The sequence below is a fragment of the Shewanella sp. T24-MNA-CIBAN-0130 genome (assembly GCF_040310185.1).
GTDB lineage: Bacteria > Pseudomonadota > Gammaproteobacteria > Enterobacterales > Shewanellaceae > Shewanella > Shewanella psychromarinicola.
Genome location: NZ_JBEOPP010000030.1, coordinates 1 through 55,086, shown reverse-complemented (window position 1 = coordinate 55,086; position 55,086 = coordinate 1). Strand labels below are relative to the sequence as shown.

At 42.9% G+C, this 55,086-nt stretch carries 42 protein-coding genes and 4 pseudogenes; 25 read left to right on the top strand and 21 right to left on the bottom strand.

All coding sequences use genetic code 11. The features are described 5' to 3' along the window. Positions 1 to 64 precede the first annotated feature (64 nt). Both AAEZ02_RS13155 and AAEZ02_RS13150 read left to right on the top strand, forming a co-directional pair. Positions 65 to 1,489 carry a hypothetical protein gene (locus AAEZ02_RS13155; RefSeq protein WP_351123524.1) on the top strand — a complete coding sequence of 475 codons (1,425 nt, stop codon included), beginning with the start codon at positions 65 to 67 and terminating at the stop codon, positions 1,487 to 1,489. Positions 1,490 to 1,594: 105 nt separating this feature from the next. Next, positions 1,595 to 1,960: a hypothetical protein gene (locus AAEZ02_RS13150; RefSeq protein ID WP_351123521.1), complete on the top strand. Its 366-nt coding sequence runs from the start codon at positions 1,595 to 1,597 to the stop codon at positions 1,958 to 1,960. 212 nt (positions 1,961 to 2,172) lie between these two features. Here AAEZ02_RS13150 and AAEZ02_RS13145 read toward each other — a convergent pair whose 3' ends face one another. After that, positions 2,173 to 3,483 carry a type II toxin-antitoxin system HipA family toxin gene (locus AAEZ02_RS13145; RefSeq protein WP_351123531.1) on the bottom strand — a complete coding sequence of 437 codons (1,311 nt, stop codon included), beginning with the start codon at positions 3,481 to 3,483 and terminating at the stop codon, positions 2,173 to 2,175. Then, positions 3,483 to 3,806: a helix-turn-helix transcriptional regulator gene (locus AAEZ02_RS13140; RefSeq protein WP_124013342.1), complete on the bottom strand. Its 324-nt coding sequence runs from the start codon at positions 3,804 to 3,806 to the stop codon at positions 3,483 to 3,485. The genes AAEZ02_RS13145 and AAEZ02_RS13140 overlap by 1 nt, the downstream gene beginning before the upstream one ends. 652 nt (positions 3,807 to 4,458) lie before the next feature. Between AAEZ02_RS13140 and AAEZ02_RS13135 the strand changes: the two are divergent. Further along, positions 4,459 to 4,663, top strand: a pseudogene (locus AAEZ02_RS13135) (transposase); the annotation flags it as partial. Between the two features lie 101 nt (positions 4,664 to 4,764). Here AAEZ02_RS13135 and AAEZ02_RS13130 read toward each other — a convergent pair. After that, positions 4,765 to 6,345 (bottom strand): agmatinase family protein, encoded by a 1,581-nt coding sequence (locus AAEZ02_RS13130; RefSeq protein ID WP_351076508.1) that lies wholly within the window; start codon positions 6,343 to 6,345, stop codon positions 4,765 to 4,767. Positions 6,346 to 6,394: 49 nt separating this feature from the next. Beyond that, positions 6,395 to 7,783 carry an agmatinase family protein gene (locus tag AAEZ02_RS13125; RefSeq protein ID WP_351123517.1) on the bottom strand — a complete coding sequence of 463 codons (1,389 nt, stop codon included), beginning with the start codon at positions 7,781 to 7,783 and terminating at the stop codon, positions 6,395 to 6,397. A gap of 220 nt (positions 7,784 to 8,003) precedes the next feature. Here AAEZ02_RS13125 and AAEZ02_RS13120 point away from each other — a divergent pair, with 220 nt between their 5' ends. Beyond that, the gene (locus tag AAEZ02_RS13120; RefSeq protein ID WP_351123515.1) at positions 8,004 to 8,198 is read left to right on the top strand and encodes a hypothetical protein; all 195 of its coding nucleotides are present in this window, start codon (positions 8,004 to 8,006) and stop codon (positions 8,196 to 8,198) included. A gap of 544 nt (positions 8,199 to 8,742) precedes the next feature. Here the strand turns inward: AAEZ02_RS13120 and AAEZ02_RS13115 are convergent. The 5 genes from AAEZ02_RS13115 to AAEZ02_RS13095 all read right to left on the bottom strand — a co-directional run bounded on the left by AAEZ02_RS13115 (position 8,743) and on the right by AAEZ02_RS13095 (position 13,086). Further along, entirely contained in the window at positions 8,743 to 8,997 is a 255-nt protein-coding gene (locus AAEZ02_RS13115) for a hypothetical protein (protein WP_351076503.1), read from the bottom strand. 865 nt (positions 8,998 to 9,862) lie between these two features. Continuing rightward, positions 9,863 to 10,078: a hypothetical protein gene (locus AAEZ02_RS13110; RefSeq protein WP_351123512.1), complete on the bottom strand. Its 216-nt coding sequence runs from the start codon at positions 10,076 to 10,078 to the stop codon at positions 9,863 to 9,865. A 359-nt stretch (positions 10,079 to 10,437) separates the two neighbouring features. Further along, a complete protein-coding gene (prpD, locus tag AAEZ02_RS13105; protein ID WP_124013983.1) occupies positions 10,438 to 11,928 on the bottom strand; it encodes a 2-methylcitrate dehydratase in 1,491 nt (496 codons plus the stop codon). A gap of 258 nt (positions 11,929 to 12,186) precedes the next feature. Then, positions 12,187 to 12,666, bottom strand: coding sequence for an RES family NAD+ phosphorylase (locus AAEZ02_RS13100; protein WP_124013982.1), 480 nt, complete (start codon positions 12,664 to 12,666; stop codon positions 12,187 to 12,189). Further along, positions 12,667 to 13,086, bottom strand: a complete 420-nt coding sequence (locus AAEZ02_RS13095) for an Xre family toxin-antitoxin system antitoxin (RefSeq protein WP_124013981.1) — start codon at positions 13,084 to 13,086, stop codon at positions 12,667 to 12,669. 474 nt (positions 13,087 to 13,560) lie between these two features. Between AAEZ02_RS13095 and AAEZ02_RS13090 the strand changes: the two genes are divergently transcribed. From AAEZ02_RS13090 to AAEZ02_RS13065, 6 genes are all read left to right on the top strand, one after another. Then, complete coding sequence (locus AAEZ02_RS13090) at positions 13,561 to 16,065, top strand: alpha/beta hydrolase family protein (protein WP_124013980.1); 2,505 nt, start codon at positions 13,561 to 13,563, stop codon at positions 16,063 to 16,065. A 392-nt stretch (positions 16,066 to 16,457) separates the two neighbouring features. Further along, positions 16,458 to 17,063 (top strand): TetR/AcrR family transcriptional regulator, encoded by a 606-nt coding sequence (locus AAEZ02_RS13085; protein ID WP_124013979.1) that lies wholly within the window; start codon positions 16,458 to 16,460, stop codon positions 17,061 to 17,063. Positions 17,064 to 18,064: 1,001 nt separating this feature from the next. Beyond that, a complete protein-coding gene (locus tag AAEZ02_RS13080) occupies positions 18,065 to 18,190 on the top strand; it encodes a hypothetical protein (RefSeq protein WP_351089245.1) in 126 nt (41 codons plus the stop codon). Positions 18,191 to 18,494: 304 nt separating this feature from the next. Next, a complete protein-coding gene (locus AAEZ02_RS13075; protein ID WP_124013977.1) occupies positions 18,495 to 19,652 on the top strand; it encodes an iron-containing alcohol dehydrogenase in 1,158 nt (385 codons plus the stop codon). A gap of 236 nt (positions 19,653 to 19,888) precedes the next feature. Further along, a complete protein-coding gene (locus tag AAEZ02_RS13070; RefSeq protein ID WP_124013976.1) occupies positions 19,889 to 21,271 on the top strand; it encodes an NAD-dependent succinate-semialdehyde dehydrogenase in 1,383 nt (460 codons plus the stop codon). 384 nt (positions 21,272 to 21,655) lie between these two features. After that, entirely contained in the window at positions 21,656 to 26,299 is a 4,644-nt protein-coding gene (locus tag AAEZ02_RS13065; protein ID WP_233768495.1) for a PAS domain S-box protein, read from the top strand. Between the two features lie 264 nt (positions 26,300 to 26,563). On the opposite strand, the gene AAEZ02_RS13060 is transcribed toward AAEZ02_RS13065, so the two are convergent. From AAEZ02_RS13060 to AAEZ02_RS13050, 3 genes are all read right to left on the bottom strand, one after another. Then, positions 26,564 to 27,532 (bottom strand): DUF3187 family protein, encoded by a 969-nt coding sequence (locus AAEZ02_RS13060; protein WP_124013975.1) that lies wholly within the window; start codon positions 27,530 to 27,532, stop codon positions 26,564 to 26,566. Positions 27,533 to 27,794: 262 nt separating this feature from the next. Beyond that, on the bottom strand, positions 27,795 to 28,106 hold the full coding sequence (locus tag AAEZ02_RS13055; protein ID WP_124013974.1) for an EscU/YscU/HrcU family type III secretion system export apparatus switch protein: 312 nt from the start codon (positions 28,104 to 28,106) through the stop codon (positions 27,795 to 27,797). 11 nt (positions 28,107 to 28,117) lie between these two features. After that, entirely contained in the window at positions 28,118 to 30,358 is a 2,241-nt protein-coding gene (locus AAEZ02_RS13050) for a flagellar hook-length control protein FliK (RefSeq protein ID WP_351123505.1), read from the bottom strand. Between the two features lie 343 nt (positions 30,359 to 30,701). On the opposite strand from AAEZ02_RS13050, the gene AAEZ02_RS13045 reads away from it, so the two are divergent. Continuing rightward, positions 30,702 to 31,481: an MlaA family lipoprotein gene (locus AAEZ02_RS13045; protein ID WP_124013972.1), complete on the top strand. Its 780-nt coding sequence runs from the start codon at positions 30,702 to 30,704 to the stop codon at positions 31,479 to 31,481. 65 nt (positions 31,482 to 31,546) lie between these two features. Then, a complete protein-coding gene (locus AAEZ02_RS13040) occupies positions 31,547 to 32,668 on the top strand; it encodes a response regulator (protein WP_351123501.1) in 1,122 nt (373 codons plus the stop codon). Between the two features lie 416 nt (positions 32,669 to 33,084). Here AAEZ02_RS13040 and AAEZ02_RS13035 read toward each other — a convergent pair whose 3' ends face one another. Then, a complete protein-coding gene (locus AAEZ02_RS13035; RefSeq protein ID WP_124013970.1) occupies positions 33,085 to 34,554 on the bottom strand; it encodes a peptide MFS transporter in 1,470 nt (489 codons plus the stop codon). Between the two features lie 532 nt (positions 34,555 to 35,086). Between AAEZ02_RS13035 and AAEZ02_RS13030 the strand changes: the two genes are divergently transcribed. The 5 genes from AAEZ02_RS13030 (at position 35,087) to AAEZ02_RS13010 (ending at position 38,901) form a co-directional block, all read left to right on the top strand. Then, a complete protein-coding gene (locus AAEZ02_RS13030; RefSeq protein ID WP_351089252.1) occupies positions 35,087 to 35,734 on the top strand; it encodes an OmpA family protein in 648 nt (215 codons plus the stop codon). Positions 35,735 to 35,759: 25 nt separating this feature from the next. Further along, entirely contained in the window at positions 35,760 to 36,593 is an 834-nt protein-coding gene (locus tag AAEZ02_RS13025; RefSeq protein ID WP_124013968.1) for a mechanosensitive ion channel family protein, read from the top strand. A gap of 66 nt (positions 36,594 to 36,659) precedes the next feature. Continuing rightward, complete coding sequence (gene tpx, locus AAEZ02_RS13020; RefSeq protein WP_124013967.1) at positions 36,660 to 37,253, top strand: thiol peroxidase; 594 nt, start codon at positions 36,660 to 36,662, stop codon at positions 37,251 to 37,253. A gap of 46 nt (positions 37,254 to 37,299) precedes the next feature. After that, on the top strand, positions 37,300 to 38,310 hold the full coding sequence (gene ltaE / locus AAEZ02_RS13015; protein ID WP_124013966.1) for a low-specificity L-threonine aldolase: 1,011 nt from the start codon (positions 37,300 to 37,302) through the stop codon (positions 38,308 to 38,310). A 222-nt stretch (positions 38,311 to 38,532) separates the two neighbouring features. Further along, positions 38,533 to 38,901, top strand: coding sequence for an acyl-CoA thioesterase (locus AAEZ02_RS13010; RefSeq protein WP_124013965.1), 369 nt, complete (start codon positions 38,533 to 38,535; stop codon positions 38,899 to 38,901). A gap of 130 nt (positions 38,902 to 39,031) precedes the next feature. Here AAEZ02_RS13010 and AAEZ02_RS13005 read toward each other — a convergent pair whose 3' ends face one another. Both AAEZ02_RS13005 and yiaY read right to left on the bottom strand, forming a co-directional pair. Continuing rightward, positions 39,032 to 39,397, bottom strand: coding sequence for a cytoplasmic protein (locus AAEZ02_RS13005; protein WP_124013964.1), 366 nt, complete (start codon positions 39,395 to 39,397; stop codon positions 39,032 to 39,034). A gap of 207 nt (positions 39,398 to 39,604) precedes the next feature. Next, positions 39,605 to 40,753: an L-threonine dehydrogenase gene (yiaY, locus tag AAEZ02_RS13000; RefSeq protein WP_124013963.1), complete on the bottom strand. Its 1,149-nt coding sequence runs from the start codon at positions 40,751 to 40,753 to the stop codon at positions 39,605 to 39,607. A 349-nt stretch (positions 40,754 to 41,102) separates the two neighbouring features. On the opposite strand from yiaY, the gene AAEZ02_RS12995 reads away from it, so the two are divergent. Next, the gene (locus AAEZ02_RS12995) at positions 41,103 to 41,621 is read left to right on the top strand and encodes a LytS/YhcK type 5TM receptor domain-containing protein (RefSeq protein WP_124013962.1); all 519 of its coding nucleotides are present in this window, start codon (positions 41,103 to 41,105) and stop codon (positions 41,619 to 41,621) included. A 9-nt stretch (positions 41,622 to 41,630) separates the two neighbouring features. On the opposite strand, the gene AAEZ02_RS12990 is transcribed toward AAEZ02_RS12995, so the two are convergent. Together AAEZ02_RS12990 and AAEZ02_RS12985 are read right to left on the bottom strand one after the other, a co-directional pair. Next, on the bottom strand, positions 41,631 to 41,753 hold the full coding sequence (locus AAEZ02_RS12990; RefSeq protein WP_206191880.1) for a transposase: 123 nt from the start codon (positions 41,751 to 41,753) through the stop codon (positions 41,631 to 41,633). Between the two features lies 1 nt (position 41,754). Then, positions 41,755 to 41,862 carry a transposase gene (locus tag AAEZ02_RS12985; protein ID WP_351123527.1) on the bottom strand — a complete coding sequence of 36 codons (108 nt, stop codon included), beginning with the start codon at positions 41,860 to 41,862 and terminating at the stop codon, positions 41,755 to 41,757. A gap of 192 nt (positions 41,863 to 42,054) precedes the next feature. Between AAEZ02_RS12985 and AAEZ02_RS12980 the strand changes: the two genes are divergently transcribed. From AAEZ02_RS12980 to AAEZ02_RS12965, 4 genes and pseudogenes are all read left to right on the top strand, one after another. Then, positions 42,055 to 43,281 carry an RNA-guided endonuclease InsQ/TnpB family protein gene (locus tag AAEZ02_RS12980; RefSeq protein WP_124693478.1) on the top strand — a complete coding sequence of 409 codons (1,227 nt, stop codon included), beginning with the start codon at positions 42,055 to 42,057 and terminating at the stop codon, positions 43,279 to 43,281. 63 nt (positions 43,282 to 43,344) lie between these two features. Continuing rightward, positions 43,345 to 44,757: pseudogene (locus AAEZ02_RS12975) on the top strand (putative bifunctional diguanylate cyclase/phosphodiesterase); the annotation flags it as partial. A 161-nt stretch (positions 44,758 to 44,918) separates the two neighbouring features. Further along, positions 44,919 to 46,190, top strand: coding sequence for a DEAD/DEAH box helicase (locus tag AAEZ02_RS12970; protein WP_124013961.1), 1,272 nt, complete (start codon positions 44,919 to 44,921; stop codon positions 46,188 to 46,190). Further along, positions 46,187 to 47,287, top strand: coding sequence for a CobW family GTP-binding protein (locus tag AAEZ02_RS12965; protein ID WP_351123494.1), 1,101 nt, complete (start codon positions 46,187 to 46,189; stop codon positions 47,285 to 47,287). Before AAEZ02_RS12970 ends, AAEZ02_RS12965 begins: the two co-directional genes overlap by 4 nt. A gap of 158 nt (positions 47,288 to 47,445) precedes the next feature. Here the strand turns inward: AAEZ02_RS12965 and AAEZ02_RS12960 are convergent, their stop codons facing one another. From AAEZ02_RS12960 to nadK, 3 genes are all read right to left on the bottom strand, one after another. Then, a complete protein-coding gene (locus tag AAEZ02_RS12960; protein WP_124013959.1) occupies positions 47,446 to 50,253 on the bottom strand; it encodes an FAD-binding and (Fe-S)-binding domain-containing protein in 2,808 nt (935 codons plus the stop codon). A gap of 100 nt (positions 50,254 to 50,353) precedes the next feature. Beyond that, positions 50,354 to 52,006 carry an L-lactate permease gene (locus tag AAEZ02_RS12955; protein ID WP_124013958.1) on the bottom strand — a complete coding sequence of 551 codons (1,653 nt, stop codon included), beginning with the start codon at positions 52,004 to 52,006 and terminating at the stop codon, positions 50,354 to 50,356. A 326-nt stretch (positions 52,007 to 52,332) separates the two neighbouring features. Beyond that, positions 52,333 to 53,211, bottom strand: a complete 879-nt coding sequence (gene nadK, locus AAEZ02_RS12950) for an NAD(+) kinase (protein ID WP_124013957.1) — start codon at positions 53,209 to 53,211, stop codon at positions 52,333 to 52,335. A gap of 163 nt (positions 53,212 to 53,374) precedes the next feature. Here nadK and grpE point away from each other — a divergent pair, with 163 nt between their 5' ends. After that, positions 53,375 to 53,980, top strand: a complete 606-nt coding sequence (grpE, locus tag AAEZ02_RS12945) for a nucleotide exchange factor GrpE (protein WP_124013956.1) — start codon at positions 53,375 to 53,377, stop codon at positions 53,978 to 53,980. Between the two features lie 170 nt (positions 53,981 to 54,150). Here the strand turns inward: grpE and tnpA are convergent. Then, positions 54,151 to 54,462 (bottom strand): annotated as a pseudogene (tnpA, locus tag AAEZ02_RS12940) (IS200/IS605 family transposase); the annotation flags it as partial. A gap of 121 nt (positions 54,463 to 54,583) precedes the next feature. On the opposite strand from tnpA, the gene AAEZ02_RS12935 reads away from it, so the two are divergent. Beyond that, positions 54,584 to 54,784 (top strand): helix-turn-helix domain-containing protein, encoded by a 201-nt coding sequence (locus tag AAEZ02_RS12935; protein ID WP_351123490.1) that lies wholly within the window; start codon positions 54,584 to 54,586, stop codon positions 54,782 to 54,784. A 93-nt stretch (positions 54,785 to 54,877) separates the two neighbouring features. Beyond that, positions 54,878 to 55,086 (top strand): annotated as a pseudogene (locus tag AAEZ02_RS12930) (RNA-guided endonuclease InsQ/TnpB family protein); the annotation flags it as partial.

The window sequence follows — 55,086 nt, the reverse complement described above, 5'->3', positions numbered from 1 at the left end:
ATAAGACGCCACATCAGAAATATAATGAGTTAAAAAAAGCGGCTTAAAATCTCTCCAGAAATACTTGACCATTACAGATGATCGCAAATATGGTATTGCCTACGGGCTAACAAACAACCTCAGTTATTCCTTAGACTATTACGATACGCGCGATGAAGACACGCTCTATCGTTATGTAAAGCAACAGGCTGGATACCGTTTTTCTAATTTATTTATCCCCTTAGTGACTCACCTTTCCTATTATGATTCACTTGCAGATAGGAGTGAGGGATACATTAGCGAGTGGGAAAGTGAGATCTTTTCCCATAAATTATCATACCGCTATGAGAATTATAGCCACCTATTGGCTGAAGATGAAAGCAAGGACCTTTACCAGGAAGCGGAGATAAGCGGAGATTATGGAAGAAGCGATTATTTTTTCAGATTTTCAAATAAAAATTATCGAGATAGAACTCAGAATAAATATGATACCGGATTAAGCTATGATATTAGCAACTCTATACGCATGGATCTAGATCTTGGCAGGAGCGTGATAAAAGAAGCTGATCGGCAAGCTAACTATACAGGAAAGATAGCCGTTAATTATGCCCGGAACGATTTCACCTATAACGTAGAAGCAGCTTATAATGATGGACGCCATGCCCGCTGGCGTTATAGCGCCAGGCTGAGAAAGAGGCTTAGTAGGAACAATAAATATTCTTACAACATTGAGGTTAATTATAATACAAATGATCTTTTTAACCTGACAATAGGTTTTGAATATAAATTTGACGTTTTTTTAAAAATCGACTACGACTACAAAAGCGAAAGGGATGACATACACCGGGTGGGAGCAAGCTACGAAACCGTTCTCAATATGAAAAAACCCTTTATGCCCAATAATGCCAGAAATCCAGATAATAGTTACCTAGAGGGGATCGTGTTTATCGATAAAAATGGTAACGGCAAAAAAGAGAGGGGCGAAGAGCCGCTTGCTGGCGTTGGCGTCAGCATAGGTCAAAGCCAAGTAAAAACAACTCAAGAAGGTACTTTTTATCTTAGCGATATTTCACCCTATAGAAGTCACAAACTTGTTTATGATTATTCAGACATTATGCTAGATCCTACACTGAGGGTGAATGCGACTCAAGGTATGGTACTGATCCCAGCATCGGGTAAAAAAATAGCAGTGGGACTGGTGCCCTTATCTTTGATAATGGGCTCTATCTCCCTACCTGGAACAGATACTAAAATAAGTAAGAAATTTTTTAGTTATGTTGAGATAGTCGTGACAAAAGACGGTACCTATTATAAAAACATCAAACCGGAATACGATGGATTCTTTGTAGTTCAGGACTTAACGCCAGGTGAATATTCTTTAACGATAAATCATTTGGGCAGTGAAAATATTAAGCTTCAAAAAGAGTTTTTTGATGTAAGGGTACTCTCCGGAGAGACAGGTGGTTTCTATGAGGGTGTTGATTTTGTGGTCTCTGAAATAAAAAAATAAGGCGACAACTCCCTTGAAAAACACCGTCAGTCAGATAACATTGCGCTTGTGTCAACCGACGACCTGTATAAGCAGCTGGAGAGCGCGCGGCGTTTTGTGTGGTCGTTGAGTGTTAAAAATGACGATCCGGCGGAGCAACTTATTGTGTTCGGCGGTGATTGTCATCAAACACCTGCCCGAATTTTGATTGAAGATATTGATAACGAATCTTTTGTTAGGTTATGGCCAAAAGAAATAAAAGCGCCACTGAAGAATATTGATTATGAGGCGCTAATGCTGGAACCGGGCGATGGTGCGGTAAGTAAGCAATCATTATTGGCCAAAACCTCGCTGGATCCGCTGCAGCCAAGACACCAATACAGTTACTTCCCGTTGCAATACGCGGTCATGATTTGCGAGCAACATAGCCGGTTGCCGGGCAATATTACTTTTCAGGATAATTTGCTGCATATTTTGCTGACAAAAGACTAGAGAATGATGGCGAGCGGTAACGAGGGATGGCAAGCGATGACAAGCGGTAGCGAGCAAAAAAGCCTAGAGCGCTTCGCTGCTAGGACGCTACGCGGCTAGAGGCTATAAGATCAATAGCCTAGTCGCGCAGCGACTCAATCTTAGCAGCGCAGCTGTCCCTAGCAGGACGCAGTCACGCCCTAGATCCTAGCAGGACGCAGTCCGTCCTATTGCTAAATTTCCAGACGCAAATTTGTGTTTATTTCATTTATGAGTGTTTTTGGAACATCCCACGCTTCGGCAAGATTACGCCAACTTGATACATGCTCGATAGTTTCATCAAGGATGTCGTCAATCTTTCTTTTGCTAAAGAGTGGGCTTAGTTTTTCTAAGCTGTAGAAATCAGAACGACTAAAATTATCTCTTTTCCCATTTAAGCTCATCCAGTGGCTATTGACCCATTTGCTGCCGGGCTTATAGCTGTATGCAAGATCATAAGCTGGAGCAAGTGACCATTTGTCATTTTTTAGAATAAAGGCGACGTTTTTTGAGTGATCGTCATGATTTCGGGCAATTATGTTAAAGGTCATGCGTTTTAGTAGTTGTTCAGCTTCAGGTGCAGAGAGTTTTAACTGTCTGGCTATACCAAGTAATTCAGCATAAGAGAATGAGCCAGGCTTTTTATAGTCCACGTGTGCTATGCCATTAAGCGTTTGTACGTGTACCTTTTTATTTTTCATTCGATCAAATCGTTGAGTAATAAAATGTCTTCGATTGCCTTCTTGAAGCAAGCGACATGGCATCATATCGACACTGCACTTTTTAGCTATTAAGTGATAGACAAACTCCATAGCCCCATAGCCAAGAGGGTCGCCAAAGGTTTCTTGGTTTTTATTATGTTCACTTACGCCATCAAATTTTATTAGGTAATGAGTAAAACCATCAGGGACGGTGGCCTGGCCAGAACGAACCTGAGTAAAATCCTCATTGAAGGCCAATACCGCTTTGGGTCTGGCTCCTCCTGCGCTCATGCCTACAGAGAGTAAAGACATCATTGCTTCTCGTTCTTCTTGGCCATGTTGTTTTAACTCAACGTCGTAATGGCCACGGGAATCCAAGATTTCTTGTGCGATCGATACTAGCGACTTGATTTCTACTTGCTGCGAAGCATTGAGACTGCGTAATTGTGTTGCTGGCGCATACTCCAATGCTCCCATGCCTCGCTTACCAGTATATTGAAGCCGTTGCAGTGGTGTGATGTCATTTGGTGAACGACCTTGCCCAGCAACCCATGCGTTGAGAACTGCATTACCAAAGTCGTCGGGTAATGAATCTGCAATTAGTCCGGGTAGCCCTTTGAACGTATTGAAATCTAGTTCAGGGAAGCTATAAATGCGCTTAGATAATGGCATTTTGATAGGAGACAGTTCGATTCCTTTTTTCACAAAGCTAGGGTCATATTCAAATGCGCCCATGCCTTTGTCGGTATCAAAACTCACCGCACCAACCTCATGTTCTTGGTATATGATCTTGATGACTTCCATTACCATTCGGGCGTTTCCTCATCTGCGTCGCGGCGTTGTCCAGATGCTCTTTGCCTTTTCTTTCCTTGTAATTTAGCCAATTGTAAAGGGGAAATTTCTTGTTTAGGAAGAAATCGGTCTATCTGATCTGTCAGATCTAGTGCCATCATAATGGCGATCAAAATCTCTAGTTGTACTTTACCTTTTTCAGCATTCAGTACCGTTTTACGTGCTACACCAGAAAGAACGGCGACCTCTGATTGAGTGAGATCTCGATTAAGACGCGCTTGCTTCAAGCGCACACCGATCTCTTCAGCAAAAGCTGATGCGGTCATGTTGCTCATTTTTAAAGTCCTTAAATGGTTACCTTAAATGAAATAAATCCACCTAATGTATTTAATTTAGGACTTTAAGTTTACCTTGTCAATGCTACTATTGATGACTCTTGTTAATGTGCAAAAATGGTTACATTATGTAGTGAATAATAGATTTAAGTAACCAAAACTGGATATTGTGTAGGCGCCTGTAATAGGGGCTGGTGGGCAGGGCAAGAGTATGAAAACTCACCTGCCAAATATAATCGTTTCAAGGTAGTGGGGATTGCGCTTGGCTTTCATTTGTTTTGTTCCATGGCGGACATTCAAAGTTCACTTTTAAGTATTAATAACACGGAACTAAATCGGTCATTTAGTACACCCGATCCGGCTCATAGTGCCGTCATTAATTAATTGCGCCTCTTTTTGCCACACTTATCTGCACAGAATTCAAGGACGAACGAATGTGCTGCCATTACAACAAAGTGAGAAATATAAGCGCCATCGGCCAGAAACTACCTTGCTTAATCAGTTGGTCGAACGATAATACCCTGACTTTACAGCAAACTTTTCGAGTAAGGAAAAGGATTACCCAAATATGTGGAAGGAGAGTTTGATGAATTCTTGCGCTGCGGTCGGCTTGGAAATGGTTTCTTACGGGGGCTATGTAGTGACTCCACATGTAAAAGTGCGCTATGAATTGAAGACGCCATATCGTGATGGTACAACTCACGTTTTTTTGACCCAATCGACTTCATTGGCAAATTAGCGGCGTTAATTCCGCCTCCTAGACTCAACCTTACGCGTTTTGGATTACTCCCTAGTTCGTGATGTTTGCGCCTAACAGTAACCTTGGAGCACAAGTGACGACATCACAACGTGGAAAAAATAGCCCTGATCCGACTGCCAGCTAGCAACGCCTAAAACAATAACAACGGCCCCTGTTGCATAGAAAAATATCATGTTTTGTTTTACTTATACTCTAGCTCTACTGCTCTTCTTCACTTCTTTTTTTATCCTCCTCCTCTTTCTCTTTTTCTTTAGCAACTTCAGCGGCAGTAGCATCAATATATTTTTGCTGGTCGCCATAATAATTGTCAATCGCATGTTCACTAGAAACAGGGCTAAGATAATGTTTGTCGGTAAGACCTTCTTTACGCATAGCAAGGCCGGTTATACAGGCTTTGATAATATGAACGCTATTTTGGGTAGTGCGATAGGTGGGGTCTAATGCAGGATGCAATTCTACAAGATCAAACCCAACCACATTTGATTCTGAACATAATCGTCTTACAATCGAGATGGATTCTCGCATATTCAATCCACCAGGAACAGGTGTTCCCGTCGCGACAGTGAATGCAGGGTCAATCACGTCTATATCAAAGGAGATAAACAGTTTTCGCCCTTCTTCACTTGCCTCAGCTACCACGCGATCAATTACGGCTTCCCAACCACGGCGTTCAATTTCCGCCATAGTGTGATAACGCATTCCTTGTTCGCGCATCCACTTAAAAGCAACCTTATCTGGACCTGATGCCCTTAAGCCCATTTGAATATAATCTGCGGCCCTGACGTGACCTTCAATTAACAGTCGGTATACGGGTAATCCATGGCTAATAAGATGAGCACCGCCCCACCATGCATCATAGTGCGAATCGAAGTGGATAACCGACACTTTCTCTTTACCATACACGTCTGCAATACCGGCTATATTGGGGTATGAAAGTGAATGGTCACCGCCCACAATAATAGGAACAGCGCCGGTCTCGGCTATTTCACGCACTAGTGAGCGAATATGTTCCATAGAGCGCTCGGTACTTAAGTTATCTACCGCTACATCGCCATAGTCTACAATCTTAAGGACCGATGAACCTTTTACTAAAACATACTGATCAAGGCTTCCCATGCCTCGCCCATGAATGCGCAGTTCAGCGGTTGCACGTGGACCAGAGTCTCGCCATCCGCTGCCCATATTCAGTGGCGCGCCAAGAATAGCTACGTCTACTTCACCGGCGATTAAATCTTCTTTAGTTAGTGCTAATGGGAAACCACCAAAAGTTTGTGGGCCGCCAAAACCATTGTAACGACCAAGATTAAGTGGTCCTGCATCGCGCTCTGGATCGAGAGAGCGCGGACGAAGCACACGCCAAGCGTTGAATTCTTCCGATTCTGTATTAAGTGGTATGTTAGGTGAATCTCTTCCTTCTATATATACACTAGCTTCAAGTACTGTTCTTATGGCATCTACCCAAGCTTGCAATTCGTCGGGTGTAAACGCTGAAATGCTCTCTTTAATTCCATCAGCACCGCCTGTGTATTTTTTGGCTCTGCCGCTTTTCAATAACTCTATATCTTCGGGTGAAAGACTTTCTAACATAGGTAACACGTCGTCGGGAAGCTCAATTGGTTCTGGTACTTCTTCACGCGGGTCCACAGTATTATATGGATAAGGATTAGTGCCTGTAACATGCCCGGAGGTGTCCTGTGCAAGCGCAAAAAGAGAGATACTAAATAATCCCGCCAGTGCGAGGACTTTACACATTAGGGCGCTAGTGTTGGATACACGCATAATTACACTTCCTTGTTTATGGGCTTGTGAAAATGATTTACCTGTTGTATTAATTCCCATGGCTAAGCGCCAAAGGATGCACATAATCAGGTTTTAGTCCGGCTTCGCGAACCGCTACCCCCACTAGACAAGCATTTAAAACGGCATTAGCATTTACTGCAGAAAGGCGCGAATAATCTAACATAGGCGACATATCCGTAATTTCAAAACCTACTATATCTTTAGCCGCGCATAAGTACCTTATTGCTTCTGTCACATCTTTCAACGTTAGGCCATTCGAAGCAATACGACCTGCAGATATCATTTGCGTTGGCTCAATAACACTGACATCTATCGATACAAATATTTGATCAGGGCCTCGGGTTATTTCCTTTTTCACTTTTTTAATTACGCTTGATATACCGCGTTTATTTATTTCTGCCATGGTGTGATATTTTACGCCTTGTTCTCGGAGCCATTGCAGCGTATCAATATCGACAGATTGTCCGCGCAAGCCTATTTGAACGACATCATTACCATCAACAATTTTTTCATTAATGAGCCTAAATATAGTTTGGGTATCTGAAATGGTATTCGCTATTTGTCGCTCAGCATCGGGATGCGCGCTAAAATGCACAAGGCCAAAGGTCTTTTGCCCCTTATTCAGAGCAATTCCTTTTACCGCAGGGTATAAAATTGAAGTGTCGCCGCCGACCATCATGGGGATAGCATTTGTCGATGAGGTTTCAGCGACCATTTTGATAATATGATCAACTGATCTTTCGCCACTCATATTGTCGACCTGAAAGTCACCGTAGTCGACAATACTTAATACTTCCATTGGGTCTAATAAGGATTGTATGTCGCGAGTATCTATCGTCTTCATTGCACGCATATATCGGGGGGCATATTCAGCATTACGCCGACCGCTACTCATATCGCTAGGAATACCAATAATGGCTACGTCTACATTTCCTGCTACTAAATCTTCTGGATAAATGGCTACTTTCGCGCCGGCAAATGTTGATATGCCCGATGTTGGAAACATATATCTGCTAACACTAAAGGGACCGTCTTCGCGTTTCATTTTTCTTAGCGGAGCAGGTGTCACAATACTGCGGTAAAAGTCGGTATTTGAAGTATTTAAAGGAATAGCGCCCATATCTTTTGCTGGGTCGTAAGTCATTTGCGCAGCAACTGTCATTATGTCGTTTATAAGCACTTTTAACTTTGGGATATCTCGGCTTCTAATTTCATGCACTAGCTGTCGTTCAGGTAGAAATTTGAGAGCGTCACCACTTGTTATGAAGGTTTTTTGATCCGTTTCTAGTGCAGATACTTTATCCACTAGGGTCTCTGGTATCGACCAATCTTTAGCATTAACTATGCCCATGGGCATCAGTATAAAGATATAACTTATTAGCACCCATAGTTGCTTGCATTGGCCTAAGGTATTCATCTTGGTCTCCCCGTTAAATTGGCCAGTATGGTGCTATTGCTTTTCACATAATTTTAACATTAGTCTGAAGTTTAGACGAATACTAGCGAAAAAGATTGTATAAATATTAACGTTTTTTTGCGATAAGCTTACAACCTAACCATTCAAGGCTATAAAGGTTGAGTTTTGTCTGTCAGTTAATTCTTTAAAAAAAATGGTAAAAGACTCACTTGCAATATTTATGCTTATTGTTTTTTTTGTTTTCATCGTTTATGACGTACTTGATGATGATGATGATGATGATGATGATGATGACTTGGCGATCATAAATTTGTCGAATGATGTCAGGGATCAACGAGTCGCAGAATATGAGGCGATAACAGGTTTACAAGCAAGCGCAGAAATACTTATTAACGTCATTCTTCTTAAGCGTTAAACATGAGCTTGGCGTGTTGACATCATAATACTGTAATGCGCGATGGTGTTTGTTCGGTGTGGTTGCTCAGGAACGCTCAGCCAAACCTGTGTTTGACATCAACTCAACACGGCTAATGGTCATCGCAAAAGTGCTATAGCGGTGACTTATCGTGGCATTTTGTGGGTGTGTAAAATGGCTTTTCTATCCTAGATAATGAGCCCATGTGTACGTTTATATTAAAGTTTGATAATTCTTAATAGTGTTTGATCATTTATAATATAGTTTGATATTTTTTGGTTGAGTACTGGTGATCGTACATTAAATACTGGCAGTTATTCTCAAGTGATAAAAAAATTGATGATTTTGCAGTAAGGTATTGAAACAAAACTACAAAAAAGATTAATATATAACTCTCAAGTACAGAGTTGGGTAACCACGAACACAATCATCGAGCACGCCATTTAAACATGCTCCTATCAACGCCCCTATAAAGTTTATTCTGACCCAAATAGTTTTAGTTTGACCCCAATAGTTTAGTTCTAGTTTAGTTCAATAGTTTAGTTTAAGCGTCACCACCCAACTGAGTTGATTTGATGTAATCGATGAACTGTTTACCATCACCACTAGCACAAACCGATAAGGCAGTGATGTTACCGAATGCGGGTATTGGTTCGTTATTAAACCAAAATATTGCCTTTCTAGAATCACCAGCCCTGCTAAGCAATATAGGGAATAGATACTCTTGTTCATCAACAGTAAAATAACATTCTAGAGATTTTTGTAGTTCTTGATATGAAGCTTGTTGCATGGTGCTCATAGTGTTCCTTAAAATTCTATTATTTTTTACTAGGTTCTACTCTAATCGATTTAGCTTGAAAAATATAATTTTTTATTAATCGGTGTGTTAGTGGTGATGCGTGAAAATCGGTAAAATAGCCCAGAACTATTTAGCGATTAAGTCATTGATTTCAAGTTGTTAAGTGTGGAGCGCTGTTTTCGGTTAGTGATTTTTACTTTTTGTTATTCTTGACGCTCTGGATTATGGCGTTATTGGCACAGTCATACCATGTCAATCTGCTCAATCGTTCTAAAATTCCCCTCCCAAAGCGGCGACAGTGTTCTTGTCTGTTCACGTCATGGGGCGACTTCAATTCTGTTTTTACCGCATGTTTTGGGAACGAACATCGCGGCATCTGCGCTGGCAATGGTGTTCTCGTGATGTCTGGCATTCGCTAAACTTGAGTGGGATCAATGCTAAAACGCAAATGCAGCCCTATCAGTATTTTTAATTGACACCAATATAGGTCAATCTGGGCAAGACCGACAACGTTTTTAGTCCGTTTAAAATAAGATAATTGACCTGCAGATCTGTCTGTGATTTTATGCTCTTTTTTGAGGGCATACATATCAATATCGACAGGATCCAACAACACTTCAGCATCATTACCAGCCAGACTTTAAGCATACCGTCAATGCCAGTCAAGGTTGACTGAACATTGCCGTTGTAGCTATCGTTTCTGAGTGTTGCTGTCTTTTGAAGGATTGCATCTGAGTATATTGAGCGAGTGTTGCGATAACATTTCCCACTTCACTTCACTGCACGGTTTGGGTGATGAAATGGGCATTGCTCTTCTCCCGGCTGACATCCAATATTCAGTGCCGACGCTGTTCGATAAGTGAACCTATTTCTTTACGGGAATATCTTTAAGCAGCTTTATGATAGTGTGGTTGTTGGTGACTTCGGCTAAGTCAATGAGATAGCTTTTTTCAAGATCTTGCATCGGTTGGTCTGCCAACAATTCTTTTACTAACTGCTCTTCACCATTCGCTATGGCGGTTTTTAAGGCCGCAAAAGTGGCGATACTGTGTTTATGCTGATCAGTATTATTAGATCCCATGAGTGGCGCTCCGTCAATTGTTGGTTATTAAAGTCATCGCTTGCGGCTAACACTAACAAGATGACCGTGTATGTTGCAATGTATACATGCCAAAAGCGAAAGACTAGAGCTAGGTGACGAGCGACAGCGAGCAAAAAAGCCTAGAGCGCTGCGCTGCTAGGAAGCTACGCGGCTAGATGCTATAAAATCAATAGCAACAGCAACAGCCTAGTCGCGCAGCGACACTAGCAGGACGAAGTCCGTTCTAGCACCTAGTCGCGCAGCGACTCAATCTTAGCAGCGAAGCTGTCCCTAGCAGGACGAAGTCCGCTCTAGCAGCGCAGCGATCCTAGCAGTGACGAAGTCCGTCCTAGAAGAACCTAGAACCCGATAACAAATAAGTCCATAAAGCGGTTTACTGGCGTGGCCTCTAGCGTGGTTTGATCTTTACACACAGTGAAGATCGTTTGGCACTGCTGGTTTGGGAAACGTGATGCTAAGTTCGCTTTGAATTTCAGCTCCAATAGCGGCATTCCTTCTTTACGACGGCGGCGATGACCCACTGGGTATTCTACAACCACTTCTTCTGTACTGCTGCCATCGTTAAAGAAAACCTGAATAGCATTGGCGATAGAGCGTTTATCCGCTTCTAAATACTCTGCCGTAAAGCGCTTATCTTCGACAATTTCCATTTTGTCACGCAGCTCATCGATGATGGGATGTGTGCCGTGAAAATCGTCTTCATAATGGTCGGCGGTCAAACTGCCGAACACCAACGGAACCGCAATCATGTATTGCAAGCAATGGTCGCGGTCCGCAGCGTTGGCAAGTGAACCCGTTTTTGAAATAATGCGAATGGCCGACTCGTGGGTGCGGATCACGATCTTGTTAATTTCTGCCAAACGAGATTTTACCTGAGGATGTAGTATAACCGACGCTTCTGCGGCGGTTTGCGCGTGAAACTCGGCAGGAAAGGAAATCTTAAACAAGATATTTTCCATCACATAAGAGCCATAGTCTTGGGAAAATGAAAACTGGCGTTCAGCCTGGGGTTTGAGCGCTTGGTCTTTATTGGTTTTCGAGAAAGACACATCATAAAATCCCCATTGTGGCGTGGTTAACACGCTTGGTATGCCCATTTCTCCGCGCATTGACATGTTGGCCAAACAAACCGCTCGTGAGGTGGCATCGCCCGCAGCCCAAGATTTACGAGAGCCCGCATTTGGTGCGTGACGGTAGGTGCGCAGTGCACCACCGTCGGCCCAAGCTTGAGATATTGCCGCCATGATTTGCTCTCTGTTGCCGCCCATCATTTTAGTGACAACCGCAGTGGAGGCCACTCGTACTAATAAAACGTGGCATAAACCAACCCGATTAAACGAGTTTTCTAGCGCGATCACGCCTTGAATTTCATGTGCCATGACCATGGCTTCAAGTACTTCTCGCATCATGAGAGGCGGCTCGCCATTAGACAGTCTAACTTGAGATAAATGATCCGCCACGGCCAGAATGGCGCCTAAATTATCCGATGGATGCCCCCATTCAGCAGCTAACCAAGTGTCGTTGTAATCGAGCCAACGAATGATACAACCAATGTCCCACGCGGCTTTTACCGGATCGAGCGTCAGCGATGTTCCTGGCACTCGGGCGCCATTTGGCACCAGTGTGCCTTGTACGATAGGTCCGAGGTGTTTGGTGCACTCAGGAAAGCGCAGCGCGAGGAGCCCACAACCTATTGTGTCCATTAAACAGTTACGAGCGGTGTCGAGAGCTTCTTCGCTGCAGACTTCAAACGTTAATACATAATCAGCGATATCTTGGATGACATGGTCGTAATCGGGGCGATTGTTAATATCTACATTACTACTCATTTTGAATCCTTATTCGTTTGATTTGTTATTTGCTGCTAGAAGGCTATAAAATCAATAGCCTAGAATTTAGATGACAAGCGGTGGCGAGCGATATCAAGCGATATCAAGCGATAACAATCTAAGAGCCTAGAGCGCTTCGCTGCTAGGACGCTACGCGGCTAGAGGCTATAAAATCAATAGCAACAGCAACAGCCTAGAGCGCTGCGCTGCTAGAACGCTTCGCGGCTAGATGCTATAAAATCAATAGCAATAGCAGTTTCAGTCCTTACGTCCGACGAATGCCCTTTCATTAAACAGTTTCAATTTCTTATCTATCAATTTTATCTGCTCAGCGCCTGGGTGACGCCCATTAACAACAATGATTGATTCAAGTCCATCTGGCGTCGCAGCGCTAGGCACAATAAGTCCGGCATTTAAGTTTAAATCTAGCCACTCACTGCCAAGCTTGCGAGTCGAGCTGGGATAAGGGTACACGTTCCAATCATCAGGCAAGAGCGAAAGATCAAATTGCGATAATAGCTGGTCTGGTATCTCGTAAATACCTAACATGAAATTTTTTGGGATGAATTTTGGCAGCGGGTAATAGTTTGCCATTTCGAGCATAGCAACTGATGCTGACATGGCAAAGTACATAACCGGATAGCCTTTGTTATTCCATCTGGCGCCGTCTAAGTAACTCGCGCCTAAGCCATTATAGCTCTCTAGGTGTTTTTCTGAGGTGATCCGATAAATACGCATTTATGAAAACTCACCCCATTTCATTTTATTGAGGACTTCCTTTACTAATCGACGTCCGGCAAAGGAATCGAGTAGATCAACCGGCTTCTGGTTGTTGAGTGCCGGAATAGGCGTTTGTAGCAGCTCATTTGCTAAGTCGATATCATCATACAGATGATATGCAGCATCATAGACACTGATGATATCGAGCGTTTCTTCTGATTGAGTTTTGTTTAGCGCTTTGAGTTTATAAAGTCTGCTGACGTTACCACTGGTTACCCCCAATGCTTTACAGATGAATGCCCGTTGCTGCGGCATTCTATCAATAAGTGACTTAACCACAGTGCCCGCAACCCCAATGTTAATCGCATTAATGTACTTAAACTGATCTTGGAATAAATCTTCACTTAATCCAGCTCTAGCTAACGGTGAGTTATTCATAATTTGCTCTCCTTAATGATACCTCAAGATGGCATCAATTTGATGCCTAGTCAACATCGCTGTGACGGGATGCAAGGAAAAAGCCTAGAGCGCTACGCTGCTAGGACGCTATAAAATCTTAGCAGCGAAGCTGTCCTTGTACCAGAGATGGCAAGCGGTAACGAGCGATGACAAGCTAAGAGCCTAGAGCGCTACGCTGCTAGGACGCTACGCGGCTAGATGCTATACAATCTTAGCAGCGAAGCTGTCCCTAGCAGGACGAAGTCCGCTCTAGCAGCGCAGCGATCCTAGCAGTGACGAAGTCACGTTCTAGCACCTAGTCGCGCAGCGACTCAATCTTAGCAGCGACACTAGCAGGACGAAGTCCGCTCTAGAACCTATCAAAAACAGATGCATTTATAAGCCATTTTTGTCACACTGTGGCGCATAAAAAGTTATATGAAATCAGCAATAATAACGAGAAAAGGACGCTTCATGAAAGCTTTTACACTGGTTTGTACCAGTTTAGCCATGGCTATTTCAGGCATAGCTCACGGGGCTGAAATTGATATTAGCCACATTCAGCGCTTAGGCCCAGTCATTCAACTGACTGCGACACCATTATCAAAAAGTGCTCAAGCAGATGCTTTGCGTGCCAACTTAGTGACCAACTTAGTTGCCAAATTAGCGGTTAACGTAGTAGAGGGATCAGGTCTTAAAAAGTCTAATTCGATACAAGTATTTAACCAACAACTGACTTGGCAAGCGGCTTCATCAACAGCTGAAGGTGAGGGCTGGTTAGCGTATCAACTGCCGGTATCTACCCATCGATTTACCCAAGGTACGTTGACGGTAAAAGGGCTTGATAACCCACAGGTGTATGTGAATGGCCAATTAGTGAAGTCTGCTAATGAGGTCTCGCTAAATTTAACTAATGGCGACTACCAAGTTTTAGTATTGGCCGATGGTCTGCAAAAAGAGGTTCCTTTTAGCTTGGATTGGCAGGGGAAAAGCGATGTTGATCAGCTCGATTTTACCCAGCAAAAATCACAACGTGTGTCTGCGCAGCAGCTATTTGATGCCAAAGTAATTAACAGTTTAACCCTGTCACCCAATGGTAAATACCTGCTGCAATCGACGATTGAATACCAGGCTAGCCAAGGTGATACCGCGATTGAAGTGACCGAGTTACGCAAGGTGTCGGACAACAGTGTGATGTATCGCTGGCAAGACAATCGACCAAGCAGCGCCGTGTGGTCGGGTGATAGCAAACAATTGGCGTTTGTGGCCAATAAACAGATTCAATTACTGAATGTGGCGGAGTTAACTATCCAAGTTGTTGCGAGCGATATCGACAATGTGTCTGGTTTGCATTGGTACGGTGACAGCGTGTTATTTAACTGGGAAAAACCCTTTAAAGCCGATGAAAAAGCCACCTCAAAGCGTTTTCGCGCATTGGAAGACCGCTGGAGTGACTGGCGTAACAACAGCCAAATTTATCAATTAGATGTGGCTTCAGGTTTTATTCGTCAGCTAACCGATAACAAGATCAGCAGCTCATTTCTAGATGCTAGTGTCGATAACGGTACCTTGTTACTGACTCGCTCTCCGGTCGATTATGCACAGCCTGCACATGGGTTAACTCAGTTAGTTGAATTGAATCTAAACGCGTTAACTGAAACTGTTATTGGCCAATATCGTAGCTTTAGCAGTGCGTTATATGCCGATGACGGCATGTACATTACCGCTGGGCCACGCTTTATGGATGGTGTGGGAGTCCAGGATAAAACCATCGAAGTGAATGATTATGATGGCCAGTTATATTGGCGCGATGGCAAAGGCAATGTGAGCGCGTTAAGCAAAGACTTTACCCCTGCTATTGGTAGCATGACCAAGCTAGAAAATGATGATGTAATATTAACGGTAACCGAAGGTGACCGCTCACCACTGTATTTATTTGATAAAAGCAAAAAACGTTTTAGTAGAATAGACACGGGCGTTGATATGGTTGACTACTTTAGTGTGGCAATCGAGCCATCTACGCCAACGATTGTGTTTGCGGGTACGTCGGCCACCGCGCCGCAAAAAACCTTCAAAATGACATTGAACTCCAGTGGTAAGCAGCTGTTGTTCGATAGTCAGCAACAAAGCTATGCCAATACCCGTTTCGGTGATATTCAAGATTTTGATTTTACCAATAAGCATGGCCACAATATTGATGGTCGGGTGTATTTACCCGCAGACTTTGATGCCAGTAAAAAGTATCCCGCATTGGTATATTACTATGGCGGCACCTCTCCTGTAGGGCGTCACTTTACCGGTCGTTGGCCATTTAATTTATGGGCAGCCCAAGGTTATGTTGTGTATGTACTACAACCCAATGGTGCAACCGGTTATGGCCAAGCATTTAGTGGACGTCATGTGAATGCATGGGGTAAATACAGTGCTGAGGACATTATTGAAGGGACTAACGCATTCTTGGATGCACATGATTTTGTTGACCCTAAACGAGTGGGTAACATGGGCGCGTCATATGGCGGCTTTATGACCATGTATTTAGCCACCAAAACCGATATTTTTGCCGCGTCAATGTCCCATGCTGGGATCAGCAATTTATCTTCTTACTGGGGACATGGCTGGTGGGGTTATGGCTATTCTGGTGTGGCCAGTCGAGGCAGTTTTCCGTGGAATAACCCTGAGCTCTACGTTGAACAAAGCCCGCTATATCATGCAGATAAAATCACCACCCCGTTATTGTTAATTCACGGTAATGCCGATACTAATGTGCCAGTGGGTGAAAGCCATTACATGTACACCGCCCTTAAATTATTAGGTAAAGAAGTGGAGTTGGTTGAGTTTAACGGCCAAAACCATCATATCAATACTCGCCAAGCACGATTCGACTGGTGGGATACCACTATGGCCTGGTTTGATTTAAAGTTAAAAGACCAGCCTGAGTGGTGGAATAGTCTTTACCCTGAGACAACAGAGCAACAGTAAATGTTAATTTGATCCGGCCTCGCATTGCGGGGCTGTTTTTTACTGAGTGAGCACAAGGTATGCCAATGGTAGCCAGTGATAGCCAGTGATAGCCAATAATAATCATCTGGTGATGGGGGAGGCTAACCTCGCACTATCCAGCATTGAGATCTGGTGATATCTTAAGATTATGATCAATGAAGTTTGCCCCAAAGAGCATCTGTGTAATAACAATGAATATTTCCGAGTTAGGGTAAATTAGCTAAGATTTAGCTGCAGATTACTTTTGCTGCCAATATTATTGACTTAATACTGTGATCGACTGCGATGTAACGGCCAGAAAATAGTCGAAGTATTGACTTAACTATATAGTCAACTACAATAAACACAAACGTAATGATAGGTATTAGCGAATGGGCCGTAAAAGCGATGGCAGAGAACGCCTGCTACAGGCAATATCCGATCTGATGTGGGAGAGCAGTTATGGCACTCTCACGATTGATGTTATTTGTGAGCGCGCCGGCGTGAAGAAGGGCAGTTTCTACTATTTTTTCACCTCTAAGTCCGACCTTGCCGCCGAGTCGATCCGCGAGGGATGGGAGGCAAAGAAACCGAAAATGAATACCTTATTTTCGGCGACTCGACCGCCTTTAGAGCGACTGAAAGCTTATTTTGACGATATACGACAAACACAGTTTGAGGCGCTCGAGAAACACGGTCGTGTCCTTGGTTGTCCCAATTTTAGTGTGGGTGCTGAGATCAGCGGTACCGCGCCTGAACTGGATAAGAAGTTACAGCATACGTTTAGCGATTTGCTCAAATACATTGAATCTGCCATTCGTGATGCCCAGTCTGAGGGGACGATTAACGTCGCCGATCCAGCGATGAGCGCCCGTTGCGTACTCGGTTTTTTTGAAGGGGTGTTGACCCATGCCCAAGTCCGCAATGATCCGACTTTATTAGATGATATTTGGCCAGGAACCCTGCAAATGCTGGGTATTGCGCCGGATGCCGCTTAGAGTGTGATTATTTTTTCGGTTACTAGTTGACCATCTGGCTACTTTTATTGAAACAAGGTTTCAAAGCATTATCATCTAGGAACTGCAGCTGATTATTTGTCAATTTGTGTTTATTGTCTTTGTTCGCGGGGCGGGCAGCTTCGACGCTAATCGTTAACCGAGACACTAGTATATTTGCCTTGTTCTTGGCCGATCTATTGCTGTTATCACGCCAGTGCTATTTGGTTGATACCGATAACATACACAGTTAGGGTTTACGAAAAGCGCCAGTATGAGTTAGCAAACCTATGGTCAATCAGCGCAAACTTTTTTAATAACAACAAGACTATTGGCAGGCAGTGATAATGAGTAGGACGTGAAAGCTAATTGGGTCTTGATAAAGCTGAATTTCAACGGCAAGCGTTGTGAACTCGACGTGATAGATCGCCCCCTATACTCTGAGCCAGGCCTTTTACTCTGAACCCTAGTATTTACTCTGAGCCTGGTCTTTACTCTGGACCCTAGCCTTTTATTCCAATCCTTAGCATTTACTCTGAGCCTGGTTTTTACTCTGGACCCTGGCCTTTTATTCTAATCCCTAGTCTTTACTCTGAACCCTAGCCTTTTATTCTAATCCCTAGCCTTTACCCTAATCCCTAGCCCTTTATTCTAATCCCTAGCAGTGTGTGGATTTTATCGGTGCCAAATTGGAAAGTCTATTACTAGTATGTTAGTATAGCTAAACAGTCAACTATGATTAGTGTTATTTAACGTAAAGCACCAATAGCGCTTTCAATTCAGCGCTTTCGATAATCTAGAAGCTGCGGCAGAAGAGGGCGGCAAGTAAGATACTTATCCACTCTCGTGCACTCTACGTGATAAAAAATCGCTCACACCGCAGTCCAGGACTTAATATCAGGTCTAACATATTCAAGTTGAATTTATACAAACGATTGACCTAGTTTTATAGTTGACTATCTAGTAAAGTATTAGCAAGAGAATAACGTGAAAATAGGAAGCAAGTGAATACCAGCAGCGTGTTGTATGCCATCCAAGTCATTGCCATCGAGCGGAACTATGGTTACGGACGTTCTGCCGATGACCTTAGTGAACGAGCCGTTATGTATGGTCGAGGCCACAAGCTTTAGCAGCAAACGTGCAGCAGCAAACGTGCAGCAGCAAACGTGCCACTCATACCAAAGCGCTGTTTGCGCTTGGCCATTTATATTTTGACAGCGTGATGGACCTGACGGCCAAACCGCTTCCAATCGACAACACTCGACATCACTCGTCATCACCGCCTCGTTAGCAGGGCATGGCCGAAGAAGATGCAGTCGCTAATTAAAGCAACGCATCAGGTCTAGCCCCATATTTGAACGCTAGGCGCAAAAACATTGATGTACGCCTGCACAGGCGTACACCTGTACATTGAAACAGAAGGAAATTTAGATAATGAAAAACTTTGACTTTCACAACCCGACAAAAATTCTTTTTGGTAAAGGCCGTATTGCGGACCTGAACGATCATGTTCCAGCAGACGCAAAAGTGTTGATTATCTATGGCGGCGGCAGCGCGGAACGAACCGGCGTCCTAGGGCAAGTGCGCGCAGCACTTTGTGATCGCACATTCATTGAGTTTGGCGGTATAGAGCCGAACCCACGTTATGCCACTACGCTTAATGCTGTCCAAGCGATCAAGGATAACGACATCACTTTCCTACTTGCCGTTGGCGGCGGGTCTGTTATCGATGCGACCAAATTCATTGCAATGGCGGCGTTATATGAAGGCGACCCTTGGGAGATCCTTACTTCCGGCAGCTCGAAGGTGACGGCAGCGATGCCATTAGGCTCTGTGCTGACGCTACCTGCGACAGGTTCAGAGATGAACAATGGCGGTGTGATCACCAACCCTGAGAAGATAGCGAAGCTTCCTTTTAGAAGTCCACATTGCTACCCCGTCTTTTCTGTGCTCGATCCTGAGCTTACTTATACTCTGCCTGCTCGTCAGATTGCCAACGGTGCGGCCGATGCCTTTGTACACATCGTCGAACAGTATCTTACTTACCCAAGTGCCTCACACGTTCAGGACGGTTTTGCCGAGTCCCTACTGCGCACGCTGATCGATCTTGGCCCTAAATCGCTTGAGACACCTGAAGATTACGATATCCGCGCCAGTCTGATGTGGACAGCAACGCTGGCCCTGAACGGATTAATTGGTGCCGGTGTGCCGCAAGATTGGGCTACTCACATGATTGGACACGAGATCACTGCGCTCAATGATACCGACCACGCGCGCACCCTTGCGGTTGTGCTGCCGTCTCTGTTGAGCGATCAGCGCGGCCACAAATACGAAAAATTGTTGCAATATGCCACTAATGTCTGGGGTATCAATGAGGGATCCGATGACCAGCGGATTGATGCTGCAATCGACGCAACGCGAGCGTTCTTCGAGAAACTCGGGATCAAGACTCGGTTGAGTGACTATGGCATTGCCGCAGCCGAAATCGAGCTTATCGTTACGGCCTTGCAGGAACATGGTATGACCGCCCTTGGCGAACACAATGACATCACCCCTAGCGATGTACGTCGTATTCTCGAGGCGTCACTTTAGCGGATATTGGGCACGACACAGACAAATATAACGAACCGGTAATGGGTTCTGCCCGCCCGAAGGGCGAAACCAAGAAAGACTCGTTAACTTTGATTGAGGCCGCGATCCCTGTGGCTGGCGACAATCAGATGGTACTGACTTCGCCCTAGGGCGTTAGCTTTTGCAATACAAGATCGGGGGCCGGTTCTCAAACACCTATCCCCCGGTTGGTAAATTACCCAACAAAGGTAACTATTATGACTTATGAAACACGTAACCCCTACACGGGCGATCTTCTGGAAACATTCCCAGACGCAACCGACTCTGAGGTTAACCAAGCGATTGAAAAAGCGCACACTGCTTTTTTATCGTGGAAGGAAACCGAGTTTGTTGAGCGCGCACGCGTGATGCATGCCGCGGCTAAAATATTACGCCGTGACGTTGATTATTTCGCCAATCTGCTCACTGTTGAGATGGGCAAACTTGTGCCCGAAGCTAAAGCCGAAGTTGCGCTGTCGGCGGATATCTTCGACTACTATGCAGAGAATGCACAGACGCTGTTGGCACCTCAAAAGCTGCCAGTGGCTGAAGGCGAAGCGGTAATTTACGCTGAACCGCTGGGCGTATTATTGGCGATAGAACCATGGAACTTCCCGTTCTATCAGGTAGTCCGCATTGCCGCACCACAAATGTCGGCAGGTAATACCCTGTTGCTCAAGCATGCGTCCAATGTTCCGCAGGCTGCTGCTGCGTTCGAAAAATTGATGCTCGATGCTGGTCTGCCTGAGGGTGTGTTTAAGAATCTTTATGCCACACGGTCGCAACTCGAAACCATTATCAATGATCCGCGCGTCCACGGCGTGGCATTGACTGGGTCGGAAGGCGCCGGTGCAGTCGTTGCAGCGCAGGCAGGCAAGGCGTTAAAAAAATCGACACTTGAACTTGGCGGTGCAGATGCATTCGTGGTTCTCGCCGATGCTGAGATGGAAAAAACCATTGACTGGGCGGTCTTAGGGCGGCACTGGAATGGTGGCCAAGTCTGTGTGTCCTCTAAGCGGATGATCATTGTTGATGACGTCTATGATACGTTTCTTGAGGGTTATATCGCCGGGGTTGCGAGACTCAAAGCGGGTGATCCGTTCGAGCCAACCACCACCTTGGCGCCACTTTCTTCCAAGGCGGCCGCAGAAGAAATTAAGGACAAGATACGCCAGGCGGTTTCTTTTGGTGCTACGGCAACGGAAGTAGGGCCAATCGTTCCCAATTCAGGCAATTTCGTTCAGCCGACCATTCTGACCGATATTTCACAAGACAACCCTGCGCGCTATTGGGAATTCTTCGGTCCGGTCTCTATGTTGTTTCGTGCCAAGGATGAAGATGACGCAGTGCAGATTGCAAATGATTCACCGTTTGGTCTGGGCGGGTCTGTTTTTACCGCCAATCCAAAGCATGGCGCAGAAGTGGCTAAGCGTATAACCACGGGTATGGTGTTCGTCAATCACCCTACCATGGCCAAGGCGGACTTGCCCTTTGGTGGCGTTAAACGTTCAGGCTATGGCCGTGAACTTGTGGGTCTGGGCATCAAGGAGTTTGTTAACCATAAACTCATTGCCGTGGTTGATATAGACGCCCCTTTCTAGTCAATCGCTTCTAGATTCCTGGCAGCTTGGCTGCTAGGGCTATACAAGCCAAGAGCCTAGAACGCTGCGCTGCTGGGACGCTACGCGGCTAGATGCTATAAAATCTTAGCAGCGAAGCTGTTCTTAGCAGGACGTAGTCCGCCCTAGAAGCGAAGCGCACTATCCCCATAGCGGCCTAGGATCTTAGCAGCGAAGCGACACTAGCAGGACGTGGTCCGTCCTAGCATTTAGATGAGCGATGACAAGCCAAGAGCGCTGTATTATCGCTTGTCACCTCTGTCACCATTATAGGGTTTGAAAAAACTATGTTTTTCAATGTCTAGCTTGTAAAAAACTCTTTTGTCGTTCACAGTTAATCCTCATAACTTTTAACAACTAATAAACATGACTAGACTATCGAGTTACAAAAATGCGCTTAAATTGGCTATTGGAGTATTTACTTCTGGCTTAGTTATTAGTTTTGTTACAGCCCTGAGTGTTAATCATCAAAATAAATCCATCATTACTAGCTCTCTTGAAGCGGTGACTGAGCAAGTTGCCAATAATATTGTTGATCGTATCGTACTATATCAATATGGTTTACGAGGTGCTCGAGGGATTATTTATACGGTTGGTGAAGATAATATTTCACGTGAACTCTTTAAAAAATACAGCTTAACACGTGATTTTAAAGGTGAATTCCCCGGTGCTCGAGGGTTTGGTTACATCCGACGAGTGCCTGCAGCTGATGAAGCGAATTTTGTTGCCAAAGCCAAGCTTGATGATTGGCCAAATTATAGTGTCAGTCAGCTTAGCCCTCATGATGATGAACGATATTTGATTGACTATATCGAACCCGTTGAGCGTAACCTTGCCGCCGTTGGCTTAGATATTGCCTCTGAGAAAAACCGTAAAAATGCGGCACAACAAGCATATTTAACCGGGGAAGTACGGTTAACGGGGCCGATCACGTTAGTCCAGGCGACAGGTCATCCGTTACAAGCTTTTTTAATTCTAATGCCCATTTACCGTACTGGTTTTACCCCTGCGACCCCTGAGTTAAGGGCGGCAGAAGCATTTGGGTGGAGTTATGCTCCCTTAGTGGCTAATGAGGTTTTTGAGGAGATCAATTTATCCCGTCAGAAGTCTAAGTTATTGATCAATGATGTGACCGATGAGCAAAACAATGTCTCGTTTTATGAAACCCATGTTGGTGATGCCAATCCGTTATCGTCTTATTCCGCGGCATTAGATCGCGATATATTTGGGCGTAAATGGAACATATCATTAGTGGCTTATCCTGAATTTGTCAGTGGTTTACATTTAACGTCACCTAATATTGTCTTTAGTTATGGCTTAATTGTCAGTTTGTTATTGGCTGGGTTGCTTGGGTTTTACGGCTACGCATTAGGACGTAAAAATCTGATTTTAAAGGATAATGAAAGGCGTTCTAATATTTTAGAACATTCGCTCGATGCCATTATAAGTTTCGATTGTAATGGTATCATCACCAGTTGGAATGATGGTGCGGTAACGATTTTTGGTTATGAAAAACATGAGGTGATTGGCTTCAAGAAAACCGCATTTATTGTACCCATAGAGGGCTATGATGCAGAAGCTGAACAGTTTAATCAGGTGCTTGACGGTAAATCATTATTAAATTTTGTTTGTGAGCATAAACGAAAAGACAATGTATTACTGTCGACCTCGATGACGTCACTAGCTATTTATAATGAGTTCGGCAAAATCATCGGAGTCAGCCAGACTATTCGAGATATCACAGCACAACATAATGCGGAAAAACAAATTTTAGGCATCAATGCCAGTCTTGAGCGTAAGGTGTCCAAACGTACTCATGCGTTACAACAAGCACTATCAGAAAATAAAACCTTACTTGATAATATTAATAAGCAGTTACTTTATTCTGAGACGGATAAAAATGGCGTTATTTTGGCGGTAAATGATTATTTTTGTCAAACATCTGGATTTACTCGCGAACAAATGGTCGGTAAAAAACATTCTATTATAAAGTCGAATGAACATGATGATGCGTTTTGGAAACACATGTGGCAAACCATTAACGCTGGCCAGACTTGGCATAATGAAATTTGTAACCATGATAGCCAAGGCAATGTTAAATGGCTTGATACTGTAATTGCGCCAGTTATGGATGAGAAGGGTAATCTTGATCGCTGTATTGCTCTGAGGATTGATATTACTGAACGTAAAAATGCTCAACTTGAAAAGAATAAACTCGCTTCTTTACTCACTAATGTGCTTGCTGCAGCAACAGAAATTGCCATCATTTCAACTGATAATGACGGTATCATTACTATTTTTAATCGTGGTGCCGAGTTATTACTCGGGTATCAGGCTGAAGAGATTGTGGGTAAACAAAGCCGTGGGATAATGCATCTTGCTGCTGAAGTCCACCAACGCAGTAAAGCGTTAAGTGAAGAGTTTGGTGAACAGATTAGTGCTTTTGATGTGTTTGTTTATAAGCCAAGAACCCAAGGGCCTGAAACGCGCACTTGGACCTATATCCGTAAAGATTTGTCTCAGTGCCAAGTGTCGTTGTCGGTTTCGGCTATGCGTGATCAAAGCGGAGAGATTATTGGCTATTTAGGCGTTGCAGTGAATATTGATACGATGCTTAAGCAACAAGAAGAGTTAGTGTCTGCCAGTAATCAACTGATCCAAGCGGCTGAGGTAGCAGAGTTGGGTATTTGGAATTTAGAGTTAGATACTAATATCTTGCAGTGGAACGATCGTATGTTTGCAATGTACGATTATCCATTAGCACTCAAGGAAGAGGCGTTAAGTTACCAGCATTGGAAACAACGAATTCATCCCGATGATATTGATATGGCTGAACTTGCTTTACAGCAAACCATCGACTCAAACAAACCTTATGAGCCGACATTCCGAATTATTACCCGCTCGAATCAAATTCGCTATATACAAGCGGGAGGCCAAATTAGTTACGACAAATCAGGTAAGCCGTTGCGCGTGATTGGGATTAATCGTGATATTACTGATCAACGCGAATTAGAGCAAACCTTGCGTTTAGCCAAAGAAGCTGCAGATGCAGCCAGTGCCGCAAAATCAGCTTTCTTAGCCAATATGAGCCATGAAATACGTACCCCGATGAATGCCGTGTTAGGCATGTTACAACTTATTCAGCATTCAGAGATGAGTCGCCAACAAGCTGATTATGTCACTAAGGCCGAGATTGCTGCTAAGTCATTATTGGGACTGTTAAATGATATTTTAGACTTTTCTAAAATTGATGCAGGTAAGCTAGAACTTTATTTGCACTCGTTTCAACTCGAAACGTTAATGCGTGAGTTAGCGGTGATGTTGGCGACCAATGCACACAGTAAAAATGTAGAAGTTATTTTTGATTTAGATCCTGCTATTCCATACCTGATTGAAGGTGATGAGCTTCGTTTGCGTCAAGTGTTGTTAAACCTTGCGGGTAATGCGATTAAATTTACCTCAGAAGGTCACGTGATTGTCAGTGTGCACTGCAATAAATTTGATGCAAACCAAGTGAATTTAACTATTTCTATTACAGACACAGGCATCGGCATTAGTCAGGATCAAGCAAATAAAATTTTCCAAGGTTTTGTTCAAGCAGAGTCATCAACCTCAAGACGATTCGGTGGTACAGGATTGGGATTAGCGATTACTAAACGCCTAGTGGAGTTAATGGGCGGTAAATTAGCCCTAACGAGTCATATTGGCGAGGGAAGTCGATTTTGGTTTGATTTGACGTTTAATATTGTTGAAGTAAACAACCACGATTTTGATATCGATTTGCAGGGTAAGAATATTCTGCTTGTTGATGACAGTAAGATGAGCCGTAAAATTTTATCAAAAACCTTAATGACCCATGGCGCTTATGTTAATGAAGCTAAGAACAGTAAACAGGCTATCAATCTTGTTGAGCAAAGCGTAAATGCCACTAACCATTATGATGTCATTATTATGGATTGGCGCATGCCAGATAAGAATGGCTTAGACACTGCCAATCACATTCAAACGATGTTTGCTGCCGGTAAAGCCCCTGCCATTATTATGTTGACGGCTTATGGCGCTGAAGTAATGGAACAAACCAAGCAATATCATCAACAGCCGTTTGTGAGCTTGTTGGTCAAGCCGGTGACGGCCAATTTAATGCTTGAGACGGTTTACCAAGCCATTAATGGTGTAGACCGACCTATACAATCTAAAAAAATAACCCATGTGGCATTAAAAGGTGTCAGGGTATTAGTGGTTGAAGATAACCAGCTTAACCGTCAAGTTATTGATGAATTATTGCGACTACAAGGTGCGATTGTGACATTGGCTAAAGGCGGTATTGAGGGCGTAGAGTGGGTGACTAAGTCGAATAATCAATTTGATATTGTGATCATGGACATGCAGATGCCCGATATGGATGGGCTTGAGGCCACTCGCCTTATTCGTGCTGATGGCCGATTTAATGATTTATCTATTTTAGCCATGACGGCCAACGCATCTCTTGCCGATAAAGTATTATGCCTTGAGGCGGGTATGAATGATCATATTGGTAAGCCAATAGATATGACGAGTTTATTACCTTGTATGCTTAACCTGTTGAACCAAGAAAACAACGCTTACTATCATCTGCCTATGACGTTACCTGAAGTGTTTAACGAGGGCGACGATGATCTGATTATAGAAAATCCCGATTCTATTTTACGTCGTTTTGGTGGTGAACGTGGGTTTATTATTGATGTGAAACATCTTTTTGCATCAGAAATGTCAGATCAATTACTGGCGCTTACTCAAGCGTTTGCACAACATGATGACAATCTTATCGGTAGTATTGCCCATACTATTAAAGGTACCTCGAGCAATATTGGTGCTAAGCGACTGGCCGCTTTTGCCGCTTCGCTGGAGCAAAATATAAACAATGGCATTAATGTTGATTCAGTTGATTATCTGAGCCAAATGCAAGACCTGATTAATGATAGTTTGCAGATGTTAGATACTTTATTTCCAGACGATAGTGCTGCACCCTAGCAGGACGAAGTCCGCCCTAAAATCTAGATGACAGGCGATGACAGGCGATGACAGGCGATGACAAGCCAAGAGCCTAGAACGCTACGCTGCTAGGACGCTTTGCGGCTAGAGGCTATACAAGCAAAAAGCGCAAAGCCTAGAACGCTACGCTGCTAGGACGCTTCGCGGCTAGAGGCTATACAATCAACAGCCTAGTCGCGCAGCGACTCAATCTTAGCAGCGAAGCTGTCCTTAGCAGGACGCAGTCCGCCCTAGAATAGGGTGTTAAAATTTATGGCGATAACCTAAGGTATAAGCTATGTCAGCAGTGTTATCCATGTTTAAAACGTTCTCAATCATGGTGATCTCGAGTGCGCTACGATTGAAATAATAACGATAACCCAGTAAAGCTTCATTAGACGCTTCGGAGAAGTTTTCATCCCAGCTCACCATCCCATCATAGCGGTGGTATTCAGCTAACCAGCCATGACGGCCTGTACGGTATTCATAACCCAGTCCCAGCATTAAGTAATGTGATTCATAGGCGTTTTGCGAGAGTGGGTCTTTACTGTGCAGGAAACTAACACCTAGGGTTGAATTAACATGGTGATTGCCATTATGGAAGCCGTAATTAATTTGTACGCTTTGCTGAAAACTTTTATCGGCAAATGGGCCCGAATCGACATATTTGTAGTACAAGGTACCCCCAACGGAAATACCATGATGCTCATTTTGTAATAATTGATAACCTAAATATGCACTAAGAGCATTATTGAGAGTTTCGCCACTAAAATTATCAATATCGATAGCGTATTTTTCAGATCGGATTTGATTTTGGTGTTTAGCTTGCTGGTTACGACCATTTTGATCAAAACCAGCAGCATCGTGGAACCACATCGTTAATGAGTCTAGATGATTATCACCGCTAAACTGCCAAGTGTAATTGGCATCAAACAGTAAATCGTCTGTGATTTGCCATTTAAGACCGCTGCGAATCGCATTTTGATAGTAGTCTGCTAATAGTTCGTCTGATTCTGACCAGATGCTGGCCGCATTAGCTGTGATGTACCATTCTTTTTGCCCTTGAGGCAACGAAAAGCCAGAGCGCATAAGTGGACTGAGATTGAGAGACTGCATTGGTGATTGTGCATATACCTGTAAAGGTCCGTAATCATCAAAACTCACCACTTGAGCATATGCAGGAAAGATAGACGAAATACTCAGTACAGATATCAATTTAAGGTGGGTCTTCATCGCTATTTCTCGTGTTAACGCTTCAGTTAATATCTGAATTTGGCTTAGAATCAGTATGTTATTAATTGAAAAGGTGAATTTTATTACTCATTTAAGCCCTTTCTTAGGTTGCTAACTGGTGAAGTTGTACCCTTTATAATGGTATAAAATCAGAATTTGAATGTCCAAACTGGAAACTGTGAATCTGACTTACCCATTGGTACTGGGTTAACCTCTCTAAACCATTAACCTATTTAACCTCAGGCTATGTTGGCAGCACCTTTTAAGCTTGAGCGACAATTTTTTGATGAAGAGTATTCCATTGTTCAGGGAATTTCCCCTCCAGCATGTATACAAATGCAATCAGCTCTGCGATCAATAAATACAGCTCTTTAGGCACTTCGTCACCTAATTCTAACAGTTGTAAAAACTCACTTAAGTGTGGATCTTGATGAATATGGATCCCCGCGTCTTTGGCGATTAATATCATCTCTTCGGCAACTAAATCCTTACCTGTAGCAGTAATTTTAGGAGCACTTTTACCATCAAAACTAAGTGCAACAGCTTGCTGAATTTTTTGGGAGTCATCTTTCATCATGTTCTCTATTAGGCTCTAGTTTTGACTAAATAGTGATCGCCAGGTAATAAGGTTGCTGGAATTTGGGCCAACTGAGTAGTGAGTTTTCCGGGGGTAAAACCTATTTGAGTTATTTTATCTGATAATGCTTGGTTAAAGCTTTCTACTTTCGCCAGTAGCATTTGGTTATTGCCTTTAAATTGAATATCCAGCACTTCAGCTTGTTTATGCGCACAAATCAATAATGACCCTTGAGCTAAGTTAAATTTGAGTTGCAGTTTCCATCCTGCTTTTTTATCTTTGTCTGGATCATTTTCTTGTTCAAACTTACCTTCAAATTGCTCATCGCGTTGGTTAATTGAGTAGGGCAGGGCAAAGTACCATGTTATGGCTTGATTGGGATCGGTGCTTGCCTGTTGGTAAAGTGCAATACTACTTGCTAATTGTGCCATCGAGTCTGCGCCACCTAGCTTGTCTAATGCCGCTAATAATCCTGAATTAGCGCTGAGTTTACTCAAGGTCCGTTGTTGCAATTGCGCAAAGTGGGCCTGAAGTTTTTCGCTGATCCCCGCCCCTGTTGATTTTGATTTCACCCCTAATAGTAATTGGAATAGGGTTGTGATGGCACTACCAGAAAAGAGTGGTGAGGGGTGTGAGCTCCCTGAATGACTCAGCGAGGTGTGGGCGAGGTTTAGCGCCGCTAAACTGTGCAGTTCACTGCTGAGTAATGCCGGATCGCTTAATGCGCTTAATGGGTGAGGGCTTATTTGAGGTAAGTGTTTAAACAGTTCGCTGGCGAGATTATGAGGAATTTGTTGAGCTAGCTGCTGTTTTATTGGCATCGCACCTGCTTTTGATAAGGCTTTATTCAATACTTCTATTGGTGCTGGATCGCTACTTAACGTGTTGAGTAGCTCATTTTTCGCGCTATTTAGGATGGCGGGTGCGGTATTAGCCTTGGGTGTGTGCTGTTGCGCTAATAATGTTATCGGTAGCGTGACTTGTTGTGCCGTGTTGGCGGTAGTGTTGGGTCGATTAGCTTGCTGTGCCGTATTGGCGTTAGTGGTGTTGGTTAGACTGGCTTGCGGTGCCGTATTGGCGGTAGTGGTGTTGGTTAGATTAGTTTGCTGTGCCGTGTTGCTAGTGGTGTTGGCTAGATTTGCCTGCGGTGCCATGTTGCTAGTGTTTTTGGTTAGACTCGCTTGCTGTGCCGATAGTGTGGATTGGCTTTGTTGCTGTGTTACCGTTGCCGCTGTTTTTACTGCGCGACTATCGGGGGCTATTTTTGGCGAAGACGCAGTTAATCCATAGGGAACTTTTTGTTGGCTATCATTTCCTTTAATCGCATTATCAATTTTTGGCAATGGTGTTGATTCTAGTTTTTTTAGAAACTGGCTGAGGATTTGTGCCGGTTCATTTTTAGTGATGATGATGTTTGTCGCTTGAGGCGACAGGGCTGCTTGCGGCGTTGTTGTGAGTTTAGTTAAATTTACGCTTACTTCTGCAATGACGGGTGTTAGAGCAAGTTGTAGTTGCTGCTGTTGCACCACGACTTTGGCTAAATATTGGCCCGGATGTAGAGCGGTATTTGGTGATAGTTTGATGCTTGTGCCACCGGCAAACGTTAGTTGATTTTGGTCTTGGTCTATTACGGCTGTAGGCAGTGGATAACCTTGAGGCCTTGTTGCTAACGTTGTAAGCTGTTGTGTTGAAACACCATTTTGTTTTGCTAGTTCCTCAAACGCTTGTGGTAAGGCAAGCTGAATGGGTTGTGCTAAAAGCACTAATTGAGTCGCGACCGTTTGGGCTGGCGATGTGATGGTTGACCCCGCTGAAGCCGTCAGAGGTGTTGGCGCAGGAACTGGGTTATTAATGACTTCGACTTGGCCCTGGGGCTGATTTACGCTGGACGCGGCGCGTGCCAAAAGTTTAGCTTGATCGCTTGCAATCACGACTTGGGCTGTTTGTTGTAATAATTTTTGCAGTTCAGCGGTTTTGTTTAGTTGATAGTGTTGATTTTCAATGGTGATGCTGACTTGTGCGCTTGCTGGTGGTTGCAAAACCTTGACCGCTAGTAATACTGGGGCTAAATCTGATTTTGTGGAAGATGACGTGGATAAAACGGATTTTTCATTTGACGTTTGCACAGGCAAAGAAGCGCTATCAGTTTGAGTTTGTTTACGATCTGACAGCGGTTTCTGACTTGCATCAGCAGGTTTAAATGTGTCGGTATTAACCGCTTTTTTGGGAAGCGTTGTTGGCACTGTCATATAAATCCTATCAAACGAATATGTTTATCTATCGAAATCAACCAAGATGTCAGTGAAGAATATCAACTTCATTTACAATTTTTTGATTGATATTGTCAAAAGGCGCACTATCCTTAGCCCCCTGTTACCATTATTGGGGCAACTCATATGGTTTAATTACCATGATAATGAACGATTGCTGGCAACAGACACGTATAAGCAAGGACTGACTGTTAAATATTGTAAGATATCAGCCTAACACTTGCTTGCTAAATTATATCGACTTGAACAAAAATTGCTTTAATAAAAAGATAGAAATGGCAGTTTGTTGAGTGAGACCTTTTGTTATTTTAAAGAGAGTTATATGAAGTATAAATGGATATTACTTCAGGTGATCGTTGCTGTTAGCATGCCAGTGTATGCCGAAGCCGAAGCACCTCAAGTTGACACATCAACACTCGCTGCGGTTGAGTTCAAATATAATGATCCTCTCGATCCATTTGAAGGGATTAACCGCACAATGTGGGATTTTAACTATCTGCTTTTAGACAGATATATTATCCGCCCAGTCGCTCATAGTTATAAAAATTATGTTCCAAACCCAGTAAGAACAGGGGTCAATAATTTTGTTTATAACTTAGAAGAGCCTAGCTCTCTAGTGAATAATACCCTCCAAGGTAAGTGGAAGTGGGCAGCTAATGCTGGCGGGCGTTTTACGGTTAATACCACCATAGGCTTACTGGGTTTAGTGGATGTTGCTGACATGATGGGGATGCATCGCAAACAAGACGATTTCAACGAAGTGTTAGGTTATTATGGTACGCCAAATGGTCCTTATTTTATGGCACCATTTTATGGCCCAATCGTGACAAGAGAAATCGCCTCTGATTGGGTGGATGGTCTATACTTTCCTTTATCGGAATTAACGATGTGGCAGTCAGTACTAAAATGGGGCTTAAAAGGTTTGGATGCCCGCTCTAAAGCCATTGATCAAGAAAGATTATTAGACAATGCTCTTGATCCTTATGCTTTTGTAAAAAATGCCTATTTACAGCATATGGATTACAAAGTTTTTGATGGTGATGTTCCATCATCTCAAGCAGATGATGAGTTACTTGATGAGTATTTAGATGAGCTTGAATAGTCGAGGCATACAGGCTCCTCGACAGTTATGTCTGCGGGGGTGTTGTATGTCTGTGAGGTTGTTGTATGGCACTAACTGATGTCGAGATCCTCTTTGTTGAAGATGACCCGATATTTCGCCATGTCGTTGCTGATTTTTTACAGCAGCAAGGTGCTCGGGTTCAACAAGCATGTGATGGAAATGAAGGCATAACCCTTTTTTCCCATGCTATCTTTGATATTGTTATTGCTGACTTAAGCATGCCAGGCCTTGATGGTTTGTCTATGCTTAAGCAAATGCAAGTTATTAATCCTGCTATACCCGCTATTGTTATTTCTGGTAATGATGTGATGTCTGATGTTGTAGATGCATTGCGCCTCGGTGCCAGTGACTATCTGATTAAGCCTATTGCTGACTTATTCATTATTGAACAAGCAATCGTTCAAGCGATGCATTCAGCCGCTACGCCGATGAATGCATCAGGGCAATCGCATTTACAAGAAATGAATGATTTATCTTACCAAGAGCTCACTGATAATTTATACCTCCTTGAGCAAAATTCTCATGCTGCCAAAAGTGTTCAGCAGCAATTATTTCCTGCGTCGCATATTTATTATCCTAAAGCGGATATTAATTACAGTCTGTTTAAAAATAATGATGTTAGTGCTTACTTTATCGATTCGACTATGGTGGGCGATCATCACTTAGTGATGTATATGGCGCATTTTTCTCCTGAAGATAATAGTGCTGCTTTTGGCTGTGTATTATTGCGCAGCTTTATTAATCAAAAACTTAAGCTGTTTAGAAATGGGTTAAGTAATACCTTAATCGAGCCCAATAGTATGCTGTCTTATCTTAATGATCGTATGGTGAAATCTGGGTTGCATATTAGTACGGATATTATTTATGTGTGCATCGATTTGACTCGCTATTTATTATCAATAGGACAATCAGGTAAAGGGCTAAGGTGTTATTTACGCAATGGTAATAACCTAATGCCTTTGGCATTGCCCGAATCCGCACCTCTTGGTAGTGCGCATTGGAGTAAGCCGAGTATGCAAATTCGTACCTTATTACGGGATGAACAAATTTGTATCGGTACCAATTATTATGAGCATAAACAAAAACTACTTGAGGACCATTATACGGGCCTAGTTTATCAATCAGATATCAAGGCGGGTGGCTTTATTCAGTTGGCTTGTAAGTAATGTGGGATATACCCAAGCCACTTCGTCACTGCTAAGAACAGCTTCGCTGCTAATCAAGCGGGCAAGAGCGATAACAAGCGAACGCTGCGCTCACGGATAAAGCGGTCTCGCGGCTAAGCTCTTGGCTTGTGATCGCTCGTCATCGCTCGTCATCGCTTGTGATCGCTCGTCATCGCTTGATATCGCCTGTCACTGCTAGTGTTGCTTCGCTGCTAAGATTTTATAGCATCCTAGCAGCGCTCTAGGCTTTTAGCTTTTATAGCCTCTAGCCGCGTAGCGTCCTAGCAGCGTAGCGCTCTAGGCTCTTGCTAAGATTTTATAGCCTCTAGCAGCGCCCTAGTTTATCAATAAAAAATCCCCTCACAAATGAACTTGGAGGGGATTTTTAGTGGGAATAGCTGTTACATCAAAACGGATTAACGTCTAATGGCTTCGTGGTCAGCCGTGACGCCAATTTCTTCTTCTAAAGCTTGTTCTTCAGTTTCATTTTTTGTTTCTGCACCATGCATCCAATCAACAAGTTTGTTTGACATGAAATATAAAATGACTGCAGATATTACCGCTGTAATACCGATCCCAGCAAAAATTGCCATCGCGTTTGCTAGCTGGTCTTCCACTTCGCCGCCATGGCCGATTAATGAACCAATAACACCACCAAGTTTATTTGCCGCTGCAATAAAGAGGAACCAAGTACCCATCATTAATGATGCGATACGCAGTGGAGCAAGTTTAGTCACCATAGACAAACCAATGGGTGATAAGCATAATTCACCCATGGTATGGAAGAAGTAAGCCCCTACTAACCACCACATGCTTGATTTAGCTGAAGCATCGCCGCCCATTTCTAACACCGCGCCAATCATGAATAAGAAACCGACGCCGAGTAAAACCAAACCTAAAGCAAATTTAACTGGAGAGTTAGGTTCATTTTTACCAAGACGGATCCAAATAGCGGCTATCACTGGAGCAAAAATAACAATGAACATCGCATTAAGTGATTGGAACCAAGTGGTCGGTACTTCCCAAGAGCCAATCATACGATCAGTGAAATCGTTAGTGAATAGGTTCATTAAGCCGCCAGCTTGTTCGAAGCCAGCCCAAAATATGATGGTAAATAAGCCCATCACCATAATAACTTTAATGCGGTCACGTTCAATTTTTGTTAACGGCTCTTTGCGGACTTCACCTTTAGCTTCATTCTTGAGTTTTTCAGCTTTAGCTGCGGGAACCGTGCCAATGTCACCCAAGAGTTTTTGGGCGAAAAGGTATTGGATTATCAGTGCTAAAATCATACCGATACCGGCGCAGATAAAGCCTGCTTGGAAGTTACCATCGTAAGCGGCTACTACAAACCCGACAATAATACCCGACAAGAATGCACCTACGTTGATGCCCATATAGAAGATGGTGAATGCACCATCGCGGCGATGATCGCCTGGAGCGTATAGATCACCCACCATAGTTGAAATGTTTGGCTTAAATAGGCCGTTACCTAAAATAAGTACTCCTAAACCTAGATAAAACATTTCAATATCCATTCCTGGCACCCACGCATGAGGTGTACCCAGAATGAATTGGCCTGCAGCCATTAAAAAACCACCAATGTAAATGGCTTTTCGTTGACCTAAATAGGCATCCGCTAACCAGCCACCGATAAGCGGCGTAAGAAATACTAAGCCGGTGAATGTTCCGTATAGCGAAATAGCATCAGCTTGTGACCAGCCGAGGCCATGACCACCATCAGTTTGTACTCTATCAACAAGATAAAGCACCAAAATGGCGCGCATAGCGTAGTAACTAAAACGTTCCCATAGTTCTGTTGTAAAGAGTAAGAACAACCCTTTAGGGTGTCCAAACAGTGTACCTTGAGGTTTTGCGTCACTCATTAAGTCTTCCACCTTAAGCTTGCGATTGCCTGTGAGGAAATATCGTCACAGAAATAATTGTTGTGAGAGTTGTCTATGATTGCTAAATCAGTTAAAGCCCGAAATAACGGGCATTTAAACAAGATGATGCAATACTGAGCAACTTTATTGTCTATTTTTTATAATAAATAATGTCTGTTTGATGTCAAATGCTAACCAAACATCAAAAAGCTAACCTTGTATACCCTTTCCAAGGCGATAAAGTCAATGTTAATGCGGGGAACAGAGAGGTTAAGCTTGTTATAAATTGTGTCAAAGCAATCAAGTAACCTAGAGGCGCGTTAATGATTTGTTTTGTTTTTGTTGACTGGTAAGTTCGGGTTTAATAAGATTTATTGGCATCGAGCCAATATCAATATCATGCTTTAATAACACTCTACTGAAGCCATTTTTCGCAAGGTATTGATTATAAAGTGTTGTCTTTTAATTTATGCAATAAAGAGTTAAAATATGAATTATTAACAGATTTCGATGTCGTGTCGAAGAGGTGTTTATGGCTATCATTCGAACGGTGACATTGATCTTAATGGGATGTTTTATCTACACAGCCCAAGCTTGGGTTGATACCGATTTTGACGGTGTACCAGATAAAAAAGATGCTTGTAATGATACTCCAACTAACAGTGTTGTTATGGCAAATGGTTGTATTGATAGTGAGTTTTTGATTGTTGATGAAGATGCCGAAGATGATGGTGAGTTTGATGAAGCAGAATTAGGCGCAACAATAACCAATAATGCGGCACTTATTGCTGAGCAATGTCGTCAACAGCGAGACGTTTCTGTAGCAGTAGATTGTTTTGGGTCTATACTCCAACCTGTGTATTTTGATTTCGACAAATCAGCGGTGTTGTTAACTCAGCGACCAACATTGGTTAGGGTACAGCAATACATTGAGCAACACCCAGAAGTGCTCATTCGTTTAGATGGTCATACTGATAATGTTGGCAGTGATGTGGTTAACGAGGCCTTGTCTTTAAAACGTGCTGCTACGATTAAAGACTTGCTGGTCAATGAGTACCAATTTCAACCCACGTCGATTGAGATTATTGGGCGGAGTAACTACAAGCCGGTAGCCGATAACGCCACGATAGAAGGTCGTCAGCGTAATCGGCGGGTAGAGTTTATTATTTTGGCAGAGTGATTTTACTATTTTAAAGGAACTGAAAATGGAAGACCTAGCAGGTTTGGACAGTTTAATTCAACAAGCACCAGAATTTCTTATGACCTATGGTCTTAAGGCTCTCGCTGCCATTGTTATTTTTCTTATCGGTAAATATTTTTCCGGTGTCGCAAAACGGTTAACCACAAAATTACTTAACAATCGCAAAGTCGACACTACAGTGGTTTCATTTGTGGCCAACTTAGCGTGGACCTTGGTATTTGTATTTACTATTGTCGCTACACTTGGCCAAGTTGGGGTGCAAACGGCGTCATTGGTTGCGGTTATCGGTGCTGCAGGTTTAGCGGTTGGTTTAGCATTACAAGGTTCGCTTTCTAACTTTGCGTCAGGCGTGTTAATGGTGCTTTTCCGTCCATGTCGCGTGGGTGACTATATCGAAGCGGCTGGTACTGCGGGTACTGTTGATGAGATTACTATTTTTTCAACCCGTTTACGTACCGCTGACAACAAAATGATTATTGCACCTAACTCAGCCATCATGAACAGCACTATCACCAACTATTCTGCTCTAGAAAAGCGTCGTATCGATTTAACGATAGGCGTATCTTATACTGCTAATATCGCGAACACCAAGAAAGTAATAGCGGATATTCTAGATAACAATCAGTTTGTATTAAAAGATCCTGGTTACTTTATCGGTCTCGCTGAGCTGGCTGATAGTTCAATTAACTTTGTCGTGCGTCCGTGGGTTAACACACCAGACTATTGGACTGCACGTTTTCTACTACTTGAGCAAATCAAGAATGCCTTAGATGCAGCAGACATTGAAATTCCATTCCCACAAATGGATTTACATGTGAAAGAAGTTCCAGCAAAATAATATTGCAGGCAAGTTAATATTTTAAGAAACCAGCAAATGCTGGTTTTTTTATACAAGGAGTTTTCCATGAAGCTATTTTCAACCTTTGCAGCGATTACATTATTATCCTCATCTGTTATAAGTACACACAGTTTTGCAGGCGAAAAAACCATGATTACCATGGGGGGGAATCCCGTTGCTTTAGAAGGTAAAATGCCGAGCATCAACATGGCCGCGCCATCATTTACTGTGGTAGATGAAAAGTTTAATCCAGTTAGTTTAAGTGACTTTAAAGGCAAGACGGTGCTGATTAGCGCAGTACCGAGTTTAGATACTGGGGTGTGTGCGTTGCAGACGAAGCGGTTTAATAAAGCGTTTACTAAATTTGATGCTGAAGTGGTGATGTTGACCATTAGCGAGGATTTACCGTTTGCGCAAAAGCGTTTTTGCCAAACCGAAAATATAGATAAAATTAAAGTCTTATCAGATTCAGTATGGCGTGACTTTGGTGAAAAGTACGGTTTGTTGATCAAAGATCGTGGTTTGTTAGCGCGCTCTATTTTTATCATTGATGCCCAAGGAATGCTGAAGTATCAAGAGTTAGTGAATGAAGTCAGTGATCATCCTAACTATGATGCTGCTTTAGCGGCATTAACCGAAATATCATCAGCGGCGAAGTAGTGGCGTCGTTTCAGCGAATATTGAGTAATGAGGATAAAGATGCAGCATGATTGATTTTCGAAGTGATACGGTTACCCAACCGACAGAAGCAATGCGTTTAGCCATGTCTAGAGCAGAGGTCGGTGATGATGTTTATGGTGATGACCCTACCGTCAATAGCTTACAAGATATGGCTGCAGAGATGTTTGGTTTTGATGGGGCCTTGTTTGTGAGTTCTGGCACCCAAGCTAATTTACTGGCGTTAATGTCCCATTGTGATCGCGGAGATGAGTACCTTTGTGGCCAACAAGCCCATAACTATAAGTTTGAAGGTGGCGGGGCGGCAGTATTAGGCAGTATTCAACCTCAACCATTGAACAACCAAGCCAATGGCAGCATTTTACTGAGTGATATTGAAGCTGCGATTAAGCCTGATGATGTGCATTTTGCTCGAACTCGGTTATTGAGTTTAGAAAATACGATTGGCGGTAAGGTATTAAGCCAAGATTATTTAGCCCAAGCACAAAGCCTTGCGTTTAATCGTGGTCTTAAAATCCATTTAGACGGTGCTCGGGTTGCTAATGCTGCGGTTGCACAGGGCATTGCCATTGCCGATATTACCCAATACTTTGATTCAGTATCAATTTGTTTATCAAAAGGCCTGTGCGCGCCGATAGGTTCGATTCTGTTAGGCGATGAGCGGCTAATTGGTAAAGCTACACGTTGGCGTAAAATGCTCGGTGGTGGAATGCGCCAAGCAGGTATTATCGCTGCGGCAGCTAAGTTAGCGATAACTGAGCAGGTCGACCGCTTGGCCGACGACCACCACAATGCTAACACTTTGGCTTTATTATTGGCCGAAATGACTGAATTTACTGTCGATGTTAGCTCAGTGCAGACCAATATGGTATTCGCCACATTAGCAGAACATATTGACCCTAAAGTGTTTGCGGCTACATTGGCAGACAAAGGCATTATTATTAGCCCTAGTCGTCAATTACGTTTAGTGACTCATAAAGATATTACCGCCAACGACATCAGTTTTTTTGTGAATACGGTTAAGCAGGTTATTGGTTAATCATCGAAAGTAAATCAATTTATCAAAGGCCGCACTGAGTGTGGCCTTTACTTTTTTGGTGCAAAGGTGCATTTGTTTTGGGCGTTCTAGTGGTGTTTTTATTGGATATTTATTTTATCTACATGATTATTAAAGGCTAATATACTTGGCTTGATCATTGCTAATAATTTAGAGGTATATACCTACCGCCGCAAAATTAATGAGTCAGATAATGAGGTCACCATGAAATATTTCTCACGTCATATCGTTATGCCTGTTCATCTCAATAGTGGTCAGAGTTTATGTTGTGGTCAACTATTAAGCTGGTTAAACGAAGAAGCCACTATTTTTGCCAGTTGCCAAATGCGCAGTAAATTTCCCATTACCAAAGTGATATCTGAAATTAACTTTATGGCGTCGGCACAAACCGGTGACATCATTGAGTTTGGATTTGAGTTGGTGAGCCTAGGGCAAAGTTCTGTGACGGTTCGTTGTAAAATACGTAATAAAGTGAATCATGCGCCGATTGCCTTTATCGATAAGATAGTGTTTGTTAACGTGAATGAAAAGGGCTTACCCATTCCGCATGGTGCGCGTGCTAATGCCGCTTAATTGCGTTGACTGTTGCTATGATAGGCGAGAGAGAATGGTGACTGGGACTGTTAAGTTGAACCAGCAAAAAAGCATAAAAATAAGGAGCTATAATAGCTCCTTAATGTTAACGGGAAATACACTCGCTATATTATTCGATTTTTGATATACGTTGTTGATAATCATCGATTAAATGCTCCATAATTTCATTAGGAGAGGCATTTTGGCAGCAGTCGTCTAAAATGATTTTAAAGGTGACAAGGGCATGACCATCGTGCTTAAGGCGGCTACTTTGCATAGCAAAATAAGCTTCTTCATTATCGGCTTTTCTAACAACAAAATCTTTTAGTTCGAATGATTTAGTGCCGGAGATATTGTGCCATTTAGTGATACGGTCTAGTGCAATTTCACAAGATTGGTTTACTTCGATATGGTTGAGCCATGTTGCAGGTTGTTCGTTTTCTTTATAATGCGGGCATCGAACGGTGTAATTATATATATGAGTAATTGCTGTCATTGCTTACCTACCTATTCGCTATCTAAGTGTTTTCATCATAGACCTTATTTTTTATATTGGTCAATCCTTATTTCAAGAACTTAGATCTAAGCATCACTTTTTACTAAATTAAAAATAAGCTGTTGTCATTGTTGGTTTTTTACATTAAACGCTAGGCAAAAAAAACCCGCAATTAAATACGGGCTTTAGGCTTTTTTATCAAAGATATCATAACGCGTTAGTGAAAATTTGGCAGATTTCTGCGTGTGTTGCCTGTTTAGGGTTGGTAAAACCACAAGCATCCTTGAGTGCGTTGTCTGCTAAGGTTGGAATATCTTCTGCTTTTACGCCTAATTGGGTTAAATTTTCTGGAATGTTAACGACTTTAGCTAGTTGCTTAATCGCGTCTATTGCCGCTTTAGCGCCTTGCTCGTCTGACATTGCCGTTGTGTCGACACCCATTGCCTTAGCTACGTCAGCTAGGCGTGCTGGCACCACTTGGGCATTATAGCTTTGTACGTGGGGAAGCAATAATGCATTACATACACCGTGTGGTAAATCATAGAAACCACCAAGTTGATGCGCCATTGCGTGTACATAGCCAAGACTCGCGTTATTAAAAGCCATACCCGCGAGAAATTGCGCATAAGCCATGTTTTCTCTTGCTTGGATGTCATCTCCCTGGTGAACGGCATTAATTAAATTGGCTTGGATAAGCTCGATTGCTTTGATTGCGCAAGCATCGGTGATGGGATTTGCGGCAATAGAGACATAGGCTTCAATTGCATGAGTCAGTGCATCCATTCCTGTCGCAGCGGTGAGTGATGCAGGCTTTTCAAGCATGAGTTCAGGATCGTTTACGGAAAGGATAGGCGTGGTATTTTTATCGACAATGGCCATTTTAATGTGCCTTGCTTCATCGGTAATAATACAAAAACGGGTCATTTCACTTGCTGTGCCCGCGGTGGTGTTAATCGCGACTAACGGCATTTGTGCTTTAGTTGATACATCCACACCTTCATAATCTTTAATATTGCCGCCGTTGGTGGCGACGAGTGCGATCCCTTTGGCGCAATCATGCGGTGAACCGCCACCCAATGAAATAATTACATCACACTGATTACTTTCTAATAGATCAAGACCTGCTGCAACATTACCTGTTGTTGGGTTAGGTTGTACGCCATCAAAAATAACCACTTCAATGCCGTTGGCATTGAGTTTATCGGCAACTTTTTTAACTAGACCTATTTTTACCAATGGTTTGTCGGTGACAATTAATGCTTTAGTAAAGCCAAATGCATTAATGTCTTTAATTGCTTCATCTACGCTGCCTTGACCAAGAATGTTGACGCTTGGAATAAAGAATTTAGTCGCCATGTTGATTGTCCTCTATGTGAAATTGAATTTTCTCTGTGGTAAACGTACCTATATTCCGATAGCGATTATGTGACGTGGAGCCAGTTAGCATTCAATGAATAACAACAAATGGCCAATTCTATTACAAATACGACACTTTTAAAGGAACTGTGATCTTGCTTGATGTTGTTTTGATTTAGGAGGTATATTGGTAGGTAATTAACTCTTGTATTGGCGTGGTTTTGGATGCTATTCAAGCAGGACGCTTTGCTGCTAGGACGCTTCGTGGCTGATTCTATAAAAGCAAAAAGCACAGCGACCGCTAGGATGCGATTTTTACTTGTTAAGGATGAATCAGGGAAATGTATAGATGTTTAATCTAAATGTTTTTTTGTTAATTTTAGAAAATGCCGCGCTATTGCTCGCGTTAGTTTATGTTTACTCACTCTCACCTACGGATCAACGTAAGGCGATCCCTGTCCTATGGACATTTTTTGTGGGTGCACTTATCGGTGTTATTGGTGTCATTATCATGATGGACCCGCTGGTTCGTCAACCTGATATGTTGTTTGATGCCCGCTGGGTCGTGCTCTGTTTAAGTGGATTATTCTTTGGTGCTATTCCTACCGTCATCGCAACCCTAATTATGGCGCTATATCGTTATCACTTAGGTGGTGTAGCGGTATGGATTGGTATATTGATGTTGATCAGCAGCGCGATATTAGGCTTGATTTGGCGTCGATTTCGGCTGCATAAATTAGATCGAATTGGCTATCTTGAGTTTTATCTTTTTGGTTTTGTTGTGCATGCAATATTGCTTCAATGGCTATTTTTATCTAATCTGTATAGAAAATCCCGTGATCAGAGCGAAGCGAAGTCGCGGGGATGAATCGATAAACTATCCTTGCTCTTGAATATATTGACGGATCGTATCAACGGAAGCGCTGCTGGTTGAGCAAGCAAAATATCCATCAGACCAAAAAATTGTTCTCCAACCAAAATTGCTTTTTAAGGTTCGGATATCAACTCCAAATTAATCTGTTGGTTTGCTGCTTAATTCTTCTAACATGCTGCCCAACAGCATATCTCGGTGAAATCCTCATAAGAATATGGATGTGATCCCTATCTATTTCGATCTCTTCAACTGAAAAGTCAGACTTCTGCGAAATATCTAGAACAGCCCTTTTTGCACATTAGCCAACATCTCCTTGCAGTAGTTTCTTCCGATATTTAACGACGAGGATTAAATGTAGTGCTTGTAATGAGAATTAGTTTGATATTCCATTTGACAAACCCTATTCACACAGTAGTCTATACAGTATATGAAAAAGACGCTCAGATATAATTTTAGGATAAAACCAACGCCAGAGCAGGAAGCCAAATTTATTGAGTTTGGCTCATATGCCCGTAGCGTATGGAACTTGTTGCTATCTGAAAATATGCTTCGATATCAGTACGATAAAACGTTTGTGTTTTACCATGAAATGGCTGGGCTGATTAAAGACTTGAAAAAATTCGAAGAGTTTTCATGGCTTAAAGCCTTCGATTCTGCGGCTGCACAGCAAGTCGCTCGTGATCTTGAAGCAGGGTTGAAAAACTCATTCACGAAAGGTCGTACTCAACAATTTCCGACATTTAAGGTCAGTTTTAAACAGAAAAAACTGCACAACGACAGTTTTAGGTGTGTAAATAACTCGAACTGTATCCGCATCGAAAATGGTGCGGTCAGCATTCCGAAAATTGGCAAAGTACCGATTGTTTTACACCGTAAATTAGTCAGTGAAATCAAGACTGTTACTGTCCAACTATCACATGGTAAATGGGAAGTTTCGCTGACTCAAGAGGTTGAATGCAAGACCGCGAAGCGGGTCTTGCATTCAATTGTAGGCTACGACATTAATAGTCAGCATACGGTTGTAGGTTCGAACGGTTGGTACGTTAAAAACCCAAAAGCTTTTAAACGTTCATCAACAAAGCTAAAGCAAATTCAAGTCCAGTTGAGCCGAAGGAAAAAGGGCTCAAATCGCTGGCATAAAACCAAATCACGCTTAAATACACTTCACGGAAAAATCTCACGCCAACGCCTAGCGTTCGCTCACGAAGTATCATGTTCGATAGCCAAGACCAGTGATATCATAGTGTTTGAGGATTTAAACGTGAAAGGTATACAGCAATTTAACGGCCATATGGTGAACGATAACGTGATGGGTATGATCACTTCGCTGACTAAATACAAAGTTGAATTGAATAGCGGTATTTACCATGAAATAGGTCGTTATGTGAAATCATCAGGCATTTGTTATGAATGCAAACACACGCACAAGTTTGGCCTTAACGTGCGAGAATTTGCCTGCGAAAACTGCGACTTAGTCCAGTGTAGAGATTTAGCAGCAGCTAAATCTATCGAAAGCACAGGCGAAAATGATTTAATAGCGGCTGGGATAGTCGCCAGGGTAACCCCCAAATCTCAGAAGAAATCATCTACTAAAACGAAAGTCTTTGAGTCGTCAAAGTTTGGTGTGGGAACTGAGAAAAAAGAAGCAGCTTAGCCGTTAAAAGCTAGATTGCAGAAGCCCCGTGATCAGAGCGAAGCGAAGTCGCGGGGTAATTCACTAACCATTAATTCGATCGTCCGAACAAAATCACAGGCTGCGCGATACGTGGCGTTATTTTTTGATATTACCGAGAAAAAGCAAACTGAGGAGTTGATATGGCGCCAAGCCAATTATGATGCACTCACCGGTTTGCCTAATCGTAGGATGTTATTAACATTTTTAAATCAACAGGTGTTGAGTTCTGATCGGCAGCATAATCATTTTGCATTGATGTTTTTAGATTTAGATTTCTTTAAAGAGATTAACGACACCTTGGGCCATGACATGGGTGATGTGTTGTTACTTGAAACAGCAGATCGTCTAAAAAAATGCGTACGAGAGACCGATATCGTCGCCCGCCTTGGTGGTGATGAATTTACCATTGTGTTGACGGCCCTTGAGGATACTCATGGTGTGGACCGTGTTGCACAGCAAATACTTAACCGACTTGCAGAGCCTTATTTCTTGGGTGATCAAACCGCTTACATTAGTGGCAGTATTGGTATCACCTTATTTCCTGACGATGCAAAGACCACAGAAGCATTGTTAAAAAATGCCGATCAAGCGATGTATTCGGCCAAAACGCATGGCCGTAATCGATTTAATTATTTTACCTCCACAATGCAAGATAATGCACAAAAGCGGATGATGCTGATCCAAGATCTCAAGGTTGCCATTACCCAACAGCAATTTGAGTTGTATTATCAGCCTATTGTGGATTTAAGCAGTCAGCAGGTCATCAAGGCTGAAGCATTATTACGTTGGAAGCACCCGACCATGGGGTTAATTTTGCCTGCAGATTTTATCTCTATTGCCGAAGACACCGGCATGATAATCGATATTGGTAATTGGGTATTTTATCAAGTCAGTGAGTTAGCGGCTCAATGGAAGACACAATTTAATTGTGATATTCAGATCAGTATTAATCTGTCGCCTGTTCAGTTTAGAGACGGGTCGACCGGGGTTAAAGATTGGCTTAAACACATGTCGACACTCGCAATGTCTACCAATAATATTTGTATCGAAATTCCTGAAAGTCTATTACTTGAAACTGAGCCAAATGTCGAGGCTAGGTTATTAGCTTGCAGTGATGCGGGTATGCAAATGTCGCTCGACGATTTCGGAACGGGTTATTCATCGCTTTCCTATTTAAAAAAAATCAAGATTGATTACCTTAAAATTGATCAACGTTTTGTGCGTAATGTGACTGCAGAAAGTAATGATCTGTGTTTGTGCGAAGCGATTATCGTGATGGCCCATAAACTCGGGATGAAAGTGATTGCCAAAGGCGTTGAAACTGAACAACAACGACGTTTATTGGTGTTGGCAGATTGCGATTATGCCCAAGGATATTTATTTTCGAATGCATTATGTCGACACGATTTTGAGCAAAAGTATCTGGTGGTAAAAAGTGGCCTCATTGCCAGTTAGTCAGCTGATATCCCGTTAGTGCGGTTATTAGTTCAAAATCTGCGTGACTGCTGTGATGTTATGGCTAATGTCATACTAGTGCCATCACTAATGTAATAGTTAATGGTGTTTAGATTAGTATATAATAGTGGCCTATTTTTATTTGTTTTATTGAGTCTGTTATGTCATTTACGTCGCTAGGGTTACCGCCATTATTACTAGATGCGGTTAACCAATCTGGGTATCAAACTGCTACTCCTGTCCAACAAGCGGTGATCCCACTAGCGCTAGATGGCCGAGATGTGTTGGCCAGTGCCGAAACCGGTACCGGAAAAACAGCTGCTTTTGCGTTACCTTTGTTAAGCCATTTAATGGCACAAGATCATTTGGACTTATCGCCATCGCACCGTTTACGTGCATTAATCATGACGCCGACACGTGAGTTAGCGATTCAGATTGAACATAATTTAGTTAAATACAGCCAGTTTATCAACCTGACCAGCTTAGCCGTTTATGGCGGCGCGAGTATCAATCCCCAGCGTAAGGCATTAGAGCAAGGCGTGGATGTGTTGGTGGCAACACCAGGACGATTGTTCGATATTATTGGCCAACATGAACTGGATTTATCATCAGTGACCCATCTAGTGATTGATGAAGCTGACCGGATGCTTGACCTTGGTTTTGTTAAAGATATTGAAAAAGTGAAGCGTTTAATTGCCAGACAACATCAAACAATGATGTTTTCTGCGACCTATTCTGAACTAGTTAAAATGCTTGCAGCTAAAATGCTAAACGATCCTGAATATGTGCATGTTGAAACCCAAACTACAGCCGCCAATGTTGCTCAGCAAGTGTATAAAGTGGATACCCGCCGTAAAGCTGAGTTATTATCAGAATTAATTGGCAAACATAATTGGCAGCAAGTGATGGTGTTTACCAGCCGTAAAGAAACGGCAGATCATTTACACCGTGAATTAAGCCTAGACGGTATTAAGTCATCGGTATTTCATGGTGATAAAAGCCAAGGAGCACGCAACCGTGCGTTAGAAGAATTTAAAGCGGGGCAGTTACGGGTGTTGATTGCCACTGATTTGGCCGCTCGAGGGCTTGATATCCAAGCGCTACCAAGGGTCATTAACTTTGAATTACCTGAAGAGTGCGAAGATTATGTTCACCGCGTTGGGCGTACAGGCCGTGCTGGACTTGGCGGTGAAGCGATTTCGCTGGTGAGCCCACAAGAGCTAGAATTACTTGCCGCAATTGAGCAACTCATTGAGCAATCATTACCGACTTTGGTGCCAACAGGGTATGAAGAAGGGGCGCCATTACCTGCAAGGTATCGAGATGTAGCGCCAGAAAAGCCCAAAAAAGTGCTTAAGTACAAACGAGGCAAACCGTCGCAAGCCGATGCTAAGCCTACTCGAAAGGGCAAATATGCTAAAGCGAAAAAATGATCACCAAGCCGATTAATACTAATATTATTACCGGCTTTTTGGGTGTGGGTAAAACCACGCTCATTGGCCAGCTATTAGCTCATAAGCCTAAAGGTGAAGTGTGGGCTGTGCTGGTTAATGAATTTGGCGAAATAGGCATAGATGGCGGGTTGTTAAATGCGACTGTGGCTGGTGGTGATAATCTTGCTACTGAGTCGGGGATGACACCAACAAAGAAGGCGGGTGTCGTCATAAAGGAAGTGCCAGGTGGTTGCCTATGTTGTGTGTCTGGCTTGCCAACACAAGTCGCGATAAATCAGCTTATTCAGCATACTAAACCAGACAGATTGTTGATAGAACCTACTGGGCTTGGTCATCCTGCCGAAATTGCAAAGCTGTTAACATCTGAATATTATCAGCATGTTATTACACTACAGACTAGTGTGTGCCTAGTTGATGCCCGAAAGGTCAGTGATCCGCGCTATCAACAGCATGATACGTTTACTCAACAATTAACAATGGCTGATGTGTTGCTGGCCAATAAAGCACAAGATTATACCGAAACTGATCATCTGCAATTACAGCAGTTCCTCAGCCAATTACACTTGCAACATACACCGCTTATTACGGTCGATAATCACTTTACCGATGTTGAGCTGATCCAGCAGATATTATTGCGCTTAAATACGCCGACAAAATATCAACCGCTTAATACTTCTCAACGACTACTGCGTCAAAAATCGCTTACCCAGACATGGCTTTCTAGCGCACCACCGCTGAGTGATATCGATACCCCTGAGTTTTCACCGGCCGGGTTTATTCATAAAACTAATCAAGGCGAGGGCTGTTACAGCAGTGGTTGGATATTCTCTGCGGCGCATTGTTTCCAGTTTGAACGATTTATGGCGTGGGTAGACACGGTTAAATTGGATAAGGTGCTGAGGTTAAAAGCCATTGTTATTACCCGCGATGGGGTGTTGAGCGTGAATATGGTGGATAATCAGTTAAAGCTCGATGAACTTGATGATGCGCTAGATACACGGGTTGAAATTATTAGTGATATGCCACTCGATGATAAGCTTTTGCAACAACAATTGCTGGGGTGTTTATTGGTTTAGTTTTTGCTATAACTTCGTTTTTGTAATGATTTTAGTTGCAGGTAAGCGTTTAGTTATCCGTATTCAATAAATCGTTGGCAGTATTCAATAAAATAAGGGCATTGATATGATATCAATGCCCTTATTGTTTATGCTATTTACTGTGATGGTCCGTTAGTTTAACGAGTACATTCTTCTAGTAAATAGGCTAAATGGCGGTAAGAAATACCACTGTGTTGGGTTAAGCCGACTTCACACATACGGTTGGAGTAGTAACCTTCTTTAATTTCCGCAGGAATAAGCTTTTTAATGTTGCGCAATGCGCTGGCGTTAATTTCTGGCTTGTACAAGCCTTTTTCGCCAGCATAACCACAACAGGTAATACCTGCAGGTAATTGCACATTTTGAGCACAGGCGTCAGCAATAGCTTGCTGATGCGGCTCTAGCTTCATCTTACGAGCACTACAACCTTGATGTAAGGTGATGTTGCTAGTTTTCTTCGTGATAGTCATGTTAGGTAACATCTTGTCGTGCATAAACTCGACTAAATCGGTAATTTGTACTTTAGGATTACCGGTTAATGTGCGATAGGTACAAGACGTTCCATCAAGGATCACAGGAACTTTGCCATTGTCAGACTGTTTACTCAGTGCTTCAATGAGTTCATCGCGCTTAGCATCGGCATTTTTGAAATCACCTTTTGATTCCCACATCTGACCGCAACATAAATGACGGGTATTGTCTGGGACGATCACATTGTAACCTGCACGTTCGAGCAAGGTGATAACCACTTCAGGTAGCGTGCGGTTATCAGGATCTTTCGGGGTTGGGCCAAATGTTCTGCCGCCACAAGCAGGGAAGTACAGCACGCTTGGCTGTCCCGGTATATGCTTGGATGGCTTAGCCACTTTGCCACCTTTAGGGAAGTCTGGATTCCAATAAGGCACTTCTTTAGTAATTAAACGACCTGCTTTCATTAATGAGCCGGTGATGCTATCCCCCGTCACTTTATGCAGAATGCCTAAAATATCAAAACCTGTGCTGATCACTTGGTTTACCGCACCAAAATGATTGGCTTGGAAGTCGAGCACTTTTTGTTCTGTGGTGGTGATGTAAGGTGTGCGCAGTTTACGCACCAAATTACCCATGCTGTTGTCAACTGGGCAGGCTATAGTACATAGCTGACAGGCTGCACAGGTATCAACCACATCATATTTGGCACTGGCACGCATTTCTGCGGCGGCTTTTTTATCACCCGATTGCTCTAAACGTTCAATTTCACGCAGAACAGCAATACGCTGACGAGGCGAGAAGTTCAGGGCTGTTGTCGGACAGGTCTTTTCACAAAAACCACACTCAATACATTTATCAACAAAGTCATCAACGACTGGACAAGGCTTAATATTTTTAACGTGTACTAGCTTGTCATCATTGAGAAGAACCCCAGGGTTTAACAATTTACTTGGGTCGAAAATCTGCTTGATTTGCTTCATTAAGGTGTAAGCGTCGCTGCCCCATTCCATTTCAACAAAGGGAGCTACGGCCCGGCCTGTACCATGTTCGGCTTTCATCGAACCATCGTACTTATTGACCACCATTTCAGCGACATCTTGCATGAAGTCTTGGAAACGATTGATATCGTTTTGTGAGGCAAATGTCGGCGTGATCATAAAGTGGAAGTTACCGGCTAATGCATGGCCATAAATCACCCCTTCTGGGTAATTGTGTTTATGGAATAGTGCAGTTAAGTCTGCCGCAGCACTGGCTAAGTGTTTTACTTCGAATGCAACATCTTCAATAATGACCGATGTGCCCTTAGGTCTTGCGCCGCCAATAATTGGGAACAAACCAGAACGCATTGCCCAATATTTGCCATAAACAGCTGCATCATTGGTGAATTCAGTGGGACGTTCGGTGTCAATGTGGGCGATTTTTTTAATCACATCTTTAGTGTATTGTACTAAGGTCTCTGGATCGTTAGCACGAGACTCGATTAATAAAATAGCTGAGCCTTCTGGTAAACTACTTAGCCACTCAGGCATGCCCGTTTTACCGGTAACCGATTTAATTGATGCCCAGTCGAGCAATTCTGCTGCGGCTACGCTATCGCCTATAATCAGTGGTATTGCGCTTGCGGCATCATCCATGCTGAAGAATACTGCCATGGCAGAAGCTTTAAACTTGGCTTCTTCAACCGTGTGATAAGTCACTTCATTAACAAAAGCGAGCGTGCCTTCTGAACCGACAATCAAGTGATTAATCAGCTCAAAGGGATCACTGAAGTCTGTGAGGGCATTAATACTGTAACCCGTGGTGTTCTTAATTGAGAACTTTTTACGGATGCGGGCAGACAGGGTTGGATTCTGTTGAGTTAATTGCGCTAGACTAGTTAATGCGGTAATTAACGTAGCATGTGACTGGCTAAACGCCGCTTTAGACTCTGGGCAACCCGTATCGAGTTCAGTCCCATCGGCAAATATTAATTTAGCCGACTTAATGGTTTGATAACTGTTTTGCGCAGTACCACAACACATGCCAGAGGCATTGTTCGCCACTATACCTGCAATTTGCGCCGAGGCTAATGTGGCCGGGTCGGGACCAATCTTTTTATTAAAGGGTTTTAACGCCAAATTCGCGTCAGAACCATACACCGCAGCCCCAAGGGTTATTGAGGTTCTATCTTCACTGATATCAATGTTTCTAAAACCATCATGGCCCAAAATAAGTAAAATGCCTTCACCAATTGCCTGGCCCGATAAACTCGTACCCGCAGCGCGAAAGGTCACTGGCACATTATGTATTCTGGCGATGTTAAGGGTTATTTTAACTTGTTCCGGAGTATCTGCGTGTACCACAATTTCAGGTACGATACGAAAGTAACTGGCATCAGTTGACCAAGCAAAACGACGCACAGGATCATTAGATACGGCGTGTTTGCCTAGTTGTGACGTTAACGTATCCATCACTTCTTTATAATTAATAGTCATAACATGCTCTCTTAACACTCGAATGAATAGCAGGCACTGCATGCCTGCTGCTGTTGTTGTTGTATTGCTATCGTTAGAATAGAAGCAACTTTATTGTGAATTAAAATCCACCCCAGAAAAAAGCAATAGTGCCTGCCACTAAGGCATAACCTAGTGCGATAGGCATTGTTTTACGAATAATTTCAGACTCTCGTCCTGCCATTCCCACCACAGTTGCCGCAGCAACGACGTTCATGACACACATCATGTTGCCCGCATTAGCACCAATACCTTGTAAGGCTAGGGCCATTGCATGTTTCATCCCGATATTATCGGCAACAGTATATTGCAGGCCTGAGAACATCATGTTCGAGAACGTAGCAGAACCCGACAAGAATGCACCAAAGATACCCACAATAGGTGAAACCCAAGCCCAAACTGAGCCCATGCTGTTGGCAAGTAAGTCTGCTAATGCAACCGGCATTGACGCTAGACCTGCGCCATTCTCACCTGAATTTAAGAATATTTTCACCATAGGTACAGACGCACCTAATGAAATAATAGTCGGTAGCATTGATTTGCAAGACACTGTGATTGATTGCTTCATGGCGGTAGGTTTCATTTTGAATAATACGAAACTAATTAAGCATACAATAATAAAGAAGGCACCTGGAGCATATAGCGTGGCAAAGCCTGCTTTAAGCTCTGTACCTAATAAACCAGTCCAACTAATGTTAAAGCTTAGTAACCAGCTCTTAAATGGAGCAATAACACGAGATAAGACTAACAACGCAGCCATAATGATGTATGGAGACCAAGCGGCAAGTTGTGTGAATTTTACCGGTGTTTGGTTAAGTGCTGTATCTTCATCTGATTTATTGTCATTTTCGCTAAAGTCACACCAAGGTTTTGATGGTAGTAACCAGCCTTTTCTAGCGACAGGAATAACTAACGCCATACCCACAAGTGCACCAATAACAGAAGGGAACTCAGGACCGGCAACATAGTTAATTAACCATGCTGGTATGGTAAAGGCAAAACCAGCAAATAAGGCAAATTTCCAAACTTGTAAGCCTTCCATGATGGATTTATTACGACCGAAGAAGCCGGTCAATACACAAACCATCACTAACGGAATTAATGAACCGGTAATTAAGTCAATGGTGATCATATGTTGAGCGATATACTGTGCATAACCTGCAAAGGTACCACCATGTTCAGCAATTTGAGCAGCAGCCATGTTAACGCCGCCCTCAGTTAGACCTTGATCCATACCAAACAATACCGGTAAACCAATCGCCCCAAACGATACGGATGTAGAGTCACCAATTAACGCGACAACTGCTGCGCCAATAGGTGGTACACCTAATAATACCAGTAGTGGTGCACCGATTGCTGCCGGAGTACCGAAGCCAGCTGAGCCTTCAATAAACGAGCCAAACAACCAGCAAATAATGATTACCTGAACACGGGAATCAGCGCTGATGTTAGTAAAACCTGCGCGGATGGTGTCCATAGCACCAGAATATTTAAGCGTATTTAACAAAAACACTGCGCCAAAAATGATGGTAAGCGGTGTTAATGCTGCGAGAAGACCTTCGACCACGGATGCCGCAAGAAGTTGCGTATCCATTTGCCAAATAAACAATGCTGCAAGGCCCGTAACAACCATAGATATGGGCATTGCTTTGGACGCTGGCAAGCGCATTAGAACTAAAAAGACCATTACGCTAATAATGGGCGTTAAGCTTGCTAGTAACTGTAATATTGTCATGCATACCTCTGCCTATAAGTGGGTATAAGTTGTTATTATTTGTTAGCATTTCGCTAACTAGGGCGTAATAGACGTTATTTAAGTGTTAAATGTGTTGATCGAGATCATTTAACATACGAGAAAGTTTGTTGGCCGATGAAATTGTGAGGCTTGTCATGTATAGGGTTGCATGCGAGTGTTCAAGGTCACATCTTTTGAGGGCACAAAAGTTCATATACGGTAAAACCAAACGAGTCATCGATTGGGTTTACAATATAATTAATTAGTGGTTGTTAATGTGAAGAAGCTCACTAGATAAGAGAAAGTGTTGTGACGGGAGTCAAATGTTAGAAAAGTTTACTTCCCCAACCTAATTTGTTACGTAACACATGGAAGTAATTGTGTCCTTTGGGATGGATGAGTCTTAGGCGTTCGTTCGAGCGGCGAATAAAGATTTCATCACCAGGTAATACCGCTAAATGGACATGGCCATCACAACTGACTTCGAGATTTTCCCCATTATCAGGCGATACCACTAATTTAATGATGCTACATGCATCGACGACAATGGGTCGACAAGATAAGGTATGAGGAAACATAGGCACTAAAATAAGCGCCTGAAGATTAGGGGTTAAAATTGACCCGCCAGCTGACAAAGAATAAGCCGTAGAACCTGTTGGCGTGGAGACAATCATCCCATCAGCGCGCTGGCTATACATAAATTGCTCATCGATATAAACTTCAAACTGGATCATATGAGCAATTTTACCAGGGTGAAGCACTGCTTCATTCACCGCGGTATTGCTGGAGGTTATTTTACCGTGGCGGTGAACTTCAGCCTCAAGTAAAAAACGATGTTCAGTTTCAAATTCTCCACCCAATACTTTAGATAAGGCTTCTTCGAAGTTATCGGGAGGTAAATCGGTTAAAAAGCCTAAATTGCCGCGGTTTACGCCAATCACTGCAACATTGAAACGAGCCAATACCCGGGCAGCACCTAGCATGTTACCATCACCGCCAACCACGATGGCTAAATCACAATGCTCACCCATTTCAAGTAGGTCCATTGAACAAACATCAGGGTCTAGCTCTGCAGATATTCGTCCTTCAACGATAACCTTAAAGCCCTGCATACTTAACCAATGATGCAATCGAGTTATGGTTAGGTTAGTCCCTTGATGATGTGGTTTACCGATGAGTCCGATTGTCTTGAACATTTTAGTCATATTCGCGTTTGTTATGCCTTTAGGCCTTGAAACATAAGAATTGATCCCCATAATATACTCAAACTTATTATAAGTGTGAGTTTTGCTGTTAATTTCTCAGTAAATGGACACTTTATTTATTGTCGTAGAATACCAAATTACGCATTTTTTAGCTGGAGTGAAAATGAGCAACGAATCGAACAACACATCGCAAGATCAAGTGGAAGACGTGGAAACACCTGAAGTCGTGGCTGATGACGCAAGTTTGATAGATGAATTAACCCAAGCAAATTTTCGCATTGAAGAATTAGAGCAACTATTGGCTGAGTCTGAAACTGCGTTAGCTGAGCGTAAAGATGTTGAAGTGCGCGCGGCAGCTGAAACACAGAATATTCGTACTCGCGCGGCAAAAGATGTTGAGCAAGCACGTAAGTTTGCCTTGGAAAAGTTTGCTAACGAACTGTTACCTGTCATCGATAATATGGAACGTGCCTTACAGGGCACTAATCCTGAAGATGAGGCGACCAAAGCGATTTATGAAGGTGTCGATCTGACCATGAAAGGCTTTTTAACCTCAGTTGAGAAGTTTGGTGTGACTCAGGTTAATCCACAAGGTCAAGCATTTAACCCTGAACATCATCAAGCTATTGGTATGCAGCCCAGTGCTGAGTATCCTGCTAACACTGTCATGATGGTAATGCAGAAAGGTTACTTATTAAATGATCGTTTATTACGTCCTGCTATGGTGATGGTATCTCAAGGCGGCGCAAGTGTGGATGTTGAAGCTTAACGCGTTGACGTCAACATTTTCTGCTAGAGACGAGAACCATTAGCACTAGATGAATAAACACTAGTGCAATAGACACAAAAAAGGACTGAATTTCAGTCCTTTTTTATCTAATCTGTCGAGAACCCCCCGTGATCCGAGCGTAGCGAAAGTCGCGGGGATGAATCGATAAACTAAGCTTGCTCTTGAATATATTTTCGAATTGTATCAGCGGAGGCATTGCCGACTGAGCAAGCAAAATATCCATCAGACCAAAAAGTATTCTCCAACCAAAATTGCTTTTTAAGGTTCGGATATCTACTCCAAATTAATCTGTTGGTTTGCTGCTTAATTCTTCTAACATGCTGCCCAACAGCATATCTTGGCGAAATCCTCAAAAGAATGTGTATGTGATCCCTATCTATTTCGATCTCTTCAACTGAAAAGTCAGACTTCTGCGAAATATCTAGAACAGCTCTCTTCATAAACTCGCCAACTTCACCATGTAGTAGTTGCTTTCAATATTTAACAACCAGTATTAAGTGCAGCACAATGAGATACTTACAGTGTGAATTAGTTTGGTATTCCACTTGACAATCTCAAGCTATACAGTAGTCTATACAGTATATGAAAAAACCGCTCAGATATAACTTTCGGCTCAAACCGACAGCAGAACAGGAAGCCAAACTAATTGAGTTTGGCTCATATGCTCGTGGGTTGTGGAACTTGTTGTTGTCAGAAAATCTGCGTCGTTATAGGTACGACAAAACGTTTTTGTTCTATCCAGAAATGTCAAAATTAATTAAAGAGTTAAAGGTATTCGAATAGTTCTCTTGGTTAAAATCCTTTGATTCTGCGGCTGCACAGCAAGTGGCAAGGGATCTGGATACGGCTTTGAAAAACTCTTTTTCTAAGAGTCGGTTGCAAAAATTCCCGACGTTTAAAGTCAGCTTCAAACAGAAAAAACTGCACAATGACAGTTTTAGGTGTGTAAATAACTCGAACTGTATCCGCATCGAAAATGGTGCGGTCAGCATTCCGAAAATTGGCAACGTACCGATTGTTTTACACCGTAAATTAGTCAGTGAAATCAAGACTGTTACTGTCCAACTATCACATGGTAAATGGAA

Excerpts from the sequence above, each read along its gene's own strand:
- AAEZ02_RS13145 (WP_351123531.1), bottom strand. The coding sequence starts at position 3,483 with ATGGAAGTCATCAAGATCATATACCAAGAACATGAGGTTGGTGCGGTG.
- AAEZ02_RS13140 (WP_124013342.1), bottom strand. The coding sequence starts at position 3,806 with ATGAGCAACATGACCGCATCAGCTTTTGCTGAAGAGATCGGTGTGCGC.
- AAEZ02_RS13130 (WP_351076508.1), bottom strand. The coding sequence starts at position 6,345 with ATGCGTGTATCCAACACTAGCGCCCTAATGTGTAAAGTCCTCGCACTG.
- AAEZ02_RS13125 (WP_351123517.1), bottom strand. The coding sequence starts at position 7,783 with ATGAATACCTTAGGCCAATGCAAGCAACTATGGGTGCTAATAAGTTAT.
- AAEZ02_RS13120 (WP_351123515.1), top strand. The coding sequence starts at position 8,004 with ATGCTTATTGTTTTTTTTGTTTTCATCGTTTATGACGTACTTGATGAT.
- AAEZ02_RS13115 (WP_351076503.1), bottom strand. The coding sequence starts at position 8,997 with ATGAGCACCATGCAACAAGCTTCATATCAAGAACTACAAAAATCTCTA.
- AAEZ02_RS13110 (WP_351123512.1), bottom strand. The coding sequence starts at position 10,078 with ATGGGATCTAATAATACTGATCAGCATAAACACAGTATCGCCACTTTT.
- prpD (WP_124013983.1), bottom strand. The coding sequence starts at position 11,928 with ATGAGTAGTAATGTAGATATTAACAATCGCCCCGATTACGACCATGTC.
- AAEZ02_RS13100 (WP_124013982.1), bottom strand. The coding sequence starts at position 12,666 with ATGCGTATTTATCGGATCACCTCAGAAAAACACCTAGAGAGCTATAAT.
- AAEZ02_RS13095 (WP_124013981.1), bottom strand. The coding sequence starts at position 13,086 with ATGAATAACTCACCGTTAGCTAGAGCTGGATTAAGTGAAGATTTATTC.
- AAEZ02_RS13090 (WP_124013980.1), top strand. The coding sequence starts at position 13,561 with ATGAAAGCTTTTACACTGGTTTGTACCAGTTTAGCCATGGCTATTTCA.
- AAEZ02_RS13085 (WP_124013979.1), top strand. The coding sequence starts at position 16,458 with ATGGGCCGTAAAAGCGATGGCAGAGAACGCCTGCTACAGGCAATATCC.
- AAEZ02_RS13075 (WP_124013977.1), top strand. The coding sequence starts at position 18,495 with ATGAAAAACTTTGACTTTCACAACCCGACAAAAATTCTTTTTGGTAAA.
- AAEZ02_RS13070 (WP_124013976.1), top strand. The coding sequence starts at position 19,889 with ATGACTTATGAAACACGTAACCCCTACACGGGCGATCTTCTGGAAACA.
- AAEZ02_RS13065 (WP_233768495.1), top strand. The coding sequence starts at position 21,656 with ATGACTAGACTATCGAGTTACAAAAATGCGCTTAAATTGGCTATTGGA.
- AAEZ02_RS13060 (WP_124013975.1), bottom strand. The coding sequence starts at position 27,532 with ATGAAGACCCACCTTAAATTGATATCTGTACTGAGTATTTCGTCTATC.
- AAEZ02_RS13055 (WP_124013974.1), bottom strand. The coding sequence starts at position 28,106 with ATGAAAGATGACTCCCAAAAAATTCAGCAAGCTGTTGCACTTAGTTTT.
- AAEZ02_RS13050 (WP_351123505.1), bottom strand. The coding sequence starts at position 30,358 with ATGACAGTGCCAACAACGCTTCCCAAAAAAGCGGTTAATACCGACACA.
- AAEZ02_RS13045 (WP_124013972.1), top strand. The coding sequence starts at position 30,702 with ATGAAGTATAAATGGATATTACTTCAGGTGATCGTTGCTGTTAGCATG.
- AAEZ02_RS13040 (WP_351123501.1), top strand. The coding sequence starts at position 31,547 with ATGGCACTAACTGATGTCGAGATCCTCTTTGTTGAAGATGACCCGATA.
- AAEZ02_RS13035 (WP_124013970.1), bottom strand. The coding sequence starts at position 34,554 with ATGAGTGACGCAAAACCTCAAGGTACACTGTTTGGACACCCTAAAGGG.
- AAEZ02_RS13030 (WP_351089252.1), top strand. The coding sequence starts at position 35,087 with ATGGCTATCATTCGAACGGTGACATTGATCTTAATGGGATGTTTTATC.
- AAEZ02_RS13025 (WP_124013968.1), top strand. The coding sequence starts at position 35,760 with ATGGAAGACCTAGCAGGTTTGGACAGTTTAATTCAACAAGCACCAGAA.
- tpx (WP_124013967.1), top strand. The coding sequence starts at position 36,660 with ATGAAGCTATTTTCAACCTTTGCAGCGATTACATTATTATCCTCATCT.
- ltaE (WP_124013966.1), top strand. The coding sequence starts at position 37,300 with ATGATTGATTTTCGAAGTGATACGGTTACCCAACCGACAGAAGCAATG.
- AAEZ02_RS13010 (WP_124013965.1), top strand. The coding sequence starts at position 38,533 with ATGAAATATTTCTCACGTCATATCGTTATGCCTGTTCATCTCAATAGT.
- AAEZ02_RS13005 (WP_124013964.1), bottom strand. The coding sequence starts at position 39,397 with ATGACAGCAATTACTCATATATATAATTACACCGTTCGATGCCCGCAT.
- yiaY (WP_124013963.1), bottom strand. The coding sequence starts at position 40,753 with ATGGCGACTAAATTCTTTATTCCAAGCGTCAACATTCTTGGTCAAGGC.
- AAEZ02_RS12995 (WP_124013962.1), top strand. The coding sequence starts at position 41,103 with ATGTTTAATCTAAATGTTTTTTTGTTAATTTTAGAAAATGCCGCGCTA.
- AAEZ02_RS12980 (WP_124693478.1), top strand. The coding sequence starts at position 42,055 with ATGAAAAAGACGCTCAGATATAATTTTAGGATAAAACCAACGCCAGAG.
- AAEZ02_RS12970 (WP_124013961.1), top strand. The coding sequence starts at position 44,919 with ATGTCATTTACGTCGCTAGGGTTACCGCCATTATTACTAGATGCGGTT.
- AAEZ02_RS12965 (WP_351123494.1), top strand. The coding sequence starts at position 46,187 with ATGATCACCAAGCCGATTAATACTAATATTATTACCGGCTTTTTGGGT.
- AAEZ02_RS12960 (WP_124013959.1), bottom strand. The coding sequence starts at position 50,253 with ATGACTATTAATTATAAAGAAGTGATGGATACGTTAACGTCACAACTA.
- AAEZ02_RS12955 (WP_124013958.1), bottom strand. The coding sequence starts at position 52,006 with ATGACAATATTACAGTTACTAGCAAGCTTAACGCCCATTATTAGCGTA.
- nadK (WP_124013957.1), bottom strand. The coding sequence starts at position 53,211 with ATGACTAAAATGTTCAAGACAATCGGACTCATCGGTAAACCACATCAT.
- grpE (WP_124013956.1), top strand. The coding sequence starts at position 53,375 with ATGAGCAACGAATCGAACAACACATCGCAAGATCAAGTGGAAGACGTG.
- AAEZ02_RS12935 (WP_351123490.1), top strand. The coding sequence starts at position 54,584 with ATGAAAAAACCGCTCAGATATAACTTTCGGCTCAAACCGACAGCAGAA.